Annotated in this window: 57 protein-coding genes and 2 tRNA genes (2 of these 59 only partly in view); 41 read left to right on the forward strand and 18 right to left on the reverse strand. The window is 65.2% G+C overall.

Annotated elements, in window-relative coordinates:
• Positions 1-275: the final stretch of a DoxX family protein gene (locus J3S28_RS28735; RefSeq protein ID WP_307797087.1), read on the forward strand. 811 nt of this gene lie to the left of the window's left edge; 275 of the gene's 1,086 nt are visible here — the last part of the coding sequence; its start codon lies off the left edge, out of view; the stop codon is at positions 273-275.
• Positions 276-342: 67 nt separating this feature from the next.
• Here J3S28_RS28735 and ilvD read toward each other — a convergent pair whose 3' ends face one another.
• A complete protein-coding gene (gene ilvD / locus J3S28_RS12780; RefSeq protein ID WP_207841128.1) occupies positions 343-2,190 on the reverse strand; it encodes a dihydroxy-acid dehydratase in 1,848 nt (615 codons plus the stop codon).
• A 74-nt stretch (positions 2,191-2,264) separates the two neighbouring features.
• Entirely contained in the window at positions 2,265-2,840 is a 576-nt protein-coding gene (locus tag J3S28_RS12785; RefSeq protein ID WP_307797089.1) for a PH domain-containing protein, read from the reverse strand.
• A gap of 272 nt (positions 2,841-3,112) precedes the next feature.
• On the opposite strand from J3S28_RS12785, the gene J3S28_RS12790 reads away from it, so the two are divergent.
• The 3 genes from J3S28_RS12790 to ilvC all read left to right on the forward strand — a co-directional run bounded on the left by J3S28_RS12790 (position 3,113) and on the right by ilvC (position 6,715).
• Entirely contained in the window at positions 3,113-5,131 is a 2,019-nt protein-coding gene (locus J3S28_RS12790) for an acetolactate synthase large subunit (RefSeq protein ID WP_207841130.1), read from the forward strand.
• Complete coding sequence (gene ilvN, locus J3S28_RS12795) at positions 5,128-5,634, forward strand: acetolactate synthase small subunit (protein ID WP_084894248.1); 507 nt, start codon at positions 5,128-5,130, stop codon at positions 5,632-5,634. The genes J3S28_RS12790 and ilvN overlap by 4 nt, the downstream gene beginning before the upstream one ends.
• A 79-nt stretch (positions 5,635-5,713) precedes the next feature.
• The gene (gene ilvC, locus J3S28_RS12800; protein ID WP_206186722.1) at positions 5,714-6,715 is read left to right on the forward strand and encodes a ketol-acid reductoisomerase; all 1,002 of its coding nucleotides are present in this window, start codon (positions 5,714-5,716) and stop codon (positions 6,713-6,715) included.
• Positions 6,716-7,056: 341 nt separating this feature from the next.
• On the opposite strand, the gene J3S28_RS12805 is transcribed toward ilvC, so the two are convergent.
• Together J3S28_RS12805 and J3S28_RS12810 are read right to left on the reverse strand one after the other, a co-directional pair.
• A complete protein-coding gene (locus tag J3S28_RS12805) occupies positions 7,057-7,722 on the reverse strand; it encodes a chymotrypsin family serine protease (RefSeq protein WP_207841132.1) in 666 nt (221 codons plus the stop codon).
• Positions 7,723-7,832: 110 nt separating this feature from the next.
• Positions 7,833-8,495 (reverse strand): chymotrypsin family serine protease, encoded by a 663-nt coding sequence (locus tag J3S28_RS12810; RefSeq protein WP_207841134.1) that lies wholly within the window; start codon positions 8,493-8,495, stop codon positions 7,833-7,835.
• A gap of 290 nt (positions 8,496-8,785) precedes the next feature.
• Between J3S28_RS12810 and serA the strand changes: the two genes are divergently transcribed.
• Positions 8,786-10,381, forward strand: a complete 1,596-nt coding sequence (serA, locus tag J3S28_RS12815) for a phosphoglycerate dehydrogenase (RefSeq protein WP_084894244.1) — start codon at positions 8,786-8,788, stop codon at positions 10,379-10,381.
• The gene (locus tag J3S28_RS12820; protein ID WP_207841136.1) at positions 10,378-11,391 is read left to right on the forward strand and encodes a 3-isopropylmalate dehydrogenase; all 1,014 of its coding nucleotides are present in this window, start codon (positions 10,378-10,380) and stop codon (positions 11,389-11,391) included. Before serA ends, J3S28_RS12820 begins: the two co-directional genes overlap by 4 nt.
• A 96-nt stretch (positions 11,392-11,487) precedes the next feature.
• Here J3S28_RS12820 and J3S28_RS12825 read toward each other — a convergent pair whose 3' ends face one another.
• Positions 11,488-12,690 (reverse strand): MFS transporter, encoded by a 1,203-nt coding sequence (locus J3S28_RS12825; RefSeq protein ID WP_207841138.1) that lies wholly within the window; start codon positions 12,688-12,690, stop codon positions 11,488-11,490.
• A gap of 123 nt (positions 12,691-12,813) precedes the next feature.
• Here J3S28_RS12825 and J3S28_RS12830 point away from each other — a divergent pair, with 123 nt between their 5' ends.
• The 7 genes from J3S28_RS12830 to J3S28_RS12860 all read left to right on the forward strand — a co-directional run bounded on the left by J3S28_RS12830 (position 12,814) and on the right by J3S28_RS12860 (position 17,252).
• Positions 12,814-13,587, forward strand: a complete 774-nt coding sequence (locus J3S28_RS12830; protein WP_207841140.1) for a fumarylacetoacetate hydrolase family protein — start codon at positions 12,814-12,816, stop codon at positions 13,585-13,587.
• A gap of 4 nt (positions 13,588-13,591) precedes the next feature.
• A complete protein-coding gene (locus J3S28_RS12835; protein ID WP_207841142.1) occupies positions 13,592-14,419 on the forward strand; it encodes an alpha/beta fold hydrolase in 828 nt (275 codons plus the stop codon).
• Between the two features lie 49 nt (positions 14,420-14,468).
• Positions 14,469-15,941 (forward strand): glutamate--tRNA ligase, encoded by a 1,473-nt coding sequence (gene gltX / locus J3S28_RS12840; RefSeq protein ID WP_207841144.1) that lies wholly within the window; start codon positions 14,469-14,471, stop codon positions 15,939-15,941.
• A 100-nt stretch (positions 15,942-16,041) separates the two neighbouring features.
• A tRNA-Gln gene (locus J3S28_RS12845) sits at positions 16,042-16,113 on the forward strand.
• A 27-nt stretch (positions 16,114-16,140) separates the two neighbouring features.
• Positions 16,141-16,213, forward strand: a tRNA-Glu gene (locus tag J3S28_RS12850).
• Between the two features lie 320 nt (positions 16,214-16,533).
• On the forward strand, positions 16,534-16,962 hold the full coding sequence (locus J3S28_RS12855; RefSeq protein WP_207841146.1) for a hypothetical protein: 429 nt from the start codon (positions 16,534-16,536) through the stop codon (positions 16,960-16,962).
• A gap of 65 nt (positions 16,963-17,027) precedes the next feature.
• On the forward strand, positions 17,028-17,252 hold the full coding sequence (locus tag J3S28_RS12860) for a hypothetical protein (protein ID WP_207841148.1): 225 nt from the start codon (positions 17,028-17,030) through the stop codon (positions 17,250-17,252).
• A gap of 69 nt (positions 17,253-17,321) precedes the next feature.
• On the opposite strand, the gene J3S28_RS12865 is transcribed toward J3S28_RS12860, so the two are convergent.
• Together J3S28_RS12865 and J3S28_RS12870 are read right to left on the reverse strand one after the other, a co-directional pair.
• On the reverse strand, positions 17,322-17,828 hold the full coding sequence (locus J3S28_RS12865; RefSeq protein ID WP_207841150.1) for a PPOX class F420-dependent oxidoreductase: 507 nt from the start codon (positions 17,826-17,828) through the stop codon (positions 17,322-17,324).
• Positions 17,829-17,965: 137 nt separating this feature from the next.
• Positions 17,966-18,685 carry an IclR family transcriptional regulator gene (locus J3S28_RS12870; RefSeq protein WP_084894237.1) on the reverse strand — a complete coding sequence of 240 codons (720 nt, stop codon included), beginning with the start codon at positions 18,683-18,685 and terminating at the stop codon, positions 17,966-17,968.
• A 72-nt stretch (positions 18,686-18,757) separates the two neighbouring features.
• Here J3S28_RS12870 and leuC point away from each other — a divergent pair, with 72 nt between their 5' ends.
• From leuC to J3S28_RS12885, 3 genes are all read left to right on the forward strand, one after another.
• A complete protein-coding gene (leuC, locus tag J3S28_RS12875; RefSeq protein ID WP_207841152.1) occupies positions 18,758-20,200 on the forward strand; it encodes a 3-isopropylmalate dehydratase large subunit in 1,443 nt (480 codons plus the stop codon).
• Between the two features lie 26 nt (positions 20,201-20,226).
• Complete coding sequence (gene leuD, locus J3S28_RS12880) at positions 20,227-20,835, forward strand: 3-isopropylmalate dehydratase small subunit (RefSeq protein WP_207841154.1); 609 nt, start codon at positions 20,227-20,229, stop codon at positions 20,833-20,835.
• A 147-nt stretch (positions 20,836-20,982) separates the two neighbouring features.
• On the forward strand, positions 20,983-21,612 hold the full coding sequence (locus tag J3S28_RS12885; RefSeq protein ID WP_207841155.1) for an HU family DNA-binding protein: 630 nt from the start codon (positions 20,983-20,985) through the stop codon (positions 21,610-21,612).
• Between the two features lie 98 nt (positions 21,613-21,710).
• On the opposite strand, the gene J3S28_RS12890 is transcribed toward J3S28_RS12885, so the two are convergent.
• From J3S28_RS12890 to cofC, 3 genes are all read right to left on the reverse strand, one after another.
• Positions 21,711-22,631 (reverse strand): NUDIX hydrolase, encoded by a 921-nt coding sequence (locus J3S28_RS12890; RefSeq protein WP_207841156.1) that lies wholly within the window; start codon positions 22,629-22,631, stop codon positions 21,711-21,713.
• Positions 22,628-24,784 (reverse strand): RNA degradosome polyphosphate kinase, encoded by a 2,157-nt coding sequence (locus J3S28_RS12895; protein ID WP_207841400.1) that lies wholly within the window; start codon positions 24,782-24,784, stop codon positions 22,628-22,630. Before J3S28_RS12895 ends, J3S28_RS12890 begins: the two co-directional genes overlap by 4 nt.
• 67 nt (positions 24,785-24,851) lie before the next feature.
• Positions 24,852-25,589, reverse strand: a complete 738-nt coding sequence (gene cofC / locus J3S28_RS12900) for a 2-phospho-L-lactate guanylyltransferase (RefSeq protein ID WP_307797091.1) — start codon at positions 25,587-25,589, stop codon at positions 24,852-24,854.
• 89 nt (positions 25,590-25,678) lie between these two features.
• On the opposite strand from cofC, the gene J3S28_RS12905 reads away from it, so the two are divergent.
• Entirely contained in the window at positions 25,679-26,674 is a 996-nt protein-coding gene (locus tag J3S28_RS12905; RefSeq protein ID WP_207841157.1) for an NAD(P)H-dependent glycerol-3-phosphate dehydrogenase, read from the forward strand.
• Positions 26,675-26,696: 22 nt separating this feature from the next.
• Here the strand turns inward: J3S28_RS12905 and J3S28_RS12910 are convergent, their stop codons facing one another.
• A complete protein-coding gene (locus J3S28_RS12910; protein WP_307797092.1) occupies positions 26,697-27,230 on the reverse strand; it encodes a DUF3515 domain-containing protein in 534 nt (177 codons plus the stop codon).
• Positions 27,227-27,475 carry an Lrp/AsnC ligand binding domain-containing protein gene (locus J3S28_RS12915; RefSeq protein WP_240498375.1) on the reverse strand — a complete coding sequence of 83 codons (249 nt, stop codon included), beginning with the start codon at positions 27,473-27,475 and terminating at the stop codon, positions 27,227-27,229. The genes J3S28_RS12910 and J3S28_RS12915 overlap by 4 nt, the downstream gene beginning before the upstream one ends.
• Before the next feature lie 123 nt (positions 27,476-27,598).
• Here J3S28_RS12915 and J3S28_RS12920 point away from each other — a divergent pair, with 123 nt between their 5' ends.
• From J3S28_RS12920 to J3S28_RS12930, 3 genes are all read left to right on the forward strand, one after another.
• Complete coding sequence (locus J3S28_RS12920) at positions 27,599-28,576, forward strand: thiamine-phosphate kinase (RefSeq protein ID WP_307797093.1); 978 nt, start codon at positions 27,599-27,601, stop codon at positions 28,574-28,576.
• Positions 28,577-28,638: 62 nt separating this feature from the next.
• Complete coding sequence (locus tag J3S28_RS12925) at positions 28,639-29,160, forward strand: gamma carbonic anhydrase family protein (protein WP_207841161.1); 522 nt, start codon at positions 28,639-28,641, stop codon at positions 29,158-29,160.
• Positions 29,161-29,174: 14 nt separating this feature from the next.
• A complete protein-coding gene (locus J3S28_RS12930; RefSeq protein ID WP_207841162.1) occupies positions 29,175-29,855 on the forward strand; it encodes a uracil-DNA glycosylase in 681 nt (226 codons plus the stop codon).
• Positions 29,856-29,884: 29 nt separating this feature from the next.
• On the opposite strand, the gene J3S28_RS12935 is transcribed toward J3S28_RS12930, so the two are convergent.
• Together J3S28_RS12935 and rpmB are read right to left on the reverse strand one after the other, a co-directional pair.
• On the reverse strand, positions 29,885-30,706 hold the full coding sequence (locus J3S28_RS12935) for an enoyl-CoA hydratase/isomerase family protein (RefSeq protein WP_307797095.1): 822 nt from the start codon (positions 30,704-30,706) through the stop codon (positions 29,885-29,887).
• Positions 30,707-30,711: 5 nt separating this feature from the next.
• Positions 30,712-30,903: a 50S ribosomal protein L28 gene (rpmB, locus tag J3S28_RS12940; RefSeq protein WP_084836679.1), complete on the reverse strand. Its 192-nt coding sequence runs from the start codon at positions 30,901-30,903 to the stop codon at positions 30,712-30,714.
• Between the two features lie 225 nt (positions 30,904-31,128).
• Here rpmB and J3S28_RS12945 point away from each other — a divergent pair, with 225 nt between their 5' ends.
• The 3 genes from J3S28_RS12945 to J3S28_RS12955 all read left to right on the forward strand — a co-directional run bounded on the left by J3S28_RS12945 (position 31,129) and on the right by J3S28_RS12955 (position 35,819).
• On the forward strand, positions 31,129-32,781 hold the full coding sequence (locus J3S28_RS12945) for a DAK2 domain-containing protein (protein WP_207841403.1): 1,653 nt from the start codon (positions 31,129-31,131) through the stop codon (positions 32,779-32,781).
• A gap of 13 nt (positions 32,782-32,794) precedes the next feature.
• A complete protein-coding gene (recG, locus tag J3S28_RS12950; protein WP_307797096.1) occupies positions 32,795-35,128 on the forward strand; it encodes an ATP-dependent DNA helicase RecG in 2,334 nt (777 codons plus the stop codon).
• 79 nt (positions 35,129-35,207) lie between these two features.
• Positions 35,208-35,819 carry an HNH endonuclease family protein gene (locus tag J3S28_RS12955; RefSeq protein ID WP_307797098.1) on the forward strand — a complete coding sequence of 204 codons (612 nt, stop codon included), beginning with the start codon at positions 35,208-35,210 and terminating at the stop codon, positions 35,817-35,819.
• A gap of 28 nt (positions 35,820-35,847) precedes the next feature.
• On the opposite strand, the gene J3S28_RS12960 is transcribed toward J3S28_RS12955, so the two are convergent.
• Together J3S28_RS12960 and J3S28_RS12965 are read right to left on the reverse strand one after the other, a co-directional pair.
• Complete coding sequence (locus J3S28_RS12960) at positions 35,848-36,654, reverse strand: family 1 encapsulin nanocompartment shell protein (RefSeq protein WP_207841163.1); 807 nt, start codon at positions 36,652-36,654, stop codon at positions 35,848-35,850.
• Positions 36,651-37,778: a Dyp-type peroxidase gene (locus J3S28_RS12965; protein WP_207841164.1), complete on the reverse strand. Its 1,128-nt coding sequence runs from the start codon at positions 37,776-37,778 to the stop codon at positions 36,651-36,653. Before J3S28_RS12965 ends, J3S28_RS12960 begins: the two co-directional genes overlap by 4 nt.
• A 238-nt stretch (positions 37,779-38,016) precedes the next feature.
• Here J3S28_RS12965 and J3S28_RS12970 point away from each other — a divergent pair, with 238 nt between their 5' ends.
• The 3 genes from J3S28_RS12970 (at position 38,017) to J3S28_RS12980 (ending at position 40,031) form a co-directional block, all read left to right on the forward strand.
• Positions 38,017-38,520, forward strand: coding sequence for a hypothetical protein (locus J3S28_RS12970; protein WP_207841165.1), 504 nt, complete (start codon positions 38,017-38,019; stop codon positions 38,518-38,520).
• Positions 38,521-38,552: 32 nt separating this feature from the next.
• Entirely contained in the window at positions 38,553-39,332 is a 780-nt protein-coding gene (locus J3S28_RS12975) for a crotonase/enoyl-CoA hydratase family protein (RefSeq protein WP_207841166.1), read from the forward strand.
• Between the two features lie 171 nt (positions 39,333-39,503).
• On the forward strand, positions 39,504-40,031 hold the full coding sequence (locus J3S28_RS12980) for a hypothetical protein (RefSeq protein WP_207841167.1): 528 nt from the start codon (positions 39,504-39,506) through the stop codon (positions 40,029-40,031).
• Positions 40,032-40,118: 87 nt separating this feature from the next.
• Here J3S28_RS12980 and J3S28_RS12985 read toward each other — a convergent pair whose 3' ends face one another.
• Positions 40,119-41,678 (reverse strand): HNH endonuclease signature motif containing protein, encoded by a 1,560-nt coding sequence (locus J3S28_RS12985; protein WP_207841168.1) that lies wholly within the window; start codon positions 41,676-41,678, stop codon positions 40,119-40,121.
• Positions 41,679-41,952: 274 nt separating this feature from the next.
• Here J3S28_RS12985 and J3S28_RS12990 point away from each other — a divergent pair, with 274 nt between their 5' ends.
• From J3S28_RS12990 to holA, 11 genes are all read left to right on the forward strand, one after another.
• Positions 41,953-43,218, forward strand: a complete 1,266-nt coding sequence (locus J3S28_RS12990) for a glutamate-5-semialdehyde dehydrogenase (protein ID WP_207841169.1) — start codon at positions 41,953-41,955, stop codon at positions 43,216-43,218.
• Positions 43,219-43,279: 61 nt separating this feature from the next.
• Positions 43,280-44,161 carry an AAA family ATPase gene (locus tag J3S28_RS12995; protein WP_084894221.1) on the forward strand — a complete coding sequence of 294 codons (882 nt, stop codon included), beginning with the start codon at positions 43,280-43,282 and terminating at the stop codon, positions 44,159-44,161.
• A 5-nt stretch (positions 44,162-44,166) separates the two neighbouring features.
• The gene (locus J3S28_RS13000) at positions 44,167-45,579 is read left to right on the forward strand and encodes a vWA domain-containing protein (RefSeq protein WP_307797100.1); all 1,413 of its coding nucleotides are present in this window, start codon (positions 44,167-44,169) and stop codon (positions 45,577-45,579) included.
• A gap of 23 nt (positions 45,580-45,602) precedes the next feature.
• Positions 45,603-46,259, forward strand: a complete 657-nt coding sequence (nadD, locus tag J3S28_RS13005) for a nicotinate-nucleotide adenylyltransferase (protein ID WP_084894220.1) — start codon at positions 45,603-45,605, stop codon at positions 46,257-46,259.
• Positions 46,256-46,684: a ribosome silencing factor gene (rsfS, locus tag J3S28_RS13010; protein ID WP_207841170.1), complete on the forward strand. Its 429-nt coding sequence runs from the start codon at positions 46,256-46,258 to the stop codon at positions 46,682-46,684. The genes nadD and rsfS overlap by 4 nt, the downstream gene beginning before the upstream one ends.
• Positions 46,685-46,724: 40 nt before the next feature.
• Positions 46,725-47,393, forward strand: a complete 669-nt coding sequence (locus tag J3S28_RS13015) for a histidine phosphatase family protein (RefSeq protein ID WP_207841407.1) — start codon at positions 46,725-46,727, stop codon at positions 47,391-47,393.
• Positions 47,390-48,124, forward strand: coding sequence for a diglucosylglycerate octanoyltransferase (octT, locus tag J3S28_RS13020; protein ID WP_207841171.1), 735 nt, complete (start codon positions 47,390-47,392; stop codon positions 48,122-48,124). Before J3S28_RS13015 ends, octT begins: the two co-directional genes overlap by 4 nt.
• A complete protein-coding gene (locus J3S28_RS13025) occupies positions 48,121-48,975 on the forward strand; it encodes a DegV family protein (RefSeq protein WP_207841172.1) in 855 nt (284 codons plus the stop codon). Before octT ends, J3S28_RS13025 begins: the two co-directional genes overlap by 4 nt.
• Positions 48,976-49,063: 88 nt before the next feature.
• Positions 49,064-49,963 carry a ComEA family DNA-binding protein gene (locus J3S28_RS13030; RefSeq protein ID WP_207841173.1) on the forward strand — a complete coding sequence of 300 codons (900 nt, stop codon included), beginning with the start codon at positions 49,064-49,066 and terminating at the stop codon, positions 49,961-49,963.
• Positions 49,960-51,363 carry a ComEC/Rec2 family competence protein gene (locus tag J3S28_RS13035; RefSeq protein ID WP_307797102.1) on the forward strand — a complete coding sequence of 468 codons (1,404 nt, stop codon included), beginning with the start codon at positions 49,960-49,962 and terminating at the stop codon, positions 51,361-51,363. Before J3S28_RS13030 ends, J3S28_RS13035 begins: the two co-directional genes overlap by 4 nt.
• A gap of 55 nt (positions 51,364-51,418) precedes the next feature.
• Positions 51,419-52,390 carry a DNA polymerase III subunit delta gene (gene holA, locus J3S28_RS13040; RefSeq protein WP_207841174.1) on the forward strand — a complete coding sequence of 324 codons (972 nt, stop codon included), beginning with the start codon at positions 51,419-51,421 and terminating at the stop codon, positions 52,388-52,390.
• A gap of 132 nt (positions 52,391-52,522) precedes the next feature.
• On the opposite strand, the gene rpsT is transcribed toward holA, so the two are convergent.
• Positions 52,523-52,783 (reverse strand): 30S ribosomal protein S20, encoded by a 261-nt coding sequence (gene rpsT, locus J3S28_RS13045; protein ID WP_207841175.1) that lies wholly within the window; start codon positions 52,781-52,783, stop codon positions 52,523-52,525.
• Positions 52,784-52,981: 198 nt separating this feature from the next.
• Between rpsT and J3S28_RS13050 the strand changes: the two genes are divergently transcribed.
• The 4 genes from J3S28_RS13050 to J3S28_RS13065 all read left to right on the forward strand — a co-directional run.
• Complete coding sequence (locus J3S28_RS13050; RefSeq protein ID WP_372436001.1) at positions 52,982-54,784, forward strand: circularly permuted type 2 ATP-grasp protein; 1,803 nt, start codon at positions 52,982-52,984, stop codon at positions 54,782-54,784.
• Entirely contained in the window at positions 54,784-55,764 is a 981-nt protein-coding gene (locus J3S28_RS13055; protein WP_207841409.1) for an alpha-E domain-containing protein, read from the forward strand. Before J3S28_RS13050 ends, J3S28_RS13055 begins: the two co-directional genes overlap by 1 nt.
• On the forward strand, positions 55,761-56,609 hold the full coding sequence (locus J3S28_RS13060; RefSeq protein WP_207841177.1) for a transglutaminase family protein: 849 nt from the start codon (positions 55,761-55,763) through the stop codon (positions 56,607-56,609). The genes J3S28_RS13055 and J3S28_RS13060 overlap by 4 nt, the downstream gene beginning before the upstream one ends.
• Positions 56,610-56,677: 68 nt before the next feature.
• Positions 56,678-56,753, forward strand: the 5' portion of a protein-coding gene (locus tag J3S28_RS13065) for an OsmC family protein (RefSeq protein ID WP_207841178.1). It continues 395 nt past the right edge of the window; 76 of the gene's 471 nt are visible here — the first part of the coding sequence; the start codon lies at positions 56,678-56,680; the stop codon falls past the right edge of the window.

A 56,753-nucleotide genomic window follows, 5' to 3' on the forward strand; every position in this document is an offset into this window, starting at 1 on the left:
AGGCCACTCTCGCCGGGGGCGTCTGGTTCTTCGCCGCCGACCCCGACTTCACCGGCGGCGGTATCGAGTACGAGTTGTTCCTCGGGCTCGCCGCGGCGGTCATCATCCTGACCGGGCCGGGCCGCATCTCACTCGACTTCGGACGCGGGTGGGCGACGAGACCGTTCATCGGTTCGGTCGCCTGGTTGGTCGTCGGCATCGCTGCGCCGGTCGTCATCTGGTTCCTCTTCAACGGCACCAACCCGTTCGAGTCACCGGGCAACCCCGTCCCATAGCCCGAAAGTGGTGGGTTCTGGCGACCGCGACCTGCGGAAACACTCGCCAGAACCCACCACAATCGGGTCAGTCGACCTGACGGACCGCACCCTTGTCCGCCGAGGTGGCCAGCTTGGCGTAGGCGCGCAGAGCCGTGGTCACCTTGCGTTCGCGGTGCTCTTTCGGCTGCCACGGCCGTTCGGCGGCATCCATCTTCGCGCGGCGGTCGGCGAGTACCTCGTCGTCGACGAGAACCTCGAGTTTGCGGGTCTTCACATCGATCAGGACCTGATCGCCGTCTTCGATGAGCCCGATGACCCCGCCCGCGGCGGCTTCAGGGGAGACGTGTCCGATCGAGAGTCCTGATGAGCCGCCCGAGAACCGGCCGTCGGTGACGAGCGCGCACTTCTTGCCCATGCCGGTGCCCTTCATGAACGCGGTCGGGTGCAGCATCTCCTGCATTCCGGGACCGCCCGCCGGGCCCTCATAGCGCACGACCAGGACCTCACCGGCCTTGATGGTCTTGCTCAAGATCACCTGCACGGCCTCGTCCTGCGACTCCACAACCCGCGCCGGACCCTGGAAGTGCCAGAGGTCCTCGTCGATGCCGGCGGTCTTCAGCACGGCGCCGTCGACAGCGAGGTTGCCCTTGAGTACGCACAGGCCACCTTCGACGGTGTAGGCGTGTTCCAGGTCGCGAATGCATCCGCCCGCGGCGTCGGTGTCGAGGGAACTCCAGCGGTTCTCCGTCGAGAACGGGGTCGTGGTGCGCACCCCTCCCGGAGCGGCGTGGAACAGCTCGAGCGCCTCGTCGGTGGCGGTGCCGCTGCGGATGTCCCAATCGTCCAAGAACGTCGCGAGGGTGGGCGAGTGAACGGTACTCGCCGTGTCGTCGATGAGACCCGCGCGGCGCAGCTCGCCGAGGATGGCCGCGATTCCACCGGCCCGATGAACGTCTTCCATGTGGTAATCGGAGTTGGGGGAGACCTTAGACAGGCACGGGACCTTGCGGCTGATGTCGTCGATGACTCCGAGGTCAAAGCCCTCGACCTCACCCTCCTGTGCGGCGGCGAGCACGTGCAGGACGGTGTTGGTGGATCCACCCATGGCGACATCGAGGGCCATGGCGTTCCGGAAGGCGGTGGGCGTGGCGATGTTTCGGGGGAGCACCGACTCGTCGTCATCGCGGTAGTAACGCAGCGCCGCCTCGACGATCACCTGGCCTGCCTTGGTGAACAGTCCCCGTCGCGCTTCATGCGTGGCCAGTGTCGAACCGTTGCCCGGTAGCGCCAGACCCAGGGCCTCGGTCAGGCAGTTCATCGAGTTGGCCGTGAACATGCCCGAACACGATCCACAGGTGGGGCATGCCGCGAGCTCGACTTCGCGGAGGGCGGCCTCGTCGACAGCGTCGTTGGCCGACGCGGAGATCGAGGTGATCAGGTCCGAGGACGGATGGACGGTGCCATCGACGACCACGGCCTTGCCGGCCTCCATCGGCCCGCCGGACACGAACACGGTGGGGACATTGAGCCGCATCGCGGCATTGAGCATCCCGGGGGTGATCTTGTCGCAGTTCGAGATACAGACCAGGGCGTCGGCGGTGTGCGCGTTCACCATGTATTCGACGGAGTCCGCGATGATCTCGCGGCTCGGAAGCGAGTAGAGCATCCCGTCGTGGCCCATCGCGATCCCGTCGTCGACGGCGATCGTGTGGAACTCCCGGGGCACACCACCGGCGGCCCGAACCGCGTCGGCGACGATCTCACCGACATCCTTGAGGTGGACGTGGCCGGGTACGAACTGGGTGTACGAATTCGCAATCGCGACAATCGGTTTGCCGAAGTCGTCGTCGGTCATGCCGGTGGCGCGCCAGAGCGAGCGCGCTCCGGCTGCGTTACGACCGACGGTGGTTGTGCGTGACCTCAACTGCGGCATGGCTATTCGTTCCTCGACTGGCTCGGGTCGACTCCGCCCACGGGCTGCGCGGGGGAGAACTTGCGCAGTTCAGGCTACTCCGAGGCCTTGTCGATGCCTTTGTCGACGTCCTTGCCGGCCAGATCGGTTGGCCTGGTCGAGCTCTGCTGCGGTGCGGCGGGATCGGGAGCGGTGCCCGATTTCGGTGTCGGCACGGACTTGTCCGTCGCCTTCTTCGGCGGCGCCTCGACGTCGATGCGTTCGGCGTCGGGACTGTCGATGGCGTAGGGATCAGGAATGCGACCGCGGCTTGCGGCCGACAGTCGCGGCAGATCCCGGAAACTGATGGCGGGCAGGATGAGATGCGATTTGTCGTCCAGTACGGCGCGGACGGCACCCCAACGCGGGAACTGCAGCCCTGAGATCTGGTCCCACGTCGCTGACCTGCGTCCGCGCAGCGTCACCGATGTCACGCCGTCCTCGGTCACGATGGTGCGCAGGCGTCGCACCCAGATGGCCACCACGATCGGAAGGGCCAGCGTCCAGCCGAGGTAGGGCAGTGACACACCTGCCAGTACGAGCGCGGACACACCCATCATGAAGACGGCGAAGTACGCGATCGGGTGAATGCGGAACTCCGCGGGCAACTCGATGGCTTGGGGTTCAGACACGCCGCCATTGTTTCATCCCGCAGGGGGTGTCCCATCATGTGGGATACGAGATGGTCAAGTTTGACTCACTGCAGCACACAGTCCTAGCCTGGCTCACTGTGATGCAAAAACAGATTCTCGTACTCGGCCGGCGCGTCAACGCCTGACCGAGTACAACGAGTACTCACAAAGCATCGACGCGCCACCCTCGCACAGCACCTGCTGTCGGGGGTTTTTTGTTGTCCACCGACGTGCGCGGCCCAGGCCGCAGCGTCAGAGCAGAGGGAAGTGCAGTGAGCGCACCAGCAGCACGCACCCAGCCGGGGTCGCACCCAGGCGGTCCGGGATCGCAGCAGGCCAAAGGGCCCGCAGCGCCGCGGCGCCAGTCAGGTAACGGCTCGCCAGTAACTGCGGCCGCGGCCGCAACCCGGCGCACGGTGGCGCCGGAACGTGTCAGCGGCGCGAAGGCGGTAGTGCGCGCCCTCGAAGAGCTCGGCGTCACCTCTGTGTTCGGTATTCCCGGCGGCGCAGTGCTGCCGGTCTACGACCCGCTCCTCGACTCCGAGCAGGTCCGCCATATTCTCGTCCGCCACGAGCAGGGCGCGGGTCACGCGGCCACCGGGTACGCGCAGGCGACCGGTCGCGTCGGAGTGTGCATCGCGACCTCGGGTCCCGGTGCCACCAACCTGGTGACCCCGCTCGCGGACGCCCAGATGGACTCGGTTCCCGTCGTCGCGATCACCGGCCAGGTGGGTCGCTCGCTCATCGGGACCGACGCTTTCCAGGAGGCCGACATCTCCGGCATCACGATGCCGGTGACCAAGCACAACTTCCTCGTCAACAACGGCGCCGAGATCGCCAAGGTGATGGCCGAAGCTTTCTACATCGCCGAAAGTGGCCGTCCCGGTGCGGTTTTGGTGGACATCCCCAAGGACGTGCTGCAGGCGCAGACCACGTTCTCGTGGCCGCCCCAGCTCGACCTGCCGGGCTACCGGCCCGTCACCAAACCGCACGGCAAGCAGGTTCGCGAGGCGGCGCGGCTCATCGCGGCAGCCACCTCACCGGTGCTGTACGTCGGCGGCGGGGTCATCAAGGCCAACGCCTCCGAACAACTCCTCGAACTCGCAGAACTGACAGGCGTCCCCGTGGTCACCACCCTCATGGCCCGCGGCGCTTTCCCGGACAGCCACAAGCAACATCTGGGAATGCCAGGAATGCACGGCACCGTCGCCGCGGTGGCCGCGCTGCAACGAAGCGATCTGCTGATCACCCTCGGCGCGCGCTTCGATGACCGCGTCACCGGCATGCTCGACTCGTTCGCCCCGGACGCCAAGGTGATCCACGCGGACATCGATCCCGCCGAAATCGGCAAGAACCGGCACGCAGACGTCCCCATCGTGGGCGACTGCGGCGCGGTGATCTCCGAATTGGTCGAGGCGGTGCGCGACGAGCGCGCCACCACCACCGCGGCGCCCGACCTGAGCACCTGGTGGTCGTACCTCGACGGGATCCAGCGGACCTACCCGCTGAGCTACGACCGTCCCGCGGACGGTTCGATGTCGCCGGAGTTCGTCATCTCGGCGATCGGCAAGGCTGCCGGGCCCGACGCGATCTACTGTTCCGGTGTCGGACAGCACCAGATGTGGGCGGCGCAGTTCATCTCGTACGAGAAGCCACGAACCTGGCTCAACTCGGGGGGACTGGGCACCATGGGATACGCGGTGCCCGCCGCCATGGGCGCCAAGCAGGGCATGCCCGACACCGAGGTGTGGGCCATCGACGGCGACGGCTGCTTCCAGATGACCAATCAGGAACTGGCCACCTGCGCCATCGAAGGCATCCCCATCAAGGTCGCCGTCATCAACAACGGCAACCTGGGCATGGTCCGGCAGTGGCAGACCCTCTTCTACGAGGAGCGGTACTCCAACACGAATCTGTCGACCCACAACACCGAGTCATCGGTGCGCATCCCGGACTTCCTGAAGCTTGCCGAAGCGCTCGGCTGTGTCGGATTGCGGTGTGAGCGTGAGGAAGACGTCGACGCCGTGCTCGCCGAAGCGCGTGCCATCAACGACCGCCCGGTCGTGATCGACTTCGTCGTCGGTGCCGACGCACAGGTGTGGCCGATGGTCGCCGCCGGCACCGGCAACGACGAGATCATGGCCGCCCGTGGCATCCGTCCGCTGTTCGACGACGATGCCGAAGCGTCCACCGAGCCCGGTCAGGATCCCCAGGCCACCGCCGGCAATGTCCGCGGGGTCGAAGCGGTCGGTTCGCAGCGCGAATCCGACGAGAAAGGCGAGCAGCAGTGACCACCACACACCACACCCTGAGCGTGCTCGTGGAGGACCGGCCGGGTGTCCTCGCCCGGGTGTCCTCGCTGTTCTCGCGTCGCGGGTTCAACATCGAGTCGCTCGCGGTCGGCGCCACCGAACTCAAGGGTGTCTCGCGCATGACCATCATGGTCTCGGTCGAGGACTTCCCACTGGAGCAGGTCACCAAGCAGCTCAACAAGCTGATCAACGTGATCAAGATCGTCGAGCAGGATCCGGAGACCTCGGTCGCCCGCGAACTGATGATGATCAAGGTGCGGTCCGACGCCTCGGCGCGCGGAGAGGTGATCGAAGTCGTGAACCTGTTCCGTGCGAAAGTTATCGACGTGTCGCCCGAATCGATCACCGTCGAGGCGACCGGCACCCCGGACAAGCTCGAGGCGCTGCTGAAGATGCTCGATCCGTACGGCATCCGGGAGATCGCCCAGTCGGGCATCGTCGCCCTGGGCCGCGGACCGAAGAGCATGTCGGCAACTCGCTAGATATCGAAACCAAGTACTGATCCCTGGCCAAAGAGGGCCGGGAGATTCACCGAAGAAGGGAAGTCAAGTGGCAGTCGAGATGTTCTACGACGACGATGCCGACCTGTCGATCATCCAGGGCCGCAAGGTTGCGGTCATCGGATACGGCAGCCAGGGACACGCGCACTCGCTGAGCCTGCGTGATTCGGGCGTCGAGGTCGTGATCGGTCTGCGCGAGGGCAGCGCATCGCGCGCCAAGGCCGAGGAGCAGGGCCTCAAGGTGCTCACCGCAGCCGAGGCCGCCGCCTGGGCCGACGTCATCATGGTGCTCGCCCCCGACACCTCGCAGGCCAAGATCTTCAAAGACGAGATCGAGCCCAACCTCAACGACGGCGACGCGCTGTTCTTCGGCCACGGCCTGAACATCCACTTCGACCTCATCGAGCCGGCCGACAACATCACCGTCGGCATGGTCGCCCCCAAGGGTCCCGGCCACCTCGTGCGTCGTCAGTACGTCGACGGCAAGGGCGTTCCCTGCCTCATCGCGGTCGATCAGGACCCCAAGGGCAACGGCGAAGCGCTGGCCCTGAGCTACGCGGCCGCCATCGGTGGAGCCCGCGCGGGCGTCATCAAGACCACCTTCAAAGAAGAGACCGAGACCGACCTCTTCGGCGAGCAGGCCGTGCTCTGCGGCGGCACCGAAGAGCTCGTCAAGATCGGCTTCGAGGTCATGGTCGAAGCCGGCTACGCGCCCGAGATGGCGTACTTCGAGGTGCTGCACGAGCTCAAGCTCATCGTCGACCTCATGTACGAAGGCGGCATCGCCCGCATGAACTACTCGGTCTCCGACACCGCCGAATTCGGTGGCTACGTCTCCGGTCCCCGCGTCATCGACTCCGGTACCAAAGAGCGCATGCAGGGCATCCTCAAGGACATCCAGGACGGCACCTTCGTCAAGCGCCTCGTCGCCAACGTCGAAGGCGGCAACAAGGAGCTCGAAAGCCTGCGCAAGCAGAACGCTGAACACCCCATCGAGGTCACCGGCCAGAAACTGCGTGACCTGATGAGCTGGGTTGATCGTCCGATCACCGAAACTGCCTGATACCAGCAGCTCTGAGCTTCACCACTCAAACCCCGGACCGTTAGGTCCGGGGTTTGCTTCTTTAAAACTGACACCGCCCGTGTGCGGCCCGCGTGCTCTGGACGGAGGAGCGAGGGAGCGCAGCGACTGAGTCGACGGAGGAAGAGCACGCGATAAAGGGCCGCACACCCCGCGTAGCGAAGCGGAGCGAAAAGACACAGCTGGTGACCCGACTGCTCACTCAGACACAGCAGGTGACGGGCCTGCTCACTCAGACACAGCAGGTGACGGGCCTGCTCACTCAGACACAGCTGGTGACCTGACTGCTCACACAGCCACAACGGGTGACACGGCCACCTGACTCACGCCAACCGAAACCCTGTGATCCCTCGGGCTCTTAGATCCCTGAATATCGGGCCGATGTTGGTTCCCTTTTCCGGGCCCGCACAGGCGACTTCGAAGTACGCATTGACCATGCCGACGAGTCGGTCGCCGAGCACCACCGGAGCGCCGGAGTCGCCTTCGATGACACACATCTGCGATATGTGGACCTCATGGCCGGAGATCCAGACGACGCCGCAGGTGTGTCCGGTGGTCCGGCCGTCCTTGCAGGCGATGTCAGGGAATCGCGGCGGCGCCATCTGAACCGAATCGATGGTCACCCGGCCCACCGTTCGAAGGGGTTCGACACGGCGCTCGTCGAATCGGATCAGCGCGTAGTCGAGGTCGGTGTCGACCTCCGCGATCACGCCGAGTGGGTGCTTCACCGGCCACAGTTCCGACAGGACCGATTGCCCCGGGTCCCCGCAGTGACCGGCGGTGAGACCGATCAGGTTGCCGTCCTGATCATGGCCGATGGTGGTCAGCGTGCAGATGGCCGCAGTGCCGTCCCACTGCTCGATCACGATCCCGGTGCCGCCGCCGAGCGGTGCCTTCGCGTGGGCGGGGATCGCGGCGGCGGGAGTGATTGCGGAACCGGTCAGCACGGCGAGTGCGCCGATCAGTGCCACTACCGCCCTGCGGACCATTGGTTTCTCGATTCCCGACGCCGGCCCCGAAGGAGCGGGGGTGTGATGACCGTAACCGAGGCAGAAGGAGATTGCGGGTTGTCCGGGACGGCAGCCGAAAGAGAATCCGATCAGAAGACGCGGAAGCCCTCGACGCCGCGTTTGGGCAGGTCCGTCAGGATCGGCCGGATGTTGGTGCCTGTCTCGGGGCCGATGCATCCGACGAAGTAGTAGGCGTTCACCATGCCGATGAGTCTGTCGCCGACGACGACCGGACTTCCGGAGTCTCCCTCGGTGACGCAGATCTGGCTGATGTGCTCGACGCCGTTGGAAAACCAGGTGACGCCACAGGTGTTGCCGGTGGTCCGGCCTTCTTTGCACGCGATGGCTCCGAAGTTGGGAGGCGTGGTCTGCACGCCGCGGATGGTCACACCACCGACCGTCCGGGTGGGGACGACCTTGTCCTGGTCGAACGAGATGACCGCGTAATCGAGTTTGTGGTTGGAGAAGGTGATGCGACCGAGCACGCCGCGGTTCTGTTGCTGTTCGGAGGCGACGCGCTGGCCGCCTTCGCCACAATGGGCTGCCGTCAAGCCGTACAACCCGCCCTTGTTGTCATAGCCGATGGTCGTCAGTGTGCACGCCGACGCACTGTTGCCACCTCTGAGGACGAGGATTCCCGACCCGCCGCCCAGCGCCACCTTCGACGGAGCCGCGGCTGCGGTGCTCACCCCGCTGAGCAGGAGAGCGACAGTCGCGAGTGCCGCGCACAGAGCGAGCAGTTTCCTGAGCATTCGATCCCCAATTCGTATACGGGCGTCCTCGTGGATCGCGGCATCAACGGTCGAACTGTGCTGCGTTCCGTCCCCCGGCCCGGTTGCAATATAACGGTAATGCATGTCACATACCGGCGGTTTACCTCGGAGCGAATCGTTATGCAGCATCGGCGCAGGTCCGCGCGTTCTGCGAGCAAGAGGCCGGGGGCGAACGCACCGCGGGCGGCCACTAAGCTGATCGCTGGAGTTGCCACCATCGTGAGTCCGGCGTAATGCGCCGGACATTGCCTGACCGCAGGAGAAAAACCGTGAGCCCCACCGGCCGCCCAATCGTCTTGATCGCCGACAAACTGGCACAGTCCACCGTTGCCGCCCTCGGTGAGGATGTCGAGGTGCGCTGGGTCGACGGGCCAGATCGTCCCAAATTGCTCGAAGCGGTGAAGGATGCCGACGCCATCCTCGTCCGTTCCGCGACGCAGGTCGACGCGGAGGTCCTCGCGGCCGGACCGAATCTCAAGATCATTGCCCGTGCGGGTGTCGGCCTCGACAACGTCGACGTCCCGGCGGCGACTGAGCGTGGTGTCATGGTCGTCAACGCCCCGACGTCGAACATCCACACGGCTGCCGAGCACGCAGTGAGTCTGTTGCTGTCCGCGGCGCGTCAGATCCCCGCCGCCGACGCCACCCTGCGCGAGCACACCTGGAAGCGTTCGAAGTTCAACGGTGTCGAGATCTTCGGCAAGACGGTCGGCGTCGTGGGCCTCGGCCGAATCGGCCAGCTGTTCGCCCAGCGTCTGGCTGCATTCGAGACCAACATCATCGCCTACGACCCCTACGTGTCCCCGGCGCGCGCCGCGCAGCTCGGCATCGAGCTGGTGACGCTCGACGAACTGCTCGAACGCGCAGACATGTTCTCGGTGCACCTTCCCAAGACCCCTGAGACGCTGGGTCTGATCGGTGCCGACGAACTGGCCCGCACGAAGAAGGGCGTCATCGTCGTCAACGCCGCGCGCGGCGGACTGATCGACGAGCAGGCCCTTGCCGACGCCATCAACTCCGGGCACGTCTTCGGCGCAGGCCTCGACGTGTACGCGACCGAGCCGTGCACCGATTCGCCACTGTTCGAACTCCCTCAGGTCGTGGTGACCCCGCACCTCGGAGCGTCCACGTCCGAGGCGCAGGACCGCGCGGGCACCGATGTCGCGAAGAGTGTGCGGCTGGCGCTGGCGGGCCACTTCGTCCCCGACGCCGTCAACATCACCGGCGGCACCGTGGACGACGAGGTCGCACCGTGGCTCGAACTCGTCCGCAAACTCGGTGTCCTCGTCGGTGCCCTGTCCGGTCAGGTACCGGCAAACCTCACGGTCGATGTTCGCGGTGAGATCGCCGTCAAGAGCGTCGACGTCCTGGGGCTCTCCGCGCTGCGAGGTCTGTTCTCGGCGGTCATCGAAGAGCCGGTCACGTTCGTCAACGCTCCGTCGTTGGCTGCCGAGCGCGGCGTCACCTCAGAGGTGACCACCGCGTCCGAGAGCCCGAACCACCGCAATCTCGTCGATCTGCGAGCAGTGTTCGGCGACGGCACGGTCCTCAACGTGGCGGGCACCCTCTCCGGGCCGGCCGAGGTCCAGAAAATCGTCAACATCAACAGCCGCAACTTCGACCTGCGTGCCGAGGGCCTCAACCTCGTCGTCTCCTACGGAGATCAGCCAGGTTCGCTCGGTAAGATCGGCACCCTGCTCGGCAACGCCGGCATCGACATCCAGGCTGCCGGTCTGTCTCAGGACGCCGAGGGCGAAGGCGCCACGATCTTGTTGCGAGTGAGTCAGCAGATCCCGGACGCCGTCATCACGGCCATCGGTGAGGCCGTCGAGGCCACCCTGATCGAACAGGTCGACCTGTCATGAAGCTCGCAGTCATCAAGGGTGACGGTATCGGCCCCGAGGTCATCGACGAGGCGTTGTCCGTCTTGGATCAGGTGCTGCCCGGTGTCGAGACCACCGAGTTCGATCTGGGCGCACAGCGCTACCACCGCACAGGTGAGCTCCTGACAGACGAGGATCTCGACGCCATTCGCGGCCACGACGCAATTCTGCTGGGCGCCATCGGTGATCCGTCGGTGACACCCGGCATTCTCGAGCGCGGGTTGCTGCTGAAGATGCGGTTCGCACTCGACCACCACGTGAACCTGCGCCCGAGCAAGCTCTTCCCGGGTGTCGCGTCGCCGCTGGCGGGCAATCCCGCGATCGACTTCGTCGTCGTCCGCGAGGGCACCGAAGGCCCGTACACGGGCAACGGTGGTGCCATTCGCGTCGGCACGCCGCACGAGATCGCCACCGAGGTCAGTGTCAACACCCGGTTCGGTGTCGACCGGGTTGTCCGTGACGCCTTCGCGCGTGCACAGAATCGCCGTAAGCATCTGACCCTGATCCACAAGACCAACGTGCTCACGTTCGCCGGGTCGTTGTGGAAGCGGGCGGTCGACGAGGTCGCGATCGAATATCCCGATGTCGAGGTGGCGTACAACCACATCGACGCGGCGACCATCTACATGGTCACCGACCCGGGTCGTTACGACGTGATCGTCACCGACAACCTGTTCGGCGACATCATCACCGACATCGCCGGCGCGGTCAGCGGCGGCATCGGCCTCGCGGCGTCGGGCAACATCGACGCCACCGGCACCAATCCGTCGATGTTCGAGCCGGTCCACGGCAGCGCACCGGACATCGCCGGGCAGGGCAAGGCCGATCCGACAGCAGCAATACTGTCGGTCGTGCTGCTGCTGCGGCATCTCGGACACGACGCCGAGGCAGACCGCATCGATCAGGCCGTGTCCGCCGACCTGGCGAGCCGGGGTGACACCCCGGTGACCACGACCGAGGTCGGCTCCAGGATCCGCGCCGCTCTCGGCTGAACCCACTTCACGAGTTCGCGCCACCTGCGTGCGTTCGCGCCAGATACAACTGGCGCGTACGCACCCAGGTGGCGCGAATTTCTTGGAGACGAACGCTCAGGACACGGTGACCGCGGTTTTGCGTTCCTCGTCCGCCGGTACCAGACCGATCGCGACCGCGGGTGCGGCGGCTGAGAGCAGGAACGCCGCCGGATAGCCGAACGTGCCGATCGCCACGCCGAATACCGGGGTGGACGCCGCCATCCACAGGTACTGCCCGGTGTTCTGTATCGCCAGGCCGCGGCCACTCCACTGCGGGCCGGCGAACTCTGCGATGGCTGTGAACGCCAACCCGTTGTCGGCCACCGTGATGACACTGGCGACGACCATGACGAGGGCCGCGGTCGGGCTGTCGAGCCAATCGGTAAATGCCAACAGGCCCACCGATGCCGTTGCACCGATCGCGATCAGGCGGATGGGTTTGGTTCGGGAGCCCCACGAATCCGACCACCGGCCTGCCGCGATGCGACCGAACGCGCCGAGTACCTGGCTGATCGTCACGAGTACGCCGGCGGTCAGTGCCGACCACTCGTGCTGCACGATGAGCCATGCCGGAACGAATGTCCAGAGCATCGACTGGGGAATCGACAGCAGGATGCTCACCCCGTGCACTCGCGGCAAGAACGCGCTTCCCCGGTAGGGGTTCGGTGACGTGATCGCCGATCCATCGGCCATCTTCTCGCGGGGCGGGTCGATGATCACCGCCGCGACAAAGATCGTGGCGAGGATGGTCACAGCAAAGGGAACAGCCAAACCCGCTGTCACGCCGTATTTTTCGGCCAGCACGGGCATGGTCAGAGCGCAGACTCCGATACCCAGTGGCTGTGCCATCTGCCGGACGCCCATCGCCGTCCCGCGACGCTCGGGCGGGAACCAGCCGACAACGATCCTGCCGCCGGCCCCGTTGGTCGCCGCAGAGGTGATGCCGGCGACGAGCAGGAGTGCGCCCAGCACGAACTCTGACGCGTCGAGCGCGTCTGCCAGGCATGCCGATCCGGTCGCGGCGACGGTCAGGATCAGCGACAGCAACAGGATTCGGCGTTCTCCGAAACGGTCCAGCGCGAACCCCCACGCGATCGTCGACAGCAGCAATCCGACCATGGGTACGGCCGCCAAAGTGGATGCCTGGGCCAGTGAGAGGCCTTCGGTTCTGTGCAACTCCGGAATGAGGAACGCGACTCCGCTGACGACACAGGTGGTCGCCATCGCACCGAGGAGGGAGGCTGCGAGCATCACCCAGCGTCGGGTATCGGTGGGCATGGTGCACAGCTCCTTGTGTCTCAATATATGGAACGCGATGCCCACATTCTAAAACACGGCACCCGGTCGGCCAACCCGGTCTCCCGCAGGTTGAGACACCGCTGGTGCGATAGTGTGGCGATCATGCGTCTAGGTCGAATTGCCAGCCCCGACGGGGTCGCCTTTGTCAGTATCGAGGGTGAGGACGGTGCCGAGACGGCACGTGAAATCGCTGAACATCCCTTCGGAACACCGACCTTCACCGGGCGGAGTTGGCCCCTCGCGGACACCCGATTGCTGGCGCCGATCCTCGCCAGCAAGGTGATCTGTATCGGGAAGAACTACGCCGCGCATGCTGCTGAAATGGGTGGTGAGGCGCCGGAGAACCCGGTAATTTTCATCAAGCCGAACACCTCGATCATCGGACCACAGGTACCCATCCTGCGCCCGAAGTCCTCCGATCGCGTCGATTACGAGGGCGAATTGGCGATCGTGATCGGTCGGCCGTGCCGCGACGTGAAGGCGTCGGCGGCCAAAGACGTCATCCTCGGGTACACGATTGGCAACGACGTCACCGCGCGCGATCAGCAAAAAGCCGACGGGCAATGGACGCGCGGCAAGGGACACGACACCTTCTGCCCGCTGGGCCCATGGATCGAAACAGAGCTCGATCCCAGCGATCTGGAGATCCGCACCGAGCTCGACGGTGAAGTGAAACAGCGGAGCCGCACGAGTCTACTGCTGCACGACGTCGGTGAGATCGTGGAATGGATCAGCGCGGTCATGACCCTCTTGCCCGGCGACGTGATCCTCACGGGAACCCCGGAAGGTATCGGACCGATGAACGCCGGTCAGAAGGTCAGCGTGACGATCGAAGGTATCGGAACGCTCACCAACCCGGTCGCCGATAGGGGGTAGGGGAGTGCGTCAGCAACCGAAAACCGCTCAGGTCAACGGTATTACGATCAGCTACGAGGACTCCGGTGAAGGCCCGCTCGTGGTCATGGTGATGGGCACCGGCAGTCCTGGCCGCGTATGGAAAGCCAATCAGCAACCGGCCCTGGTCAAGGCCGGGTACCGAGTCGTCACGTTCGACAACCGGGGTATCGCGCCGTCGAGTGAGTGTCCCGCCGGATTCACGATCGCCGACATGGTGGCCGACACCGCTGCGCTCATCGAGCATCTCGGCGCCGGCCCTGCGGCCGTGATCGGAACCTCGTTGGGCGCCAAGATCACCCAGGAGCTGGCTCTGGCCCGGCCCGATGTCGTCAACTGTGTGGCAATGATCGCGACGTATGCGCGGAGCGGTCCCCTGCAGGAGTCGATCTCCGTCGGGGAGCGCGAACTGTACGACAGGAAGATCACGCTGCCACCGCGCTACCACGCTGCCATCACCGCGCATCTCAACCTGTCCCGGCACACGCTCGACGACGACACGAAGGTGCGCGACTGGCTGGACGTCATCGAGTTCTCCGGCCAGGAGGTCACCGCCGGTGTGCGGGCCCAGCTCCAACTGCACGAGGCCGAGGCGAACAGGACTGCCGCATACGCCGGGATCACCCGGCCGGCGCTGGTGATCGGTTTCGCCGACGACCGGACGCTGCCGCCGCACCTCGCGAAAGAGGTCGCGGATGCGATACCCGGTGCGATATACCGGGAAGTCGCCGAGGCCGGGCACTACGGCTATCTGGAGAAACCGGATGAGGTCAATGCGTTGCTCATCGACTTCCTTCGCGCGAACGTGAGGTGAGTGCGCCCGGTCGGTGAAGCGGCGGGCCGCGGGCGATAGCCTGGGCAACATGAGTGATTCGCAGGTCCGCGTTCGTTTCTGTCCGTCTCCGACCGGCACCCCGCATGTCGGGCTGGTGCGCACTGCACTGTTCAACTTCGCACATGCCCGGCACACCGGTGGCACCTTTGTCTTCCGCATCGAGGACACCGACGCCGCCCGCGACAGCGAGGAGTCATACCAGGCGATTCTCGATGCCCTGCGTTGGCTCGGTCTCGACTGGGACGAAGGCCCTGAGGTGGGCGGACCCTACGAGCCGTATCGGCAGTCGTTGCGCAAGCCACAGCACCTCGAGGTCGTCGCGAAGCTCCTCGACGCCGGTGAGGCGTACGAGGCGTTTTCGACCGCAGAAGAGGTCGAGGCCCGCCACCTTGCCGCAGGCCGCAACCCGAAGCTGGGTTACGACAACTTCGATCGGGATCTGACGGCCGAGCAGAGGCAGGCGTACCGCGACGAGGGCAGGCCCGCCGTGGTGCGGCTCAGGATGCCCGACCACGACATCGAGTGGGATGATCTCGTGCGCGGAACAACCACCATCAAGGCGGGCACCGTTCCCGACTTCGCGCTCACCCGCGGCAACGGGGATCCGTTGTACACGTTGGTCAATCCCGTCGATGACGCCCTGATGGACATCACCCACGTGCTGCGCGGTGAAGACCTGCTCTCTTCGACCCCGCGGCAGATCGCGTTGTACGAGGCGCTCACCCGCATCGGGATCGCCAAGGGGACACCACAATTCGGTCACCTCCCATTCGTGATGGGGGAGGGCAACAAGAAGCTGTCCAAGCGGGATCCGCAGTCGAACCTGTTCCATCATCGCGATCGCGGGTTCATCCCCGAGGGGTTGCTCAACTACCTGGCGCTGCTGGGTTGGGGTATCGCCGACGACCACGACATCTTCAGCCTCGACGAGATGATCGCTGCCTTCGACGTGCGTCAGGTCAACTCGAACCCGGCACGCTTCGATCAGAAGAAGGCTGATGCGATCAACGCAGAGCATCTGCGCAGGCTCACGCCAGAAGACTTCGCCGGCCGCCTGCGGGCGTTCCTGGTCAACGCCGGGCAACTGAGTGAGCCCATCGACGACACCCAGTTCGCGGTGATCGCAGATCTGGTGCAGACACGCATCCAGGTTCTCGGCGATGCATGGGGACTCATCGCGTTCCTTTACGTCGACGACGCCGATTTCACCATCGACGAGGCTGCCGCGCGTAAGAACCTCGGTGCGGATGCGGGGCCTGTACTGGACGCGACCATCGAGGCGCTGTCTGCAGTCGGTCAGTGGGCCACTGAGAGCATCGAGAGCGCCCTGAAAGACGCTCTGGTGGAAAAGCTCGAACTCAAGCCGAGGAAGGCCTTCGGTCCGGTGCGTGTCGCGGTGACGGGGTCGCACATCAGTCCGCCGCTGTTCGAATCCCTGGAGCTGCTCGGCCGCGACCGGACCCTCGCCAGGCTTCGCGCCGCACGCGCGGACATCGCCTGAAAAGGGCCTCTGAACTGGCGATTGTAGGTTCAGCCGAGGGGTTTGATACTCTTCTTCTCGGCACTTTTCGCCGCAGCGCGAGCGGATGAGAAGTACTGATTGGGGTATGGTGTAATTGGCAACACAGCGGTTTCTGGTACCGCCATTCTAGGTTCGAGTCCTGGTACCCCAGCGACTACAGCGTAAGCTGAGTCAGCTTGGCCCCGTCGTCTAGTGGCCTAGGACGCCGCCCTCTCAAGGCGGTAGCGCGGGTTCGAATCCCGTCGGGGCTACAACAGAGAGACCCTCTCCTGCACTGCAGGGGAGGGTCTCTCTTTGTCTGCTCGACAAGTCCCTGCGCTGACCGCAGTGTCGAGACCGGCACCGGATTTGTCCCGCACAGCGGTGCTCGAGGGCAGATTGCCCTCGGCGAGGGCGAGAGGGGATGTACCTGGTGGCCGAGCGGAGACGCGCGGCTGGGCAGCCTTGGGATAGGGACATCTGATTCTCACGATCAATAATGTGACCGAGTGGTCAAATCGCTTGTGGCGCAACTTGGTTAGTCCTGTTTACGAGTCGTTGTCGCGGACGATCCTGTGTGACAATTCCTCGCATGAAGCTCATGGTCAGGGTGCTGGTCGTCGTCGCCGCGATCCCGTTGCTGGGCGCGTGCGGCGACACCACTGATGAACCGTTGGCGCTCGGTGGGTCATCGGCCGATGTCGCTGTCACGACGCCCGAAGAGCTCGCCCAGCAGTTCGCAGATGAGCTCGCTCTCGACAAGGCGATCTGCCAGAACACGGCCGCTCGCGGGGATTGTCTGGGCAGTCGCAACACCGTCATGCATGCGATCCGGGCGGGTGCGGAAAGCCTCGAGCCGTCGTCGTTGCGGTCCGAACTGTTCGAATCCATTGCCGGCTGGGACATCGCTTATGACGAATGGAAGGCAGCGGGATGCACCAATACCTCTATCGAACCCGAATGCTGGACACTGCCGCTCGACGGGCAGTGGACAGAGGTTCGTGCGCAATTGGGTTTCTGACCGCGTATGGGAGTCGGTCTCGGCCTGGGTTGAACTATCGCCGTGCCGTGGCGCAGGATTGGGCGATGACCAAGAAGCTGACAAAAAACGAGCTGCTGGCCGAACTCGACCTGAAGGTCGAGTCGGTGTCCCCGGACATGGCGTCGGACGAAACCGGTAACGAGACGTCGGACACCACGGCCGAGATCCGGTCACGCGACGCGCAGGTGCGACAGTGGCGCGATCAGGTGAAAGCGGCCGGCGCGGACGATCCGATCATCGACGAGATCGCGGCGAAGCTCGACAGCTGACCCCCTTCATCAACGAACAACGCCCCGCCCATCGATTGATGGGCGGGGCGTTGCAGTGAGGCGGCGGACTTATTTGAGGTCGAGGAACTCGGCGGTGCTACCGGCGATGGGGATCTCGGGGAGCCCGAGCTTGCGGTGGTCCCAGCTACGGGTGCGATCGGGGACGACGCGAACGGCGACGCGCTTGTTCATCATCTGGTCGACGAAGGGACGGACCTCCTCGCTGTACGGGCCGTTGTAGCGTTCCCACACGCTGATTCCACATCTGAGGATGGAGTCCGGGTCGTCGAGGACCTCGGCGGTCCCTTCGATGGACACCCCGCGCAAGGTGTCGTAGGTGTGACCGTCCTCGATCATCACCGTGCACGTCGGGTTGCGCCGGATGTTCACGGCTTTCTGGGACTTCGCCTTGGTCTCGAACCAGATCTCGCCGTCGATGACGGCGTACCACATGGCCACCAGGTGTGGCCGGCCCTGAGCCGACACCGTCGCCAAGGTGGCGGTGCGGCTGCGGACGATGAACTCGGTGATCTCGTCCTCGGCCATGACGATCTTGCCGCGCTCGTTGGTTCCCACAGGTGTCCTTTCGCCTCTGATGTGATCTCGCCGCGTTGACGGCTCACACACCGATCGTGTTGTGATCCTTGCTACTCACCCTAGTGCCGCAGCCGATCGTCGTTGCGCTGCCTCGAGGCTGCGCCCACGGACCGTCGCTAGAGCCGCTTGTTGATGGCGTCGGCCGCGGCCAGGAGGTCGGCAGCCCACCGCGATCCGGGTCGGCGGCCCATGCGGTCGATGGGCCCGGACACCGAGATCGCCGCGATGACCTCGCCGCCGTTGTCGCGCACGGGAGCCGAGACGCTCGCCACGCCCGGTTCGCGTTCGCCGGCACTCTGTGCCCAGCCGCGTCGCCGGACCTCGAGCAGTGTGCGTTCGCTGAAGCCGTTCTCGCCCAGAAGGAGCCGGGCGGTCGCCGGATCCGCCCATGCGAGCAGGACCTTGGCGCCCGAACCGGCGTTCATCGGCAGTCGTGCTCCGACGGGCACGGTGTCCCGCAAACCCGACGGTGGTTCGATCGCTGCAACGCAGATCCTGTCGGCGCCTTCCCGGCGGTACAACTGCACGCTTTCCCCGGTGATCTCGCGCAAACGTGGGAGTACCAGCGCCGCTGCCTCTCGAACGGTATCGGTCGCCCCGGCCGCCAGCTCGCCCAGAACTGGTCCCGGACACCACAACCCGGAGGTGTTCCTGGAAAGAAGCCGATGCGTCTCGAGGCCGACGGCCAGACGGTGTGCGGTGGCGCGCGGCAGTCCGGTGCGCGCACAGAGCTCGTTCAAGTTGCACGGACCCTCGGCGACGGCGTGCAGAACGGCTACGGATTTGTCCAGAACACCGATTCCACTGGCCACCGGAGATGCGGTATCATTTCTCACAAGCCGATACTATGCTCTCGCATACTGAGATGCCAGCCCCAACTCGGTACTTCAAGAAAAGTGGTGATCACGATGAGCGAACGTCCGTTGACCTTGGCCGAAAAGGTGTGGGAAGAACATGTGGTGGTGCGCGGTGAGGGGGACGGGGTCTCGCGCCAGCCGGACCTCATATACATAGACCTCCACCTCGTCCACGAGGTGACGAGCCCGCAGGCGTTCGACGGCCTCCGCCTCGCCGGCAGGCCGGTGCGGCGGCCCGACCTCACGATCGCCACCGAAGACCACAACGTGCCCACCGTCGACATCGATCAGGTCATCGCCGACCCGGTGTCGCGCATCCAGGTCGACACGCTGCGCCGCAATTGTGAAGAGTTCGGAATCCGCCTGCACTCCATGGGCGATGCCAGTCAGGGCATCGTGCACATCATCGGTCCTCAGCTGGGGCTCACCCTGCCCGGGATGACTGTCGTCTGTGGCGACAGCCACACCTCGACCCACGGTGCATTCGGCGCGATCGCGATGGGAATCGGCACCTCTGAGGTCGAGCACGTGATGGCGACGCAGACCCTGTCCCTCCGGCCCTTCAAGACCATGGCCATCACCGTCGACGGTGAACTGCCGCCCGGCGTGACGAGCAAAGACCTGATCCTGGCGGTCATCGCCCAGATCGGAACCGGTGGCGGACAAGGCTATGTGCTCGAGTACCGCGGTTCGGCCATCGAGAAGTTGTCGATGGAGGCCCGAATGACCGTGTGCAACATGTCCATTGAAGCGGGTGCCCGGGCCGGGCTTATTGCACCCGATGACACAACCTTTGACTACATCAAGGGCCGCCCGCACGCGCCGACCGGGGCCGACTGGGATGCCGCCGTGGCCAACTGGCGGGAACTCCGCACCGATCCCGACGCCGTGTTCGATGCCGAGGTCCACATCGATGCCTCGGCGCTGACCCCGTTCGTCACCTGGGGGACCAACCCGGGCCAGGGGGCGCCACTGGGTTCGACGGTGCCGGACCCCTCCGAAATGGCCGATGCGGACAAGGCGGCGGCCGCTGAGAAGGCGCTGCAGTACATGGATTTGAAGCCGGGAACGCCGCTACGCGACGTCCCGGTGGACACGGTCTTCGTGGGTTCGTGCACCAACGGCCGGATCGAGGATCTCCGGGCGGTCGCCGAGATCCTGCAGGGTCGTACAGTCGCCGACGGCATCAGGATGCTGATCGTGCCGGGTTCCACCCAGGTTCGGGTGCAGGCCGAGGAGGAGGGGCTCGGGGCGATCTTCGACGCGGCCGGCGCCGACTGGCGGCAGGCCGGCTGCTCGATGTGCCTCGGAATGAACCCGGATCAGCTCGCCCCCGGCGAGCGCTGCGCGTCCACCTCGAACCGCAATTTCGAAGGGCGGCAGGGCAAGGGCGGACGCACCCACCTCGTCTCACCTGCGGTCGCGGCCGCGACCGCCATCCGTGGTCGCCTGTCCGCTCCGACGGATCTGCCCGACCTCGTGACCACGGTCTGAAACCCCGGCGACAAGGAGAAACAACGATGGAACCGATCAACAGCCACACCGGGATCGGCGTCCCCCTGCGCCGGGGCAACGTCGACACCGACCAGATCATCCCCGCGGTCTACCTGAAGCGAGTGACCCGCACCGGGTTTGAAGACGGTCTGTTCGCCGCCTGGCGCAACGATCCCGACTTCATCCTGAACACCCCGCCCTACGACCGGGGCTCGGTCCTGGTCGCCGGTCCCGACTTCGGTACAGGGTCGTCCCGCGAGCACGCCGTGTGGGCGTTATCGGACTTCGGGTTTCGGGTGGTGATCTCCTCCCGGTTCGCCGACATCTTCCGCGGGAACGCCGGAAAAGCTGGTCTGGTGGCCGCTCAGGTCGAACAATCCGACGTCGAGCTGCTCTGGAAACGGCTCGAGGAGCAGCCCGGACTGGAATTGACGGTGAGCCTTGAGGATCAGACGGTCACCGCTGCGGACTTAGTGGTGCCCTTTGCAATTGATGACTACACAAAGTGGCGTCTGATGGAGGGTCTGGACGACATCGGACTGACATTGCGGCAGGTCGAGGCCATTTCTGAGTTCGAAAAGGTAAGGCCCGTATGGAAACCAAAGACCCTCCCGATACCCCTTTCCGGGGCCTGAGAGCGGGCCCTACCGTAACCTGTTAGGCGGCTTACCTTTCGCCACGCCGAGCGAATTTGGCGTCGGACGTGGACGTTTTGCGATTTGACGTTTACCGTGTCCTGTAGCTGGCCCAAAGTGGGCCAACAGTCTGCGGAGGTTGAATCCATGAACAAGGCAGAGCTTATCGAGGAACTGACAACGAAGTTGGGGACCGATCGGCGCACGGCGACAGACGCCGTCGAGCACATCGTAGACACGATCGTGCGCGCGGTGAACAAGGGCGAAAGCGTCACCATCACAGGTTTCGGCGTTTTCGAGAAGCGGCGTCGCGCTGCCCGGGTTGCTCGCAACCCGCGCACCGGCGAAACCGTCAAGGTTCGTCCGACCTGGGTTCCGGCGTTCCGTCCGGGCGCTCAGTTCAAGTTGGTCGTGGCCGGAAAGCAGAAGCTGAGTGCTTCGGGCCCGGCGGTCAAGCGTGGCAGTGCAACTGCATCAGCTTCCCCGGCCAAGAAGACAGCAGCCAAGAAGGCAGCCCCGGCCAAGAAGGCCGCTCCCGCCAAGAAGGCCGCTCCTGCCAAGAAGGCAGCTCCGGCCAAGAAGACCGTGGCGAAGAAGACCGCCCCGGCCAAGAAGGCCGCTCCTGCCAAGAAGGCAGCTCCGGCCAAGAAGACCGTGGCGAAGAAGACCGCCGCCCCGGCCAAGAAGGCAGCACCGGCCAAGAAGGCCGCCGCTCCCGCCAAGAAGACTGCAGCCAAGAAGGCTCCGGCGAAGAAGGCTCCGGCCAAGAAACGCTGAACCGACACATCACAAGCCCCGGCAGACCTTCCCTCTGCCGGGGCTTGTTTTGTCTGTCTGGCGTCGTGGCCATCCTGGTCGGGTGGCGGGTAGCGGTTTCAGTTGTCGGACGCGGCGAGTGGACTGTCGACGTGGCTCGCTGCGACCAGCTTCCCATCGAGGAGCGCGAGCACCCAGAAACTCCCCTTGCGATTGCGTGCTGCCGGGAGCTTGAGTTCGTCGTGCGCCGCCCACCACTTCAGGAGCGGCGGAATCACCTTGCCCTGACTGCACACGACATGGGTACCGGCGGCCTCTCCGATGTCGCGGATTCGGCGTCTCCCGCTCTTCGCATCGTCGGCGAACGCCTCCTCGGACAGTGTCGGCTCGTCTTCGATGACGACCCCGAGCTCGTCTGCCAAGGGTGCAACGGTTTGGCTGCACCGCACCCGATCTGCCGAATGCACCGCCGTCGGGCCGAACGCGAGCAACTGTGAGAGCAAGGCTTCAGCTTGTGCTCGGCCCACCTTGTCCAACGGTCGCAGCCGATCGTCCCCGTGGTAGCGAGACTTCCGACCTGCTTTCGCGTGCCGCACGAGCAGCAGGATGTCGAGTCTCGCGGGCAGCTTCCGGAAGGTGCCCAGGACCTGTCGGTCGAGTCGGTACGAGAGCGTGTCTTCTGCCGAATCCACTGAAAGCCAACGTAATTCGTCCACTTCATGGTTGGGCTCGAACGATCCCGCAGTGACTTCGGCCGACCAGTAGTGGACGTGTTTACGGCCGGGCCCGCGAAGGTCGTAACTGACCCTACGGAGGTGACGACCGAGCTGCACCTGATAGCCGGTCTCCTCGCCGATCTCGCGAACGGCGGCGGAGATCAGCGTTTCTCCCGGTTCGACCTTGCCTTTCGGTAGGGTCCAGTCGTCATATCGCGGACGGTGCACAAGAGCCACCTCGATGTCGCCGGCCGAGGTCTCGCGCCACACGACCCCACCTGCCGCGTACACGACGGCGGCGGTGCGTCCTGCCGATTTGCTCACTGGATCAGGTCGGCCCGGCTGCGATTGCGACGCATCATCTGGCGCTGATGATCGCGCACGTCCTCACCTGCGGCGGGCGAAGCTGTCCAACTTCCGTTTTCGCCGAGGACCCAGCATCGGGTCGCCGGGTTCATCGCCGAGGCGAACACATCGTCGAGTTCGCGGGTCAGGCGCGGGTCGCGAACCTGCGCCATGACCTCGACCCGGCGGTCGAGGTTGCGATGCATCATGTCGGCGCTGCCGATCCAGAACTCATCGAGTGATTGGAAGTGCAGCACCCGCGAATGCTCCAGGAACTGTCCGAGGATCGAACGCACGGTGATGTTCTCGCTCATCCCGGGTACGCCTGGCCGCAGCGCGCAGATGCCACGAACGACAACCTCCACCGGGACGCCTGCCTGCGACGCGCGATAGAGCGCGTCGATGACCTGTTCGTCCACCAACGCGTTGGCCTTCAGCCTGATCCGAGCGTCTGGGTGTCCGTCGCGGTGTCGCTCGGCTTCGGCGAGAATTCGCCCGACGATTCCCGCCCTGACCCCGTGCGGTGCCACCAGTAGGTTCCGGTACTCAACCTTTCGTGAGTAACCGGTGAGTGTGTTGAACAGATCGGTCAAGTCGGCGCCGATGTCGGGAGAGGCCGTGAACAGGCCCACGTCTTCGTACAGTCTCGCGGTTTTCGGATTGTAATTACCGGTGCCGATGTGGCAGTACCGCCGAATGGTCGAACCTTCCCGTCGCACCACCAGACATGTCTTGCAGTGTGTCTTGAGGCCGACGAGTCCGTAGACGACGTGCACTCCGGCCTGCTCGAGTTGCCTGGCCCACTTGATGTTGGCCTGCTCGTCGAAGCGCGCCTTGATCTCGACCAGTGCGACAACCTGTTTTCCGGCCTCGGCCGCGTCGATCAGCGCGTTGACGATCGGTGAGTCACCTGAGGTCCGGTACAGCGTCTGCTTGATGGCGAGCACGTTGGGGTCCGCGGCGGCCTGCTCGATGAAGCGCTGGACGCTGGTGGAGAACGAATCATAGGGATGGTGGACGAGGACATCACCATCACGCAGCGTGGAGAAGATGCTCTTGGGAGTCTCTCGTTCGCCGAAGGCCGGATGAGTGGCCGGGACGAAGGGAGGGTCCTTCAACGCCGGCCGGTCGATACCGGCGACCTGGAACAAACACGAGAGGTCGAGCAGTCCGGGCACCTCGATCACGTCACCGGGATCGACATCCAGTTCTCGCAACAACAATTCGAGCATGTGCTCGGTCATGTCGTCGGCGACCTCGAGCCGCACCGGGGAACCGAAGCGCCGCCGGGCCAGTTCGCGTTCGAGCGCCTGTAGCAGGTCCTCGTCCCGGTCTTCCTCCACCTCGAAGTCGGCATTGCGGGTGATACGGAAGGCGTGATGCTCGACGATCTCCATGCCGGGGAACAGCTGATCGAGGTGGGCCGAGATGAGGTATTCCAGTGGCAGCAGCACTGCTTTCGCCGGTGTCGTCGCCGTCTTCGCGTACCGATCGCGGTATTGCGCGGGCATCAATCGATCGACCCGGATGAACCGGTCGACGTTGTCGGGGACCTTGACGCGGGCGAAGTGCTCGCCGCCTTCGCTGACGTCCTTCACAGTGACAGCGAGATTGAGGCTCAGACCGGAGATGTAGGGGAAAGGGTGAGCGGGATCGACGGCAAGGGGAGTGAGTACAGGAAAGATCACCTCATGGAAGTACTCGTCCATGCGCTGGCGTTCTTCCTTGGAGAGCGCATCCCAGGTGACGACATGAATGTTGTTGTCGGTCAACGCCGGTCGGACCGAATCGAGGAACACTCCGGCGTGCCGTTCGGCCAGCACCTGCGTGCGCTGACCGATCAGGGCCAACTGCTCGCGCGGCGAGAGACCGTCGGCGGAGCGTACCGAGAGGCCGGTTTCGTGGCGGCGCTTGAGCCCCGCGACGCGCACCATGAAGAACTCGTCGAGGTTGGACGCGAAGATGGCGAGGAACTTGGCCCGTTCGAGCAGGGGCAGTGAGGTGTCCTCGGCCAGCGCCAGTACCCGGGCGTTGAAGTCGAGCCAACTCAGTTCTCGGTTCAGGTAACGATCTTCGGGCAGATCCGCGGTCGCGGTGGGCGTCGCCGTTGCGGCGGGCGGTGCGGTGGGCATCGACGGCGAAGGTGACGGTGGGGGTGACGCGTTCTGACTGCTCGGTTCTGCTGTGCTCACGTACCCATCATGGACCATCCGCAGGAGCCGTGGCACCGGGTGTTTGAGTTTGTTCACGCAATTGCAAGCGCGAGACGACCAGTGAGGTCGCGTGGCCCAGGCCGATGTCCTGTGCGGCCAGCAGATCATCGACGGTATCGACGTCCATCCGAAGATCGGGCCACCGGTCGACACCGGTGGTGAGGTCGACGGCGCCGCGGCCGCGATGCTCGGATGCGGAGTTCGGCCCGAACCGCAGGACATCGGCGCCACCGGGCCCTTGTGTGTTCAGGAACAGGGCGGTGGTTCCTGTTCCGGAGTGGTCGGGGATGTACGACCGGTCGTGCTGTGCCGAGTGGTCGACCGCGGCTTTCAGGCTCGCCGGGCGAGCGGCCGGTAGGTCTGCCTGCAACACCAGGATTCGATTCCCTGGCCACAGGGCCAGGGCGTGCTCGATACCGATTGCGAAGGCATCGTTGAGAACCTCGCCGTCGTCGACGACAGTCCTGGCGCCGGCCTCGAGCGCAACCGCGGCCACCGAGCTGTCAGGACTCACGATGACCAGCTGATTCAGACCGGCGGCCCGCGCGGCGCCGATCGTGTCGGTGAGCATCGCGAGCACCAGTGCGCGCCGATCGTCCGCTGCGATGATCGGGGTCAGCCGCGTCTTGGCTGCGTCGAGTCGTTTCACCGCGATGACAACTGCCACCGCCCGCTTGTCCATGGCCTCCATCATGGTCGTCGGCGACGGGCGGGGAAACTGCACCCCTGTCCGGCGACGCTCTGGTGACACTAGGCTGGGGCGTCCGGGGTCAGATCCGGACATGGTGCGTACGGAACAGAGGTGGTGGAGTTATGCGGGCGGTCGTCATGGGCTCGGGTTCATGGGGCACGGCGATGGCCAAGGTCCTGGTCGACGCCGGGACCCCCACGGTGTTGTGGTCGCGGCGGGCCGAACTGGCAGCGGCGATCAATGAGACGCACACCAATCCCGATTACCTGCCGGACGTCCCTCTCCCGGAGGCCCTACGTGCCAGTGCCGATCTGACGGAGGCGCTCGAAGACGCAGAGTTGGTCGTGTGCGCGGTGCCGTCTCAGTCCCTGCGCGGGAGCATGGAGACCTGGCTACCGCATCTGAGTGACACCGCGACGTTGATGTCGCTGTCCAAGGGTGTCGAGACCGGCACGCTACTGCGTATGTCCGAGGTCATCGCACAGGTCACCGGAGCCCAGACCGGACGGGTGGCCGTGTTGTCCGGCCCTAATCTCGCCCGGGAGATAGCGGTAGGCCAGCCTGCCGCGACTGTGGTGGCGTGTTCGGACGAGGATCGAGCGAAAGAAGTTCAACGCGCCTGCAGCACAAGGTATTTCCGGCCCTACACCAACACTGATGTGATCGGATGTGAGATCGGTGGGGCGGTCAAGAACGTGATCGCCCTGGCGTGCGGGATGGCATCGGGAGTGGGCCTGGGTGAGAACACGCTTGCCTCGATCATCACTCGTGGACTGGCCGAGACCATCAGACTCGGGGTCGCACTCGGGGGTCGTCCGGAGACGCTGGCGGGGCTCGCGGGCGTCGGCGATCTGGTTGCCACCTGCTCGTCACCGTTGTCACGCAACCGCACCTTCGGCAGCCGGTTGGGTGAGGGCAAGACGTTGGCGCAGGCTCAGGAAGCCACCAACGGCCAGGTCGCCGAGGGGGTCAAGTCGTGCACCTCGGTGCGAGCGCTGGCCGAAAAGCACGGGGTGGACATGCCATTGACCGAAGCCGTCCACCAGGTTTGCCACGAGGGACTCACGGTCACCGAGGCGATCTACTCGCTGCTGGGCAGGCGTACCAAGCCCGAGTAGGACGATTCATCCATTGGGCCGTTCACCCGAGATCGATCGGTGCCGTCGGCAGGTTCTGGTCGATGAGGGTCGAGATCTGTTGGATGGGGCCGTTGCCCACATTTTCAGGCAGCCAGATCGCGACGTAGGGGCGATGGTCGACGGCGTACCACAGGAAGCCCTTGGCCTCGGTCTCCGCCGAAACAAGGAACCACTGCACGGGATCGACGACCTGCAGCCCGGAGGTGGGCGAGAGTGATTCGGGTCTGTCCACGCCGCAGCGGACCTGCACCGGCCCGGGCACCTGATCGCCGGGAGGCCAGCTGACCATTCCGTTGTCGCCGGTCTCGCGTTTTCCGAATCCCTCGAAGGTTTCCGGGAGCGACGCGATCAACTTCGCGCAGTCGGGGGAGGCCTGCTCCGGCGCGGCCATGGCTTTGAGCGGTGTGTCCGCCGACGTCACGTCGTCGGATTTCAACACCGCGTAGGTGATGAAGCCCACGATCACCATCACCGGAATGGTGATGATGCTCGCGATGACTGCCGGGCTCAGACGCCGGGTGGAACCTTCGCTCACGGGTGCCTTGGGCTGCCGGTGACGACCGGGCACGTCAGGGTTCTGGTGATGCCGTCGACGTTTTGGATCTGTGGCACAACCTGTTCGGTCAGGTGCGCGGCGTCTGTCGCGTCGACCCTGACGATCACGTCGTATGGGCCGCTGACCTCCTCCGATGAGGCGACGCCGTCGATACCGGCGATCGTCGCTGCGGCCACGGCAGCTTTACCGACCTCGGTTTGGATCAGTATGTAAGCCTGAACCACGGCGTTCCTTTCGTCCACGACGGTGATCAGCCGGTGGCTGACCCAAATACACTGGCACATATTCTCACCGACAACGGTGCGCAGTGGCGAATCAAAGGGACTGATGAGATGGCGGAGAGGGTGGTGAGAGCAGTGTCGGACGATCCGGTCCGCACCGTCGGTGACGTCGGTGAGCTCGAACTGATCGATCTCATCGCCGGCCCTGAGTCGGTCGACGGCACCGACGCCGGAGTTCTGGTCGGCCCCGGGGATGATGCGGCGGTGCTGGTCGGTGGTGGCCCCGTGGTCGTCAGTACCGACGCTCTCGTCGAGGGGCAGCATTTCCGCCTCGACTGGAGCACGCCGATACAGGTCGGGGCGAAGGCGATCGTTGCCAACGCCGCCGACGTGATGTCGATGGGCGGAAGAGTCACCGGGTTCGTGGTCTCACTGACCTGTCCGAAGGACCTGGGGGTCGACACGCTCGTAGGCCTGCGGGACGGGATGCGCTCGGCGGCCGCGAGGTACGGCGCGCAGGTGGTCGGGGGAGATCTGACCGCAGGGAGCCAACTCGTCATCGCGGTGACCGCGATCGGGGCAATGGATTCCCGCTCGCCGGTGCGCCTGTCGACTGCGCGGGAGGGCGACGTGCTCGCCGTGTCCGGGCAGTTGGGTGCCTCCGGTGCTGGACTCGATCTACTGCTCGCGGGCGAGGCCGGATTTCCCTCGCTCGTCGCCGCGCACTGCGAACCATCGCCGAATCTCGTCCTGGCTGCAGGAGCGACGAGTGCAGGCGTTCACGCGATGACGGATGTCTCCGACGGCCTCCTCAGTGAACTCCGCACCATGGCACGGCAATCGGGTCACACCATGAATGTCGATCCGACCCGGATCCCGGTGCGGCCCGAGTTGGCCGCCGCGGCCGCCGCGCTGCACACCGATCCGCTCCGGTGGGTGCTCGGTGGCGGCGAGGATCATGAGTTACTCGCGAGTTTTCCTGCTGGTGTGGTTCCGGACGGGTGGACGGTCATCGGTACCGTGGAGCGCAGAAGCGCAGGTCCGGCTGTGGTGGTCACGGGCCTCGACGATGTAGACCTCGATGCCGGGTGGCGAACCTTCTGAGGCTGAAAGCAACCACACCCACTGATACCGGTCGCGTCAGGGGTACCGATACTGTGATCGTCATGGCGATCTACGCACTCGATGACCGAGAACCGCAATTGGGTGAGGGTGCCTACGTGCATCCCGACGCGGTGGTGATCGGCAACGTCACACTCGGCGCCGGCGTCTCCGTCTGGCCAGGCGCGGTCTTGCGAGGTGACTACGGCACCATCACCGTGGGCGATCGCACGAACATCCAGGACGGCACGGTCATCCACTGCACCCCGATCGATCCGACGGTCATCGGCGCCGGCTGCGTGGTGGGGCACAACGCGCACATTGAAGGTGCAGTGATCGGCGACAACTGCCTCATCGCGTCAGGATCGGTGGTGCTCAACGGTTCTCGGATCGGCGCCGGAGCGATCGTCGGCGCAGGCGCTGTGGTGCCGTTCAAGTTCGAGGTACCGGAGAGGGCGATGGCGCTGGGCGTGCCCGCCAAGATCCGCGCGGGTTTCGAGGTGCCGGAGGGCCATATCGAGATGAACGTCGAGATGTACGCGCAGAACGCCATCTACTACCAGGCCGCATTGCGCCGGCTCGACTAGTGGTAGGGAGAAGCATGCCTGGCCCACAACCACTTTCAGCGCTCATCGACCCCGGATGGGCGAGTGCGCTCGAACCGGTGGCGCCGGACATCGCCAAGATGGGCGAGTTCTTGCGCGGTGAGCTGGCCGCCGGCCGCACCTATCTACCCGAGGGTGCGAATGTGCTGCGCGCGTTCACCACTCCGTTCGAGGAAGTGCGGGTGCTCGTCGTCGGCCAAGATCCGTACCCGACGCCCGGACACGCGGTCGGATTGAGTTTCTCCGTGGCCGAGGATGTGCGCCCTGTGCCGCGCAGTCTGGGCAATATCTTCACCGAGTACTGTGACGATCTCGGCTATCCGCGGCCGTCAAATGGTGACCTGACGCCGTGGGTCGAGCAGGGCGTGCTGCTGCTGAACAGGGTGCTCACCGTTGCTCCGGGGTCGGCCGCAAGCCATCGCGGAAAAGGGTGGGAAGCGGTGACCGAGTGCGCGATCAAGGCGCTCGCGGCGCGCGATCAGCCGCTCGTCGCGATCCTCTGGGGTAAGGATGCTGCATCTCTGAAACCGTGGTTACCCGGGGTGACCACCATCACCTCACCCCATCCGTCGCCGCTGTCGGCGCGGCGGGGATTCTTCGGGTCGAAACCGTTCTCACAGGCCAACACCGCGCTCAGAGAGCAGGGCGGCGTGGAAGTCGATTGGCGGTTGCCGTGACGGAGTTCAATTACCGAACACCGTGAGGGTCAGTTGCCGTTGAGGCCCGAGTAGTCGGGTGACCGCTTGCCGATGAACGCGTCGACGCCCTCGATGCCCTCAGGCACGCCGGACAGGGCGGAAATGGACCGCGCCTCGGCGTCGAGTTGTTCGGCAAGCGTGGCGGTCGGCGAATCCGACAGCAGCGCCCGGGTTGCGGCGAGGGTTCGCCACGGTCCGGCGACCAGGTCGGCGGCAGCCGCCTCGGCAGTGGCAAGAACGTGCTCGTCCTCGACGACTCGTGAGAGCAGACCGATCTCCAGGGCTTCGGTGGCACCGAGGATGCGGTTGGTCAAGATGATGTCCCGGGCGCGTGCAGCGCCGACAACGCGCGGAAGCGACCACGTCAATCCGCCGTCCGGGGTGAGTCCGATGCCGACATAGGCCGGGCGCAGTTTCGTGGCGGTTCCGCCGATCGCGACATCACAGTGGGTCACCAGACTCATGCCTGCCCCCGCCGCCCACCCCTGGATGGCGCCGACGACCGGGAGGTTGGCGCCGACGAGTGCTTTCACGAATTCGTGGAAGTCACCCGCGAGACCCGAAAGGAAGACGGGCCGATCAGGAGCGGCTGCGAACGAACGCACGTTGCCACCGGCGCAGAAGTTCGCGCCGGTGCCGAGCAACAGCACCGCGCCGGCTTTGATCTCGCCACGCGCAACCTTGAGCAGGGCCTCGGTACCGCGGTTGAAACAGTCGCGATCCAGCGAGTTACCGGCCTTTTCGGTGGCCACGGCAATCCGCAGCACACCATCAGCGGTGAGTTGCACCGAGTCGGACTCGGAGGCAACGCTCAGCTGTGAATCAGGCACGGTGGTCAGCCTCGGGAGACTTTGCCGGCCTTCAGGCAAGAGGTGCACACATTGATGCGCTTGCGGTTTCCGGGGGCGACCTGCGCGCGAACGGACTGGATGTTCGGATTCCAGCGCCGGTTGGTGCGCCGGTGTGAATGCGAGACCGACTTACCGAAGCCGGGGCCCTTGGCGCAAACGTCGCAGACGGCAGCCATCGTCGAACTCCTTCAATGAGAAAATAGTGGTCATGGCCTCTCGGTGTTCGGCATGCACCGATGTCCGATAGGCAACCCTGCAAGAATAGCGGCTCTCCGACGATGATCAAAATGGTCGAGTCCCGCTGCGCAGCGAACCAGGGACCGGCCGCCGGCAGATTAGGCTGTGCGTCAGACCACACGGAGGAGGGCGGGCAGGTGACAGAGCAGGTTGGGGCTCCCGCGATGGACCCAGGTCTGCTGCGCGATTGGATCCACGGCACCGTATCGAGCCTGGACGGTGTGCGTGGCGAGATCAACGATCTGAACGTCTTCCCGATCCCGGACTCCGACACCGGCAGCAACATGCTCCACACGATGATGGCGGCGGCCGACGCCGTCGATCAACTCGATCCCGATGCCGACACCGCGCGCGTGGCGCGAGCGATGGCCGACGGGGCCGTCTCCAAGGCGCGGGGTAATTCAGGCATCATCCTCTCGCAGGTGCTGGTGGGACTGGCCGACGCCGCCGAGGTGAACCAGCTGGACGGGAGGGTTTACTTCAACCGGCTCTGGGTCGCCGGACTGCGACTGGGTTCGCTCGCCGCGACCCGTGCGGTCAGTGAGCCCCGAGAAGGCACCGTCCTGACCCTGCTACGTCGCGCGGGTGAGAACGCCGCGCAGCACGCCGATGCCACCCCGGCGGACCTGGCCCGCGCGATCGCCGACGGTTGTGCCGACGATCTGGATCTGACGCAGGGTCAACTCGATGTCCTCGCGCAGGCCGGTGTGGTCGATGCCGGTGGCCGCGGACTGTTGGTCCTGTTCGATGAGTTGGTTCGGGTACTCACCGGCGTCTCCGCGCGACGGCGCCGGTATCAGGGCGCGCTGGCCGGCGGCGGCGACCGCTTGGGGCACGAGATCGGCGAGCCCTGCGAGAGCGACGATGAGATGGATTTCGAGGTCATGTATCTGCTGGAAGGGGCTCTGGCCGAACAGATCTCGACTTTACGAACCAAGCTCGACGGGCTGGGTGACGCGGTGGTCATCGTCGGGGACAGCGCTGACGTGGTGGCAGGCGAGAAGTTCTCCATCCACGTCCACACCTGCGAGCCGGGCCTGGCGGTCGAAGCGGGGCTCGCATTGGGGACCGTCAGCGACATCCGGATCAGCTGTTTCCTTCTCGACGCTCATCGCGGACAAGAAGAGAGAGCAGGCCACCCGCCGCGCCGCAAACGCGCGGTCGTGGCCGTGGTGACCGGCGACGAGGCGGCCGAGTTGTTCGAGCAGGAGGGCGCCGTGGTGGTCAGGGCGGACACGGGAGGGGCCGGCGAACTGGATGCCGACGCATTGGCAAAGGCCATCATCGAGGTCGACAGCGCACACGTGATCCTGATGGGCAACGGCGCGCTGCCGGCCCAGGATCTGGTCGCCGTCGCCGCGGCGGCCCGATCACGTGAGCGTTCGGTGGTGATCTTGCCGGGCGGCTCGATGGTGCAGAGCCTGTCGGCGATGGCGGTGCACGATCCGAGCGAACTGCCGGACGATGACGCGTACGCGATGGCGGAGGCCGCTGCCGCCACCAGGTTCGGTGCGGTGGTCACCGCGACCGAACGTGCCCTGACCTTCGCCGGCACCTGCGAGCCCGGTGACCAGCTCGGCCTCATCGGCGACGGGGTGCTGGTCATCGACCCCGAAATCCTCGGCGCTGCTGCAGGTCTGATCGATCTGTTGCTCAGCACCGGCGGAGAGATGGTCAGTGTGCTGGCCGGCCGCAACCTCGAGCCGCGCATACTCGAACAACTCGAGGAGCACGTGAACAGCAACCACCCGGGCGTCGAGTTCGTCAGCTTTCCCGGGGGACAGGTAGGCGAGTTGTTGCAGGTGGGTGTCGAGTAGTGGTGACGCAGTAGTGGGTTCACAGGAGGGTCGGGCCACCGCACCGTCGGTGGCGCTGTCGGATTCGTTGGAGTCGGTACTCGGTCCCAAGGCTGCCGACATGCTCGATGAGCAGATTCACGTGCAGACCGTCGGTGAACTGTTGCGGTATGTGCCCGATCGCTACGTCAAACAGGGAGACCTGTCGGGGGAGCGCAAACCCGAGCCGGGGGAACGGTTGACGGTGGTCGCCCGGGTCGAGGACAACAAGACGATCCCTATCCGCAACTCGCGCAAGAAGATGGTCAAGCTCGTCGTCTTCGACGGTAAGTTCCGAATCGCCGTGACCTTCTTCAACTCTCCCTGGATCGCCGCCAAGCTTCCGAAGGGTTCGCGGGTGATGATGGCGGGGGAGGTCAAGTACTTTCGCGACGAACTCCAGTTGACCCATCCGAACTGGCTCAAGCTGCCGGAGGACGGAACGTCCATCGAGGCAGACGACGCCGTCGGGTCGGTGCTGATGCAGGGTATCGCCAAGGCGTTGGCGACCGACGCCGGCGACGGCGACAGCTCGGACGGCACCCTCGATTTCTCCGACTTCCTGCGCGATGTGATCCCGGTGTACCGCGGGACGGCAAAGCTGCAGGCATGGACCATCTGGCAGTGCGTTCGGGCCGTGCTCGGTGAACTCGCGCCGATCGAGGATCCCCTTCCCGAGGGGGAACGGACCTTGCGAGGACTGATCGGATCGGACGAGGCGCTCCGGAAGATCCACGTTCCGGAAGGTCAACACGACATCGATCAGGCCAGTGCCCGACTGAGATTCGACGAAGCGCTGGCGCTTCAGCTCGCGCTGGCGCAACGTCGGCATGTGGATCGGGGAGCGACGGGACCGTCCTGCCCGCATGTCCCGGACGGTCTCGAGGACAAGCTGCTGAACCGGTTGCCCTTCACACTCACCGACGGCCAACGCGTGGTGATCGATGAGATCACCGCCGACCTGCAGCCTCCATACGGTGGGGACGCCGCCATGGTCGTGTCGCCGATGAGCAGGTTGCTGCAGGGCGAGGTCGGTTCGGGAAAAACGCTGGTTGCTCTGCTGGCGATGCTCAGGGTGATCGACAACGGTTATCAGTGCGCTTTGCTCGCACCTACAGAAGTGCTTGCCGCACAACATTTTCGAACGCTCGAGACGATGCTGGGTGGGCTCGCAAAAGAAGGTGAGCTCGAGGGGGAAGAGGGGGCGACCCGGGTCGCCCTGATCACGGGATCGATGAAGACGGCCGCCAAGCGCACCGCTTTGCTCGAGACCGTCACCGGTCAGGTGGGCATTCTCATCGGGACCCACGCGCTGCTGCAGGACAACGTCGACTTCTTCAATCTGGGTTTTGTCGTCGTCGACGAACAGCACCGTTTCGGGGTGGAACAACGCGACACCCTTCGGTCCCGCGGCCGGGACGGTGTGGTGCCCCACCTGTTGGTGATGACCGCGACCCCCATCCCACGGACGGTCGCCATGACGGTCTTCGGCGACCTGGAGACCTCGACCCTTCGAGAACTACCCCGGGGCCGCCAGCCGATCACCACCAGCGTGGTGCCCCGGGGCAATCCCAAGTGGGTGCAGCGGGTGTGGCAGCGCGTCGGCGAAGAGGTCGACGAGGGCCGCCAGGTCTACGTGGTGTGCGCGCGCATCGGAGACGACGGGACGCCCGCAGGTCAACGGTCGCAGCAGAAATCGGCAGAGGGTGCGGCTGAACCAGCGACAGCTGCGGTCGACATGTTCAAGACCCTCAGCGAGGGGCCTCTTGGGGGGCGCCGCATCGAATTGCTGCACGGCAGGCTCTCACCCGACGAGAAGAGCGAGGTGATGGCGGATTTCACCGCCGGGCAGGTCGACATCCTCGTCTCCACGACGGTCATCGAGGTGGGCGTCGACGTCCCGAATGCCACCACCATGGTGATCGTCGATGCCGACCGATTCGGGGTCAGTCAGCTCCACCAGCTCCGTGGTCGGGTCGGCCGTGGTGGGTTGCCGGGATTGTGCCTGCTGATCACCGCGTCCTCGGAAATGTCGCCGTCGATGGAACGGCTGCAGGCGGTTGCCGCGTCCAACGATGGGTTCGAGTTGTCGTATGTCGACCTCCGGCAGCGAAGGGAAGGTGATCTGCTTGGTTCGCTCCAGTCCGGGCAGACCTCCTCGCTACGGTTCCTCTCGCTCCTCACCGACGGCGACCTCATCGAGGACACGCGGGCGCTCGCGGACGAGGTCGTGGGCGGCGACCTCACGCTTGTCGAACACAAGCCGATGGCGGCCCTCGTCGACTCGATCCTGGGTCCGGTACGCCTGGCGTTCCTGGACAAGTCCTGACGGCGTAGGTCTCGCGGCCCGCTGGTGGCTGCTGCTGTCGGTATTCGCCGTCACAGCGACACTCGCTGCGGGAGCGGGCGTGGTGTCGCACGACGGAGAGGCGCCGTCTGCGGACGCGCGACGAATGCTCAGGGAATTGGCGCTCGTTCCGGTCCTGGCGCAGCGCCCGGACGCGTCCGACTATGAGCGGAGTGCGTTTGGTCAGGCGTGGACCGACAACACCGATGCCGCCGGGGCGAACAACGGGTGCGACACCCGTAACGACATCCTGAACCGCGACTTGAACGACAAGATCCTTGCGGCGGTGGACAGTTGCACCCGTGGGGTCGCCTCCGGCGAACTGCGCAGTCCCTACAGCGGGCGCTGGATCGTCTTCAAGCGTGGCAAGGGTTCAGGTGCCAAGGTGCAGATCGACCACATCGTGCCGCTCGCGTACGCGTGGGCCATGGGTGCACGCACGTGGGATGCGTCTCTGCGGCAACGTTTCGCGAATGACCCGGCCAACCTGGTGGCCGTCGACGGTGAGGCGAACCAGGACAAGAGCGACTCCGCACCGTCGCGCTGGATGCCGGCCAACTCAGGCTTCCACTGCCAGTACGCGGTCCAATTTGTCACGGTGCTGCGGACGTACGGCCTCTATCTCGACCGGCCTTCTGTCCCCGTGCTCCGGCGCGCACTCGAAAGATGCTGAGCTGGAACACAAACCCGGTGAACGCGGGTCAGCCGGTCGTGGTGTCGAACGAGACGGCCGCCTCACCGGTGTAGACGAGGAAGGTGAATGTCTCTTGCAGGTACAGGCTGACCGTCGAGGCGTCGTGGGAGTCGTAGCCGATCGAGACATCCTGCCCGATGGTCAGATCGAAGTCGCCGCCGCGGGTGCTGAGGAGGAAGGCAGAGTCGATGGCCGGGGCCCAGATGATGTCACCGTCGATCACGCGCTGCAGGTGCTGGATGATCGGATACCCATGGTTGGACGTCTCGTTGACCTTGAGCCAGACCTCGGCGCTGAGCGCCAGGGAGTACGGGCCGGCCACGGACGACAGTCGAAGTCGGCTCAGCGCCTGACTGATCGCTTCGGGGTATTCGCGCACGTCGTCAGGGAGCTTGATGGGATCACCCGGTGATTCGCTGCGGATACCGGTGATGCCCGCGGCCTGATAGCCCTCGAACACGGCCCGATCCTCGGCTTGGGCCAGTGTCCGGGCGGCATCGATCACCGGGTCCCAGTCGGAGTCCTGCGCGCCGCGATCGACGTTGTCGACGGCGTCGCGACTCACGATGAACGGCACCTTGAACTCGACAATGGTTTGAGAAGTGCGGCTGCTGGCCTGGATGCCCGCGGCCGGCGCGTCGATGGGTTTGCGCTTGCCGGTGGTCACTGCGGCGAGTTCCAGTCCGAGAGGGCCGTTCACGTCCACGATGCGACGGGCGGCACTGTTGCGCTTGAACGATCGCGAAGCCTCTTCTTCGATGGCCTCCCAGGCCGCCGTCGAGATGGGTGCTAGTTCCCGGTGCAGGTTGTTCATTTTTCCTCCGTCGTCAACTGGCGTCGCCGGTGTAAGGCGCCGATACGCAATGAACCCATGGTGGGTGCGGGTGGTGTGATGTCCGAGTCGGGATCGACTGTGACATGGGCGGCTTCGGCGCGCGCTTCAGCGGTCGCGCCGCGGAATTCAGGTGGGTCGTCGAGAAAATCGATGGTGGGCACGAAATAGCGGCTGCCGGTGACCGCGGTGGAGAAGTCGAGGAGCCGGTCGTAGTTGCCTTCGGGCTTGCCCAGGAACATGTTTCGCAGCATTTCGTCGGTGACCTCGGGACCGGCGGAGTACCCGATGAAGTACGTGCCGTACTCGGCCTGCCCGACGCGCCCGAAAGGCATGTTGTCCCGCATGATCTGCACCTGCTCACCCGCGTCGTCTTCGATGACGGTCAGAGCCGTGTGCGAATTCGAAGGTTTTGTGTCGTCGTCCATCTCGATGTTGTCCGACTTCGACCTGCCGATGGACTGTTCCTGTTCTTCGGTCGTGAGCGCATTCCAGGCGGCCATGTTGTGCAGGTACTTCTGCACCAGGACGTAGCTGCTGCCCGCGAAGTCGGGGTCGTCGTCGCCGGCGGTGACCGCAGCGACTGCTGCGGGGCCGTCCGGATTCTCGGTGCCGTCGACGAAGCCGATGATGTCGCGCATGTCGAAGTAACGGAATCCGTGGACCTCATCGACCACGCGGGCGACGTCGCCGAGTTGCGAGGCGATCTGCGTGGCGAGCTCGAAACAGACGTCCATGGTGCGGGCCCTGATGTGGAACAGCAGATCGCCCGGGGTTGCCGGTGCACTGTGCACGGCGCCGTCCAGGGGCACGAACGGTGCGAGTCCGGCCGGGCGCGGGCCCCTGAACAGTCGGTCCCACGCGCGCGACCCGATCCCGACGACGCAGGTGGGCCGGGCGTCGGGGGCGCGAGAGGCCACGGAACGGATCAGGCCGGTGACGCCGGAGAGGAAGTCCCACGTGTCCGACTCGCCACCGGGTTCGATGGTCGCCACGAGAAAAATCGCAGCCTCCGTCAGCGGCGACAGGATCGGCTGCGGGGTCGGGTTGTCGATGGGTGAGATGGGCTTGACCTTCCGCCTGCTGTTGGACGTTCTCGACAACATTATCTTCTTCGCGGCACCGCCGCGCGCACCGATGACCGCGGGTCGACTGCTGCAGATCCCGTTGTGCCCGCACACGGGTCATTTGCCTCAACGCTGCTGGCACACAGCCGCAAAGATCTCGTCAAGACTTCGCCCGGGAGCTGTCGTCGCGGGATCGGACTGCGTAGAACGGAGCGGTGATCAATGTTGAAAGGCTTGGCGAACACGATGTCCACGTGGATTTCATAGGCGGATGGCGATGACTCTCACTGCGATCCTGCCAACCCTGCGCGCCAGCATCCCCGATCCTCTGGACAAGGCCTTGTGGCCTGCGAACACAATCGCAACCTTGACCGACGTCGTGATCGACGACGTGTCGATGTGCCATCTGGTCGAATTGTCGGGTACTCCCGCGATCTACCGGAGTCGGACGTCGCCCGGAGTTGTCGTGGTGATGCGGGTGCTTGATGCGGCAACCACAGGCCACCGGACCCGTTCGCTGTCTGTCGACCCGATGATCGAAGGCGTAGCTCCGGTGTGGTCAGAGCTCCGGTTGATCGGCCGGGTGTCGACGGCGAGAGTCGAGGCGACCACTGTGTGGGAGCTGTCCGGTCGCCGGTCGGGTCCGGTGATGTTGCCCGCGGACATCTCCACGGGTGACATCGTCGTGGTGCCCTGCGCGGTGGACGCCGGCGAGGATCTGCCTCGTCATCGATCTTCGGAGCCGGTGGATTCGGCGATGGAAGATCGGGTGGCGGGTTAGGTTCGATGCATCCCGTGTCGGAAGGTGAGTAGATGTCGGTCAGTCTTGAGGTGTTGGTGAGCCACGACGGCCCGATCACCACGATCAGCATCAATCGGCCGCAGCGTCGCAACGCTGTCGATGGACCGACTGCGCAGGCATTGGCCCAGGCGTTCCGCGACTTCGACAGTGACGAGGGGGCAGCCGTCGCCGTTCTGTACGGCGAGGGCGAAACCTTTTGCGCGGGAGCCGATCTGAAGGCCATCTCGGCCGGCGACAGTGCGAACAGGGTCGACCCCGAGGGGGACGGTCCGATGGGTCCGACCCGAATGCGGTTGTCCAAACCGGTCATTGCGGCGATTGCCGGTCACGCGGTTGCGGGTGGTCTCGAGTTGGCGCTCTGGGCGGATCTGCGGGTCGCGGACGAGGAGGCCGTCCTCGGGGTCTTCTGTCGTCGGTGGGGCGTCCCGTTGATCGACGGTGGCACCGTGCGACTTCCGCGCCTGATCGGAACGTCACATGCGATGGACCTGATCCTGACGGGCCGGGAGGTTCGCGCAGACGAAGCGCTTCGGATGGGTCTGGTCAATCGTGTTGCGCCGCAGGGTGACGTGTTGAGGTCGGCGCAGGCGCTGGCTCGCGAGATCGCCGCCTTCCCACAGACATGCCTGCGCCAGGACCGGTTATCGGTTCTCGAACAGGAGGGGCTCGACGAAACGGCAGCGATGGACAACGAGTTCCGGCGTGGCATGACGTCATTGAGTGTCGATACCGTCGCCGGCGCGACGCGCTTCGCGGGCGGTGCGGGTCGGCACGGGTCGTTCGAAGCGTAACTCGGTGTAGTTCGTTCGTACTTCAAAGGCATTCCAAGACTGTTTGTTTCGCTTACTTCGTGGGTGTGGTGAGTGGGGGAATAGTCATATGTTCATGGGATCGCGCGAAAAGGCGATGCGGGTTAACGTTTCGGCGACATCTACATTCTGCAAGCCCACCGGAGGCCCCTCTTGACAACGCCACACAGCCGACGCGATCGCCAACGAATCGCCGCAGCCGCCATCGCCTTGGCCGCCGCGGGGTTGTTGACCACACCGGCCGTCGCGTCCGCAGCCCCACCGAACAGCACTCCGGTCGGAGGCCAGACGACAGGTCCAGCGAGCCCGCCGCCCGCCCCACCCAAGACCACGGCCCCGGTGGCCCCCGCGCCCGAGGCCAACCCTCCAGTGCAGACCCAGGAGTGCAACGACACCACGCTGTCCGGTGGAGCGGGTGTGACCGAGACTCGCCACATTCTGGGCCGCACGGGCCCTGCACTGTTCGTCCTCGACTACGAGACCGAGAACATCCCCGATGAAATCGTGGTCATCTACCAAGGTTTGCCGATCGCGAACACGGGCTACGTTGGCGACAACCTCAACGAGGGAACTGGATCGCTCACCGTGCTGGTACCGCCGGGATCCGATCAGTCAGTGCTCGTTCGGGTCACCGGCCCAGACGCCACTGAGTGGAGCTACACGGTCAACTGTCCGCTCTGATCACTCCTCGGAGTGTTTGACCCCACCCAAACTGCACCCAGCGCGGCATCAGAGGGCTTCTGGTGCCGTGCTCAGTGGTCTATCGGGTTAGTGGTCCAGCTCAGGCGGGTCGGGATCGATGTCTCCGAGACCCTCATAGTCGCCTGGCTGCGCGGGTGGTGGTGGGAGTTGCAGTTGGCTTTCGCGTTCTTTGAGTGCGGCGTGGCGTTGGGCGAGGATCTCGAGCCACGCCGCCTCCACGCTCTCGTTGACATGGTGGGCACGGTTGACCCGTGGTTTTTGCTCGGGATCGACATACACCGGCGGTATCCACGCCACCCGACCCTTGTCGGGCCCGTCGGTGATCATCACCGTCGCCCACTTACCCGGCCCGATCATCCGATGATGCGGAACACACGCAGGGGTCAGATTGTCCACATCGGTCAATCCACCGTCGATCCAGGTGAGCACGTGATGGAACTCGGCCCACGTCGCCGGGTTGCGGCATCCCGGATGACTACATCCCCGGTCGCGGGCGATGATCGCCAACCGCTGCCCCAACTGCGCGACCCGCTTGGCCCGCGCGAGATGCAGCACCTGCGCCGAATGATCGGCGAACACCGCCAACCACTTGTCCGACCGCGCCGCCAACTCCAACACATCTTTGACCGGGATATCCACCCCGTTCGCGGTGGTCGCCACCCCCGCTGCCTCCTCGAGTTGCTGTTTGGTCAGCGTGACGATGAGCTGCGCCGGCAACCCCCGATGTGAGGTACCCAGCAGGTTGCATTCGAGGATGGTCTTCAAGATCGCTGTGAGTGCATCGTGACGGCGCTGCCCGACGCTGCGGGTGTCGCGCTGGGCGGCGGCTTCGATCAACTGCGCGTCCTGAGCGGGGTCGTCTTTCGCACCGGACGGGCTGTCCGGGTCGGCGGGATTGTTCATCCCCGGCGCCGCCCACACATCCATCACCGTCTCGAGCATCGCGTAGGTCTTCGGATCGAGTCGTCCGGTGACGGTGGCCATGAAATCCACACCCTGCGACCCCTTCGAGAACGTCCGCTTGCGGGCCCGATCCACATCATCGGTCAACGACCCGTCCGGATCCACCCGCGCCAAGATGTCGCGACCGGATTCTTTGAGCTCGGTCGGGTCCTTCACCCGCGCATCCTCGGTCATCCACTGATCGACCACATCGAACACATCCGGGCCGGCCTTCGACGGGATTTCTTTGCGGACATCCAAGATCACATCGACGTGGGCGAACCCGATCGCCCCTTCCGCCCACGCCGACGCCATCGCCGGACACTTCGGCGGCAACAACTCGCCCTGCAACGAGTGAAACTGCGCGACCGCCTCCATCGCCCGCGTCCGCTCCCCGGTGGCACCTTTGCTGAGCCGCAGCTCTTTTCGTGCGAACCCGAACAGCGATGGATACCCGGCTTTGACGAACGACGACCGATCCGACACCTCGAGCAAACGATCAAGCCCTACGAACTCGACCTTGCGGGCAATCCGCTCATGCACCCGCACAAGCTCATTGACCTGCACGTCATCAAGATCAGACGAGCCCGCCTCAGCAATCTCCGCCAGCAACACTTCCAACTCGAGATACTTGGCAACCAAAACCGGGACCACCGGCGAATCAGGTGACGACGAGTCAGCCATTCGAAGTCCCCCCAGACCCTCGATCGAACGCTTTCCCCAATCATACCAACACTTTTCGTGTATGTCGAATACTTGTTCGAATCATGGTGGTGACGAAGTCCACGTCATCTCCACACGTACGGATCGGTTTGCAGACTGGCGATATCGCAGGTGACCGAGACCGGGCGGTGAGGTCGATCCGACTCTCGACAGTCCCGGGACCGACCCGGATCCCAGTACCCCTCGACTGTCGGTCGCTGAGAACTCAGATGTCAGGACCACCTATCCTGGGACGATGAGTGCTCCTACCACCACTCCTGCTGACGTCGAGCAGATCGTGCGCACGCAGGCCACTGCGTCGAAAGCCGCCTCTCGTGTCCTGGCAGGCCTGACCACTGACCAGAAGAACCGCGTACTGAACGAGGCTGCCGAGGCGTTGCTCGCACAGACCGGATCGATACTCGCCGCGAACGCCGAAGACGTTGCCCGTGCTGATCTGGCGGGCACCGAGGCGAGCCTCATCGACAGGCTGCGTCTGACCGCAGATCGAGTCGAGGGAATCGCGGCCGGCCTCCGGCAGGTTGCCGCGTTGCCGGATCCGATCGGCGACGTGATCCAGGGCAAGACGCTGCCGAACGGGATGCAACTCCGGCAGGTCCGAGTCCCGCTGGGCGTCGTGGGCATGGTCTACGAGGCCCGCCCCAACGTCACCGTCGATGCCTTCGGGATCGCGCTGAAATCGGGCAACGCGGCGCTGCTGCGGGGATCGTCGTCGGCCGCGAGTTCCAATGCCGAGCTGGTCCGGATTCTTCGAGACACCCTCACCGCCGCAGAACTTCCCGCGGACGCGGTCCAACTGCTGCCGTCCGAGGATCGCTCGAGTGTCACCCACCTCATCCGCGCGCGCGGTCTGGTCGACGTCGTCATCCCGCGCGGTGGCGCAGGACTGATCAAAGCGGTCGTCGAGAACGCGACCGTGCCCACCATCGAGACCGGTACGGGTAACTGCCACATCTACATCCACGCTGCTGCCGACCTCGACATGGCCGAGGATCTGGTGATCAACTCCAAGACCCGTCGCCCCAGCGTCTGCAACACCGCTGAAACGGTGCTGATCGACCGGGCCATCGCCGAGACTGCGCTGCCGCGGCTGACCCAGGTGCTGCAGAGCGCCGGAGTGATCATCCACGGCGACGAGCCCGGCATGGTCCCGGCCACCGAACAGGACTGGTCCGACGAATACCTCAGCCTCGACATCGCGGTGAAGATCGTCGGGGGACTCGACGAGGCGGTCGAGCACATCGACCGCTACGGGACGAGCCACACCGAGGCGATCATCACCGATGATCTGGCCGCGGCAACCGAGTTCACCAACCGCGTCGACGCAGCGGCCGTCATGGTCAACGCCTCGACCGCGTTCACCGACGGGGAGCAGTTCGGATTCGGAGCCGAGATCGGCATCTCGACTCAGAAGCTGCACGCCCGCGGACCCATGGGTTTGCCGGAACTGACATCGACCAAATGGATCGCATGGGGCAACGGGCAGACCCGGCCGGTGTGACCACCGAATGCGGGTTGCCTGACAAATCCAGGGCCAGATCAACCAATCTCTAGGAGATCCAATGGGCGTACAGCCTAGTTTCACCGACGTGCCAGGCGTGCGCGAGACGCTGGCCGGAGTCGGGTATCTGGCCGACGAGGCCACGTCGACGTCGGTCTTCTTGGCGGACCGCCTCGGCAAACCATTGCTCGTCGAGGGACCTGCCGGCGTCGGCAAAACCGAACTCGCCCGGGCGATCTCGCAGTCCACCAACGCCGATCTGGTGCGGTTGCAGTGCTACGAGGGCATCGACGAGGCCCGAGCGCTCTACGAGTGGAACCACGCCAAGCAGATCCTCGCCATCCAGGCGACCGGCCAGCGCGGCTGGGACGAGACGAAAGCAGACATCTTCTCCGACGAGTTCCTGCTCCCGAGACCGCTGCTGAAGGCGATCTCGCAGCCCGGGCCGACGGTGCTGCTGATCGACGAGGTCGACAAGGCCGACGTCGACATCGAAGGTCTGCTCCTCGAAGTGCTCAGCGACTTCGCCATCACGATCCCCGAGATGGGCACCGTGGTCGCCGACCGCCGTCCCATCGTCCTACTGACGTCCAACGCGACGCGTGAGCTCTCCGAAGCCCTGAAGCGTCGCTGCCTCTACCTCTACATCGACTTCCCGGATGCGGCCCGCGAGCGCGACATCCTCGCCAGCCGGGTCCCCGAACTCGACGAATCGGTGGCCAAAGAACTGGTCCGGATCATCGGGGTACTGCGCACGCTCGACATCCGCAAGAAGCCATCGGTCGCCGAGACCATCGACTGGGCGCACACGTTGCTCGCGCTGGGGGTCGGGGAGAAGCCCGGGTCGACCATCGACGAAGGCGTCATCGCTCGCACGCTCGGGGTGGTTCTCAAACACCGTCCCGATCTCGCGACCGCCCTCAAGGAACTGAAGCTCGGCTGACGCTCGTGAACACCCCGATCGCGAGTTCTCCGTTCATCACACAACTCACCGGCTTCGTCGACGACCTGCGAGGCCGGGGAATCGTGGTGGGCCCGGCAAACCTGATCGACGCCGGACAGGCGACGTCGGTGCTCGATCTCCTCGATCGCAACAGCTTTCGCGAAGGCATGGCGTGCACGCTGCTGCACGACAATGGTCACCGCCGGGTCTTCGACGCGGTCTTCGATCTGTGGTTCCCGCTCGGCATGGGGGAGCGCAGCGGTGATCAGGACGACGCGTTCGCCCTTGACGCCGATGGGAACGTCGACATCGAGGCAGTGCGCGAGCGGCTGGCCGAACTCCTCGCCGACGACTCCAAGGAGGCCGAGGCCGAACTCGCCTCGTTCGCGGCCATGGCGGTTGCGCAACTCGGCAGCTATCGATCCTCGCGTGGTCCGGCATTCTCGACCTACCAGGCGATGTCGACGATCAATCCCCAAACCCTCATCGCGCAGATCGCCGCCGCCATGGCCGGCTCGTCCGGTGACGAGGACCGATCGGGAACCGAGCCGGTGTTCCGGCGCGCCGCTGCCGACCGCGTACGCCAATTCCGCTCGCTGATCGAGAGTGAGACCAAACGACGGATGGCCCAGCGCAACGGCCGGGAGCAGGTGTCGCAATATGCGGTGCCGAACCTGCCGGAGCGGGTGAACTTCTTGTCCGCAGGCGCTGCCGACCTCGCCGAGGTGCGCCGCACCATCGCACCGCTGGCGCGACTGCTGGCCGCGCGATTGGAGGTACGGCGACGACGCGCACACCGTGGATCCATCGACGTGCGCAAGACACTGCGGGCTTCCATGTCGACAGGAGGCGTCCCGATCGACCTGGTGCGACGCAAACCCCGGCCGGGCCGCCCCGAGCTGGTGGTCCTGTGCGACGTCTCCGGTTCGGTGGCCGGGTTCTCGCAGTTCACCCTGCAACTCGTCTACGCCCTGCGGCAGCAGTTCTCGAAGGTCCGCGTGTTTGCGTTCGTCGACACGGTCGACGAGGTGACGGAGTTCTTCGACGGCCCTGACCTGGACTTCACGACCGCGGTGCGGGAGATGCTCAGCCAGGCCAGGTTGATCACCCGGGACGGTCACTCCGACTACGGGAACGCCTTCAGTGGGTTCGCGAGCGACCACCTGGATGCGCTCACCAGGCGCGGGGCGCTGCTGATCCTCGGTGACGGCAGGAACAACTATCACGATCCGAAACTCGCCGCCCTGACCCAGATGGTCGACAGCACCAGACACGCCTACTGGCTCAATCCGGAGGCCTCCCGCAACTGGGACACGGGCGATTCGGTGGCCTCGACCTACTCCGGGGTGATCGACATGCATGAGTGCCGCAACGCGACGCAACTCGGCAAGGTGATCGCCAACCTGCTGCCCGTGTGAGCTGATCAGTAGACTCACTGCTCATGCCCGACACGACACCCGATACCCGAGTCTCGCGTGGTCGGCGCATCGGTGTGATGGGCGGAACGTTCGACCCTGTTCACAACGGTCACCTGGTGGCTGCGAGTGAGGTCGCGGACCGGTTCGACCTCGACGAGGTCATCTTCGTTCCCACCGGACGGCCATGGCAGAAGTTCAAGGCCGACGCGGGTGTGAGCCCGCCTGAGGATCGCTACCTGATGACGGTCATCGCGACAGCATCCAATCCACGATTCTCGGTCAGCCGCGTCGACATCGACAGGGATGGGGACACCTACACCGTCGACACCTTGCGTGACCTGAAGGCCGTCAATCCCGACGCGCAGCTGTTCTTCATCACCGGCGCCGACGCGTTGGCGTCGATCCTGTCGTGGCAGGACTGGGAAGCGCTGTTCGAGTTGGCGAGCTTCGTCGGCGTCAGCCGGCCGGGCTACGAACTGGGCGCGGCGCACCTCGAGCGGCACCTGAAAAAACTACCCCCCGACACATTGCACCTCATGGAGATCCCGGCGCTCGCGATCTCGTCGACAGACTGCCGCAAACGTGCTGAAGGCGGACGTCCGGTCTGGTACCTGGTACCTGACGGGGTGGTGCAGTACATCAGCAAACGAAAGCTCTACCAATCGAAAGGCATTTTGTGACAGCGTCATCCGAGGCGGTCTCCATCGCCACCGTGGCCGCCCATGCGGCGGCCGAGAAGTTGGCAACCAACGTCGTTGTGATCGACGTGTCGGAACAGCTGGTGATCACCGACTGTTTCGTGATCGCCTCCGCCGACAACGAACGGCAGGTCGCCTCCATCGTCGACGAGATCGAAGAGAAGCTGCGGGAAGCCGGCACCAAACCGGTGCGCCGCGAGGGCACCCGGGAGGGGCGCTGGACGCTGCTCGACTACATCGACGTCGTCGTCCACGTCCTGCACGAGCAGGAGCGAGAGTTCTACGCCCTCGAGCGACTGTGGAAAGACTGCCCTGTCATCGACATCCCCGGTATCGAGTCCAAACCCCTCAGCAGCTACGACGACGGCAGCGACGACGCGGGGAACCGGGAGGACGTTGGTGAGTGAGTCCCTCCGTCCCGACGGCCATGACTCCAGCGTCGAGCGGATGACGCCGGTCGTACGACGTCTGCTGTTGCTCCGGCACGGGCAGACCGAGTACAACGCCGCCAGCCGGATGCAGGGGCAACTCGACACCGACCTGTCCGAGCTCGGGATCAAGCAGGCCGAAGCCGCGGCGAAGGTGCTGGCCGCCCGTGAACCGCGCCTCATCGTCTCGTCCGACCTGCGCCGGGCCCGCGACACCGCGGCAGCACTGGCCGCCCAGGTCGGACTCGACGTCGGCACCGACGAGCGTCTGCGTGAGACCCACCTGGGGTTGTGGCAGGGCCTGACCCATCACGAGGTCGACGACCAGATGCCCGGTGCCCGGCGTATCTGGCGCGATGATGCGACCTGGCGGCCCCCGGAAGGAGAGAGTCGCACGGACGTGGCCACCCGCAGTGTGCCGGTCGTGGAGGAACTCGTCGCCGGACTGGGTGATTGGGGTCGCGGCGACAATGCCGACGCGCCGGTGGTCCTGGTGGCGCACGGCGGAGTGATCGCGGCGATGACCGCAGGCCTGCTGGGGCTGCCGATCAGTCATTGGCCGGTGTTCGGGGGACTGGCCAACACGAGTTGGGTCCAACTCAGCGGGCACGGCGCCGACGACGAGACGACCTGGCGACTCGACGTGTGGAACGCGTCCGCCGAGGTCGCGGATTCTGCCGTGCAATGACAGCACCGAAGCGTGATTCGTTACTGGTGTTGTCTGACTCGCTCGCCTACTACGGCCCCAAGGGTGGGCTGCCGGCCGACGACCAGAGGATCTGGCCGACGCTCGTCGCAGGCGAACTCGGTCTCGAACTCGAATTGTTCGGTCGTATCGGCTGGACCAGTCGCGATGTGTGGTGGGCCCTGACCCAGGACCCGCGGATCTGGGCCGCGGTTCCACGGGCGAAGGCGGTGGTCTTCGCGTTCGGCGGCATGGATTCGCTACCGTCGCCCATGCCGACCGCCCTGCGGGAACAGATCCGGTACATCCGGCCGCCGTGGCTGCGGCAGCGGGTTCGGGATGGGTACGGCTGGCTGCAACCGCGGCTGGCGCCCACCGGATGGCCACTCGCACTCCCGCCGGCGCTGACCGGTGACTACCTGGGCAAAATTCACGAAGCCCTTGTCGCGATCCGCCCAGACCTCCCGATCGTGGCCTGCCTACCGTCGACCCACCGCAGCCCGTACTACGGAAACGTGCATTCGGGCAGGCCGAAAACCGTTGCGGCCATGACCACCTGGGCTGACGGGGCGGGAGTGCCGCTGATCGACCTGCTTCCGCCGACCGCGGCACATTTCGACCGCGGAGAAGGTAACCCCGATGGCATCCACTGGGGATTCGGGTGCCATCGCGAAGTCGCCGATCTGGTCCACGACGTCCTCTCGAGGACCCTGGCGTCTACCGTGGTGTCGTGACCGTCGTCATCGTCACCGACTCCTCGGCCCGGCTGCCTGCAGCGATCCGCGAGCGGTATCGCATCGAACAGGTGCCCATGCACGTCCTGACCGCCGACCGCGACCTGCTGGAGGACGTCGACGAGATCGGTCCGGAGATCTTCAACGATCCCCAGACCACCACGTCCGGGGTGACCCCCGCCGACCTCGAGGTCGCGTACGAGAAGGCGATCGAGGCCAGTGACGGCGACGGGGTGGTGGCCGTGCACCTGTCCCGGCGCTTCAGCGGTACCTGGGGTTCGGCCCGATTGGCCGCAGAGAAGTTCCAGGGACGCATCCGGGTCGTCGACTCCCGCACCGTGGGGCTCGGTGTCGGTTTCGCCGCCATTGCTGCGGCGCAGACCGCGGAGTCCGGTGCGGACATGGACCGCGTGTACGAATCGGCGATCAGGGTCGGTTCGACCACCGAGTGTCTGCTGTGTGTCCAGCAGCTGGAGAATCTGCGTTCGAGTGGTCGCATAGGCGCGACGACCCGCCTTTTCGCATCCGCGCTGGCGATCAAACCCATCCTGCGGGTCGTCGACGGGTCTCTGGTGCTCAAGGAGAAGCAGCGCACCATGTCGAAGGCGATCGCGAAGATGATCGACACCGCGGTCGAGGTCGCGCAACGTCGGCCGGTCACCCTCGGGGTTCAGCACTGCGAGGCTCCCGAACTGGCCACGGAGATCACCGAGGCGCTGCGGTCCAAACTCACCATCGAGTCGCTGGTCGAGTCCGATCTCGGTCCGGTGCTGTCGCGGCACGTCGGATCCGGTGCGGTGGGCATCGCACTGACAACCTCACTGGGCCCGATCGACCTCGACCCCGAGTAGTCCACAGTTCGGAAGTAATCCACAGGCGCGGACCGGCATCCCGCATCAGCTGCCGTCTGGAGCAGACCGGCTCACTACGTTTTCGGCTATGAGTAGCAACCTGGACCGGTTGGCGGAGTCGGAACCCGAGCCGCACGGACCACCTCAGCCCTCCACACCGGACGCTGCCGTTCCCGCCTGGCTGGGGTCTGCGCAGTGGCTGCACGACAGCCCACGGGACGACCCCGCCGCGGAATCCAGGTGGAGTGATGACCCTGGCGACGACCCCTTCGATCCCGACGACCCGGACCCGGACGGTCCGTTGCGACGGCGGTGGCGCTCGACTCCCGCCGCTGCGATCGGTCTGGTGATCGTCGGGGTCCTGGCCACTCTGGTGGCGCTCTACACCGCCATCGCCGACGGTGCGAGTGGTGCAGATGTTCCTGTCGCTTTCCCCGAGACTGCCGGCGCGGCACCGAGTTCGATGCTGAGCGTGCAGCCAGCAGATCCGCCGACAGAATTGGTGATCAGCGTGGTGGGACTCGTGCAACGGCCAGGCTTGGTGAGACTGCCACCGCACTCTCGCGTCGCCGATGCGCTCGAGAAGGCAGGTGGTGCGAAAAACGGAGCTGACATCCTCAGCCTGAATCTCGCCCAGCCGCTGCGCGACGGGGATCAGGTTCTCGTCGGCTTCGCGGACCCGGCCGGTGGACCCCAGATGCGTAGCGCTGTGGTCGCGGTCGATGGAGTCGGAGGAGCCCCGCCGCCGAGTGTCGGCATCACCCCGGGTTCGCCCCCACCATCCGGCGCCGGCCAGGCGCGGGTCGACTTGAACACCGCGGCCGAAGCCGAGTTGGACACCCTGCCGGGAGTGGGTCCGGTGACCGCAGCCGCGATCATCGCCTGGCGAAACGCCAACGGCCGGTTCGCCTCTGTGGATCAGCTGGCCGAAGTGGACGGCATCGGCCCCGCGCGTCTGGAGAAACTCAGGGACCGGGTCACGGTGTGAGCGCCGCCGTGGCGCCCGGACCCACGACGCTGGATCTGAGGCTTGTTCCGGCGGCCTCCGCCGCCTGGCTGATCACGATGATCGGAATCCTTGCACCAGTGAGCGTCACGGTTGGACTGGCGCTGCTCGCATCGCTCGTGACGATCGTCCTATCGGCATCGCTGGTGCGTGGGGCGAGAACGTCGATGATGCCCGTTCTTCTCGGAATCGTCGGCGTAGTCGCAGGTTTCGGCTGGGCCCTGGTGCTCCGCCAGCACCATCTCGAGGTGAACCCGTTGGCGGACAACACCATCGTTGGAAGCAAGGTCACGATAGGGCTGCGGGTGACCGACGATCCGAGGGCCATGGCACGCACGGATCGGGTGGTGATCGCGGTGACCGTGACCTCGGTTCGCCGGCAGGAGGTGTCGAAGGCGGCGGCGACGGTGCTCGCACCCGCAGAAGGCTGGCTCGACCTGGTTCCGGGACAACATCTGTCGGCGCTGGTGACGGTGTCGGAGCCGCGTCGACCGAACCTCACCGTCGCCACGTTGACCGCCTCGGGACCACCGACGCAGGTTCGCGCTCCGCCCTGGTACCAGCGGGTCGCGACGTACGTCCGAGGCCAGTTCCGGGAGTTGGCCTCCCGTGCGCTCGGAGCGCCGGAATCAGGTCTGCTCCCGGGACTGGTGCTCGGCGATGTCTCGGCGCTCGACGAGGATCTGAAGGAGGATTTCCGGGAGGCGGGGCTGTCGCACCTGACGGCAGTGTCGGGGGCGAATTTTGCGATCGTGATCGGGGCTTTGTTGTTGACCGTGCGGGCACTGGGTGCGGGCCCGCGCACTGCGGTGGTGGTGACCGGGGTTGCGATCGTGATCTTTGTGATCCTTGTGCGGCCCAGTCCCAGCGTGGTCCGTGCGGCGGTGATGGGCGCGGTCGGGTTGGTGGCGCTGCTGGTCCGCAGGCGTGCGCAGGCCATGCCGGCGTTGTGCGCCGCGATCGTCATCCTGCTGCTGGTGTGGCCGGCGTTCGCGGTCCAGCCAGGATTCCTCCTCTCTGTCGTCGCCACCGCTGGACTGATCGTCATCGCGCCGGTGATCGTCGAATGGCTGCGGCGCCATCGTGTTCCGCGGGGGTTCGCCCAAGCCCTGGCGGTGGCGTTCGCGGCGCAACTGGTGACCACGCCCGTGGTCGTGATGTTCAGCGGCAGGCTCAGTCTGATCGCTGTGGTCGCGAACCTGGCCGTGACGGTGGTCGTCGCGCCCATCACCGTGCTGGGTACCACAGCGGCGGTCCTCGGCCTCGTCTGCCCGCCGGTGGCGTTCGTGTTGGTGCGGTTCGTCGGCCCCGAACTGTGGTGGATGGTGTTCGTCGCGCAGAAGTGCAGTTCGCTGCCACTGGCGACGGTGACCCTGTGGTGAACGCGGGGCCACCTACTTGTGGTGCGGGGTGGGGGTGTCGCCGGGTTCTGGCACCATGACGACTGTGAACAGCGTGCATCTTGTCCTCGGCGACGACGAATTCCTCGCCGAACGCGCAACGGGTGGCATCGTCGCCGCAGTTCGGGCGGCAGTCTCCAACCCAGAGGACATCCCGGTGACGCGACTGCGGGCGGGAGACGCGACGGCGCCCGAACTGGCCGAGTTGCTGAGCCCGTCCCTCTTCGCCGAGGACCGGATCATTGTTCTCGAGGCCGCAGCCGAGGCGGGCAAAGAACCTGCCAAGCTCGTCGCCGAGGTGGCGGTGGATCCGCCTGAAGGCGTCACCCTGATCATCGTGCACTCAGGTGGTGGCCGGGCGAAGTCGATGGTTGGCGCGCTGCGAAAAAGCGGTGTCGAAGAACATGACTGTGCAAGTCTCAAGGGCAGCGCACGCGCCGACTTCGTCAGAAGCGAATTGCGCCAGCACGGGGTCAAAGCGGGGCCGGATGTCATCGAGAAGATTCTGGATTCGGTGCGAGCCGACCTGCGTGAGTTGGCGTCGGCCTGCAGTCAGCTCGCCGCGGACACGGACGGCAAGGTCGACGTGGCTGCGGTCGCGCGCTACTACTCCGGGCGACCCGAGATCACCGGCTTCGAAGTGGCGGACAAGGCGGTGACGGGCGATCGGGCGGGCGCCCTGGAGTCGCTGCAATGGGCGCATCACCACGGCGTCGCGCACGTGCTGCTGGCCGATGCCCTCGCCGAAGCGGTGCACTCCATCGCCCGCGTCCGTGGAGTGGGTCGCATGGATCAGTACGCCGCCGCCTCGGAACTGGGTATGCCGCCATGGAAGGTGAAGAAGGTGCAGGGGCAGGCGTCGGCGTGGGATTCGGACTCGATCGCCAAGGCGATGTCGGTGGTGGCCACGCTCAACGGTGAGGTCAAAGGGCAGGCGGCAGACGCCGACTACAGCCTGCAGCGGGCCGTCGCGGCTGTCGCCGATCTACGGCCATCGCGCCGGCGGTGAAGTCGTAACCCGCCTTCACCAGGTGGAGCGCAGACGCACGGCAAACGCCGACCACCCCGGGCGACTGCGTGGGCGTCTCCGGGGTGATCGGTAACTGTCAAGTTGTGGGTGCCCGGTCACCGGGCAGGTAGATCAGAGCTTGTTGAGCGAGAGAGCCATCGCCGACTTCTTGTTGGCGGCCTGGTTGGCATGGATGACGCCCTTGCTGGCAGCCTTGTCGAGCTTCTTGCCGGTGCTGACCAGGAGCTCGGAAGCCTTGTCCTTATCGCCGGCGGAAACAGCCTCGCGGAATGAACGGATCGCGGTACGCAGCGACGACTTGGTCGACTGGTTACGCAGCTTTGCAGCCTCGTTGGTCTTGTTCCGCTTGATCTGGGACTTGATGTTTGCCACGCGTGTATTTTCCTTAGCTTCAAAGACAATGGTTTCGCGCGCGAGACGAGGCCGGAGACAGAACTCGACCGTTGACTCAGCGCCAGCGGATAACGTTACCAGCCGCACCGATGCCGACCCAAATCCCGGCACCGGCGACCCGGGGGATCTGAGGCAATCCAGCGCTCAGGTCTGCCGAGAGCAGCCACTTGCGGCAACATGTGTCACATGAGTGCCGCAACAGCAGCAGGGTCGAAGCGCGCCGTGGGTCCACGTGCCACGACCGCCAAGGTGTCAGGTGAGACGAAGAACGGCAAGAAGAAGCCTGCCAAGGTGGCCGGGTCGCAAGGTGGCGGGGCAACCACCCCGGCGAAACGCGGCAGTGCCAAGGCTGACGGCCGGCCGTCGGCGGCGTCGGGAATCTTCAACGGCTATGCCACCGGTCCGTACGGCGCCGCGTACGACGAAATGTTCGATCAGGCCGATGTGCGCGGCCCTTATAAAGGGATTCACAAGGCGCTCGGCGGCTATGACGGGGCCGACCTAGAAACACGGGTCGACGCACTGGGTCGCGCGTTCATCGATCAGGGCATCACCTTCTCTCACTCGGGACAGGAACGTCCCTTCCCACTCGACGTCGTCCCACGAGTGATCTCCGCAGGCGAATGGGCGAAGCTCGAACGCGGCATCACCCAGCGCGTGAAGGCTCTTGAGATGTTTCTCGACGATGTCTACGGGGAGCAGGAGATCTTGCGCGACGGGGTCGTCCCGAAACGTCTCATCACCTCCTGTGAGCATTTCCATCGCCAGGCGATGGGCATCAAGCCACCCAACGGGGTGCGTATCCACGTGGCCGGGATCGACCTCATCCGCGACGAGCACGGAGACTTCCGGGTGCTCGAAGACAACTTGCGCTCACCGTCAGGTGTCTCCTACGTGATGGAGAATCGTCGCACCATGGCCCGGGTCTTCCCGGATCTGTTCGCCTCGCACCGGGTCCGCGCAGTGGGCGACTACTCGACGCACCTGCTGCGCGCCCTCCGGGCGTCGGCGGCCTTCAACGAGGCGGACCCGAACATCGTGGTCCTCACGCCTGGCGTGGCCAACTCGGCCTACTTCGAACATTCGCTCCTGGCCCGCCAGATGGGCGTCGAGCTCGTCGAGGGTCGAGATCTCTTCTGCCGCGACAACGTCGTCTACATGCGGACCACCGAAGGTGAGCAGCGCGTGGACGTCATCTATCGCCGTATCGATGACGACTTCCTCGATCCCATGCAGTTCCGCCCCGACTCCATGCTGGGCGTGGCCGGACTGCTCAACGCCGCGCGCGCAGGAAACGTCGTGATCTCCAGCGCGGTCGGCAACGGCGTCGGCGACGACAAGCTCACCTACACCTACGTACCGGAGATCATCGAGTACTACCTTGGCGAGAAACCCAGTCTCGGCAACGTCGACACGCTGCGCTGCTGGCTCGACGACGAGCGCGAGGAAGTTCTCGATCGCATCGACGAACTCGTCGTCAAACCCGTCGAGGGTTCGGGTGGATACGGCATCGTGTTCGGCCCCGACGCCACGGCCGACGAGCTGAACGTGTTGGCGCGCAAGGTCCGACTCGATCCTCGTGGCTGGATCGCCCAGCCCGTGGTGCAGCTGTCGACGGTTCCGACAAAGATCGGCGGCAAGCTCGCGCCGCGGCACGTCGACCTGCGGCCGTTTGCCGTCAACGACGGTGAATCGGTCTGGGTGTTGCCGGGTGGTCTGACGCGAGTCGCCTTGCCGGAGGGTTCTCTCGTGGTCAATTCCAGCCAGGGTGGCGGGTCGAAGGACACGTGGGTGCTCGCGTCCCGGACGTCGGCCGAGGAGCGTGAACTCTCGGGCGAAGAACTGGTGAGTAGTGATGCCTTGCAGGCCCCGAGTACCCCGACCGAACAGGGGCCGGACACCTCGTCGCAGCAGGAGCAGCAACAGCAGCAACAACAACAGCAGCAACAACAACAGAAACAGGGCGGTGTGCGCCGATGATGCTCGCCCGCAACGCCGAATCGCTCTACTGGATCGGCCGCTATGTCGAGCGCGCTGACGACACCGCGCGGATCCTCGACGTCGCAGTACACCAACTGCTCGAGGACGCCACGGTCGATCCCGACCGTCGCTGCCGGCTGGTGCTGCAGGTTCTCGGGATGGAACTGCCACCCAAGAACGAGGAACTCGACGCGTGGTCGCTCACCGATCGAGTCGCCTACTCGAAGAACGAGCCGGGTTCCATCGTCGACAACGTGGGCCAGGCACGCGAGAATGCCCGTGGTGCAAGAGAAGTCACCTCAAGCGAGATGTGGGAGTGCCTGAACACCACCTACAACGGCCTCGGTGACGCCGAACGTGCAGCTCGCAAACTGGGTCCCTACGAGTTCCTGGCGTACGTGAAGAACCGGGCCGCGATGTTCGCCGGGCTGGCAGACGCCACCCTGAGCCATGACGACGGATATCGCTATCTGCTCCTGGGCCGTTCGGTGGAGCGCGTGGACATGACGATCCGAATGCTGTTGTCGCGTGCGGGGGACCGGTCGGGCTCGCCGGCGTGGGTCACCGTGCTCCGCTCGGCAGGTGCCCACGACACGTATCTGAGGACGTATCGCGGTGCTCTGGACGCCACGAGGGTTGTCGAGTTCATGTTGCTGGACAGACTCTTTCCCCGATCGGTCTTCCACGCGATCAGCCTGGCCGAGCAGCAGCTCCTCGAACTGGACAACCGGCCGAGCCGGGTCGGCGCGCGGGCCGAGGCGCAACGTCTGCTGGGTCGCGCCCGAAGCGGCCTCGAGTTCATGCAACCGGGAATGTTGTTGGACGACTTGCAACCACGGCTGATAGACCTCCAGGAAACGTGCCGCGAGGTCAGTGAGGCGGTGACCGCCCAGTACTTCCACGTGTCGCCGTACGTCGCGTGGGCCGACGCCTCGGCAAGCGATTCCGTCGACCGATTCATCGAGGAGAGTGAACTGTGAGCTGGCGCCTGAGGGTTGTGCATTCCACCGGTTTTGCCTACAACGCGGCAGTGACCTCGTCGTACAACGAAGCCCGGCTCACGCCACGCAGCGACGCCCGGCAGAACGTGATCATCAACCGGGTCGAGACGATCCCGGCGACGAGGTCGTACCGCTACACCGACTACTGGGGTACCGCCGTCACCGCATTCGACCTCCACGCACCTCATGAAGAACTCGAGGTGTCCGGGTTGTCGGTGGTGGAGACCGAACCCGACGAGATGCCGACCGAGGAAGAGCAAGTCGACTGGGAGGGCCTCGGCGCCTACGCAGTGGTCGATCGTTACGACGAGGTGCTGAGCAACACCGGATATGTCCCCAACAGCAGGCAGCTGGCGCAGGTCGCGAAGCGCCTCACCAAGGGCATGAATCCGCAGGACGCGGTCCTGGCCGTCTGTCAGTGGGTACATCAGGAGATGGAGTACGTGCCCGGCACCACCGGCGTGCACACCTCGGCAGTCGACGCCTGGAAAGAGAAGAAGGGCGTCTGTCAGGACTACGCCCACCTGTGCCTGGTGTTGTTGCGGAGTCTGGGCATTCCGTCCCGCTACGTCTCCGGGTACCTGCACCCGAACCGCAAGGCGACGATCAACCGGACCGTCGAGGGCCAGAGCCACGCCTGGATCGAGGCCTGGACCGGTGGCTGGTGGGGCTATGACCCGACGAACGACGTGTCGATCTCAGAACAGCACGTGTCGGTCGGTGTCGGTCGCGACTACTCGGATGTCACGCCGCTCAAGGGCATTTACACCGGCGCCGGCGCCAAGGATCTCGACGTGAAGGTCGAGATCACGCGGCTGGCCTGAGCGCCAGCAGTGCGATCTGGCTGGATTTAAGGCGGGCGCTGCCGTCGGTGGTCTGTCAGTGTCGGGTAATGACCACTGCAGCAAAACAATCCGTCGTTCCCTTTGTCGTGTCCGCCACCGGTACCGGGGTCGCCCAGCATCTGG

The organism is Williamsia soli (assembly GCF_017377795.1).
Classification (GTDB): domain Bacteria; phylum Actinomycetota; class Actinomycetes; order Mycobacteriales; family Mycobacteriaceae; genus Williamsia; species Williamsia soli.

Excerpts from the sequence above, each read along its gene's own strand:
- gltX (WP_207841144.1), top strand. The coding sequence starts at position 14,469 with ATGAGTGATTCGCAGGTCCGCGTTCGTTTCTGTCCGTCTCCGACCGGC.
- ilvD (WP_207841128.1), bottom strand. The coding sequence starts at position 2,190 with ATGCCGCAGTTGAGGTCACGCACAACCACCGTCGGTCGTAACGCAGCC.
- J3S28_RS13030 (WP_207841173.1), top strand. The coding sequence starts at position 49,064 with ATGAGTAGCAACCTGGACCGGTTGGCGGAGTCGGAACCCGAGCCGCAC.
- rpmB (WP_084836679.1), bottom strand. The coding sequence starts at position 30,903 with ATGGCTGCCGTCTGCGACGTTTGCGCCAAGGGCCCCGGCTTCGGTAAG.
- J3S28_RS12885 (WP_207841155.1), top strand. The coding sequence starts at position 20,983 with ATGAACAAGGCAGAGCTTATCGAGGAACTGACAACGAAGTTGGGGACC.
- J3S28_RS12860 (WP_207841148.1), top strand. The coding sequence starts at position 17,028 with ATGACCAAGAAGCTGACAAAAAACGAGCTGCTGGCCGAACTCGACCTG.
- J3S28_RS12990 (WP_207841169.1), top strand. The coding sequence starts at position 41,953 with ATGAGTGCTCCTACCACCACTCCTGCTGACGTCGAGCAGATCGTGCGC.
- leuD (WP_207841154.1), top strand. The coding sequence starts at position 20,227 with ATGGAACCGATCAACAGCCACACCGGGATCGGCGTCCCCCTGCGCCGG.
- ilvC (WP_206186722.1), top strand. The coding sequence starts at position 5,714 with ATGTTCTACGACGACGATGCCGACCTGTCGATCATCCAGGGCCGCAAG.
- J3S28_RS12825 (WP_207841138.1), bottom strand. The coding sequence starts at position 12,690 with ATGCCCACCGATACCCGACGCTGGGTGATGCTCGCAGCCTCCCTCCTC.
- J3S28_RS12830 (WP_207841140.1), top strand. The coding sequence starts at position 12,814 with ATGCGTCTAGGTCGAATTGCCAGCCCCGACGGGGTCGCCTTTGTCAGT.
- J3S28_RS12960 (WP_207841163.1), bottom strand. The coding sequence starts at position 36,654 with ATGAACAACCTGCACCGGGAACTAGCACCCATCTCGACGGCGGCCTGG.
- J3S28_RS12970 (WP_207841165.1), top strand. The coding sequence starts at position 38,017 with ATGACTCTCACTGCGATCCTGCCAACCCTGCGCGCCAGCATCCCCGAT.
- J3S28_RS12925 (WP_207841161.1), top strand. The coding sequence starts at position 28,639 with ATGGCGATCTACGCACTCGATGACCGAGAACCGCAATTGGGTGAGGGT.
- holA (WP_207841174.1), top strand. The coding sequence starts at position 51,419 with ATGACGACTGTGAACAGCGTGCATCTTGTCCTCGGCGACGACGAATTC.
- J3S28_RS13050 (WP_372436001.1), top strand. The coding sequence starts at position 52,982 with ATGTGTCACATGAGTGCCGCAACAGCAGCAGGGTCGAAGCGCGCCGTG.
- J3S28_RS12930 (WP_207841162.1), top strand. The coding sequence starts at position 29,175 with ATGCCTGGCCCACAACCACTTTCAGCGCTCATCGACCCCGGATGGGCG.
- J3S28_RS13015 (WP_207841407.1), top strand. The coding sequence starts at position 46,725 with ATGACGCCGGTCGTACGACGTCTGCTGTTGCTCCGGCACGGGCAGACC.
- J3S28_RS12895 (WP_207841400.1), bottom strand. The coding sequence starts at position 24,784 with ATGCCCACCGCACCGCCCGCCGCAACGGCGACGCCCACCGCGACCGCG.
- nadD (WP_084894220.1), top strand. The coding sequence starts at position 45,603 with ATGCCCGACACGACACCCGATACCCGAGTCTCGCGTGGTCGGCGCATC.
- octT (WP_207841171.1), top strand. The coding sequence starts at position 47,390 with ATGACAGCACCGAAGCGTGATTCGTTACTGGTGTTGTCTGACTCGCTC.
- leuC (WP_207841152.1), top strand. The coding sequence starts at position 18,758 with ATGAGCGAACGTCCGTTGACCTTGGCCGAAAAGGTGTGGGAAGAACAT.
- J3S28_RS12810 (WP_207841134.1), bottom strand. The coding sequence starts at position 8,495 with ATGCTCAGGAAACTGCTCGCTCTGTGCGCGGCACTCGCGACTGTCGCT.
- J3S28_RS12985 (WP_207841168.1), bottom strand. The coding sequence starts at position 41,678 with ATGGCTGACTCGTCGTCACCTGATTCGCCGGTGGTCCCGGTTTTGGTT.
- J3S28_RS12905 (WP_207841157.1), top strand. The coding sequence starts at position 25,679 with ATGCGGGCGGTCGTCATGGGCTCGGGTTCATGGGGCACGGCGATGGCC.
- J3S28_RS12855 (WP_207841146.1), top strand. The coding sequence starts at position 16,534 with ATGAAGCTCATGGTCAGGGTGCTGGTCGTCGTCGCCGCGATCCCGTTG.
- J3S28_RS12995 (WP_084894221.1), top strand. The coding sequence starts at position 43,280 with ATGGGCGTACAGCCTAGTTTCACCGACGTGCCAGGCGTGCGCGAGACG.
- J3S28_RS12975 (WP_207841166.1), top strand. The coding sequence starts at position 38,553 with ATGTCGGTCAGTCTTGAGGTGTTGGTGAGCCACGACGGCCCGATCACC.
- J3S28_RS13055 (WP_207841409.1), top strand. The coding sequence starts at position 54,784 with ATGCTCGCCCGCAACGCCGAATCGCTCTACTGGATCGGCCGCTATGTC.
- J3S28_RS12805 (WP_207841132.1), bottom strand. The coding sequence starts at position 7,722 with ATGGTCCGCAGGGCGGTAGTGGCACTGATCGGCGCACTCGCCGTGCTG.
- J3S28_RS12820 (WP_207841136.1), top strand. The coding sequence starts at position 10,378 with ATGAAGCTCGCAGTCATCAAGGGTGACGGTATCGGCCCCGAGGTCATC.
- J3S28_RS12945 (WP_207841403.1), top strand. The coding sequence starts at position 31,129 with ATGGACCCAGGTCTGCTGCGCGATTGGATCCACGGCACCGTATCGAGC.
- J3S28_RS12965 (WP_207841164.1), bottom strand. The coding sequence starts at position 37,778 with ATGTTGTCGAGAACGTCCAACAGCAGGCGGAAGGTCAAGCCCATCTCA.